The 57,269-nt window shown below is 54.9% G+C and carries 55 protein-coding genes; 29 read left to right on the top strand and 26 right to left on the bottom strand.

Annotated elements, in window-relative coordinates:
• Positions 1 to 89 precede the first annotated feature (89 nt).
• Entirely contained in the window at positions 90 to 2,984 is a 2,895-nt protein-coding gene (gene gcvP / locus K7H09_RS15860) for an aminomethyl-transferring glycine dehydrogenase (RefSeq protein ID WP_230805173.1), read from the top strand.
• 64 nt (positions 2,985 to 3,048) lie between these two features.
• Here gcvP and K7H09_RS15855 read toward each other — a convergent pair whose 3' ends face one another.
• On the bottom strand, positions 3,049 to 3,954 hold the full coding sequence (locus tag K7H09_RS15855) for a LysR family transcriptional regulator (RefSeq protein ID WP_009286662.1): 906 nt from the start codon (positions 3,952 to 3,954) through the stop codon (positions 3,049 to 3,051).
• A gap of 218 nt (positions 3,955 to 4,172) precedes the next feature.
• On the opposite strand from K7H09_RS15855, the gene ppnN reads away from it, so the two are divergent.
• The 3 genes from ppnN (at position 4,173) to K7H09_RS15840 (ending at position 6,849) form a co-directional block, all read left to right on the top strand.
• Positions 4,173 to 5,555 carry a nucleotide 5'-monophosphate nucleosidase PpnN gene (gene ppnN, locus K7H09_RS15850; protein WP_022523522.1) on the top strand — a complete coding sequence of 461 codons (1,383 nt, stop codon included), beginning with the start codon at positions 4,173 to 4,175 and terminating at the stop codon, positions 5,553 to 5,555.
• A gap of 224 nt (positions 5,556 to 5,779) precedes the next feature.
• Positions 5,780 to 6,514, top strand: a complete 735-nt coding sequence (locus tag K7H09_RS15845; RefSeq protein ID WP_442908122.1) for a sulfite exporter TauE/SafE family protein — start codon at positions 5,780 to 5,782, stop codon at positions 6,512 to 6,514.
• Between the two features lie 134 nt (positions 6,515 to 6,648).
• Positions 6,649 to 6,849, top strand: a complete 201-nt coding sequence (locus K7H09_RS15840; protein WP_022523524.1) for a hypothetical protein — start codon at positions 6,649 to 6,651, stop codon at positions 6,847 to 6,849.
• Positions 6,850 to 6,966: 117 nt separating this feature from the next.
• On the opposite strand, the gene K7H09_RS15835 is transcribed toward K7H09_RS15840, so the two are convergent.
• The 11 genes from K7H09_RS15835 to hemN all read right to left on the bottom strand — a co-directional run bounded on the left by K7H09_RS15835 (position 6,967) and on the right by hemN (position 20,498).
• A complete protein-coding gene (locus K7H09_RS15835) occupies positions 6,967 to 7,758 on the bottom strand; it encodes a DUF6694 family lipoprotein (RefSeq protein WP_442908121.1) in 792 nt (263 codons plus the stop codon).
• Positions 7,759 to 7,907: 149 nt separating this feature from the next.
• Positions 7,908 to 8,897: a GTP 3',8-cyclase MoaA gene (moaA, locus tag K7H09_RS15830; RefSeq protein ID WP_230805169.1), complete on the bottom strand. Its 990-nt coding sequence runs from the start codon at positions 8,895 to 8,897 to the stop codon at positions 7,908 to 7,910.
• Positions 8,894 to 9,298, bottom strand: coding sequence for a putative zinc-binding protein (locus K7H09_RS15825; protein ID WP_009286657.1), 405 nt, complete (start codon positions 9,296 to 9,298; stop codon positions 8,894 to 8,896). Before K7H09_RS15825 ends, moaA begins: the two co-directional genes overlap by 4 nt.
• Before the next feature lie 52 nt (positions 9,299 to 9,350).
• Positions 9,351 to 10,613 carry a molybdopterin molybdotransferase MoeA gene (locus K7H09_RS15820; RefSeq protein WP_230805168.1) on the bottom strand — a complete coding sequence of 421 codons (1,263 nt, stop codon included), beginning with the start codon at positions 10,611 to 10,613 and terminating at the stop codon, positions 9,351 to 9,353.
• Positions 10,610 to 11,188 (bottom strand): molybdenum cofactor biosynthesis protein B, encoded by a 579-nt coding sequence (gene moaB, locus K7H09_RS15815; protein WP_230805166.1) that lies wholly within the window; start codon positions 11,186 to 11,188, stop codon positions 10,610 to 10,612. The genes K7H09_RS15820 and moaB overlap by 4 nt, the downstream gene beginning before the upstream one ends.
• Positions 11,189 to 11,223: 35 nt before the next feature.
• The gene (locus tag K7H09_RS15810) at positions 11,224 to 12,045 is read right to left on the bottom strand and encodes a peptidylprolyl isomerase (protein ID WP_230805165.1); all 822 of its coding nucleotides are present in this window, start codon (positions 12,043 to 12,045) and stop codon (positions 11,224 to 11,226) included.
• A gap of 40 nt (positions 12,046 to 12,085) precedes the next feature.
• Positions 12,086 to 12,778, bottom strand: a complete 693-nt coding sequence (narI, locus tag K7H09_RS15805) for a respiratory nitrate reductase subunit gamma (RefSeq protein WP_027959390.1) — start codon at positions 12,776 to 12,778, stop codon at positions 12,086 to 12,088.
• A 13-nt stretch (positions 12,779 to 12,791) separates the two neighbouring features.
• The gene (gene narJ / locus K7H09_RS15800) at positions 12,792 to 13,604 is read right to left on the bottom strand and encodes a nitrate reductase molybdenum cofactor assembly chaperone (protein ID WP_230805162.1); all 813 of its coding nucleotides are present in this window, start codon (positions 13,602 to 13,604) and stop codon (positions 12,792 to 12,794) included.
• Positions 13,597 to 15,159, bottom strand: a complete 1,563-nt coding sequence (gene narH / locus K7H09_RS15795) for a nitrate reductase subunit beta (protein WP_009286654.1) — start codon at positions 15,157 to 15,159, stop codon at positions 13,597 to 13,599. Before narH ends, narJ begins: the two co-directional genes overlap by 8 nt.
• Positions 15,156 to 18,938 carry a nitrate reductase subunit alpha gene (locus K7H09_RS15790; protein WP_230805160.1) on the bottom strand — a complete coding sequence of 1,261 codons (3,783 nt, stop codon included), beginning with the start codon at positions 18,936 to 18,938 and terminating at the stop codon, positions 15,156 to 15,158. The genes narH and K7H09_RS15790 overlap by 4 nt, the downstream gene beginning before the upstream one ends.
• 174 nt (positions 18,939 to 19,112) lie before the next feature.
• On the bottom strand, positions 19,113 to 20,498 hold the full coding sequence (gene hemN / locus K7H09_RS15785) for an oxygen-independent coproporphyrinogen III oxidase (RefSeq protein ID WP_230805159.1): 1,386 nt from the start codon (positions 20,496 to 20,498) through the stop codon (positions 19,113 to 19,115).
• 269 nt (positions 20,499 to 20,767) lie between these two features.
• On the opposite strand from hemN, the gene ubiU reads away from it, so the two are divergent.
• From ubiU to K7H09_RS15755, 7 genes are all read left to right on the top strand, one after another.
• The gene (ubiU, locus tag K7H09_RS15780) at positions 20,768 to 21,763 is read left to right on the top strand and encodes a ubiquinone anaerobic biosynthesis protein UbiU (protein ID WP_230805157.1); all 996 of its coding nucleotides are present in this window, start codon (positions 20,768 to 20,770) and stop codon (positions 21,761 to 21,763) included.
• A 9-nt stretch (positions 21,764 to 21,772) separates the two neighbouring features.
• On the top strand, positions 21,773 to 22,720 hold the full coding sequence (locus tag K7H09_RS15775) for a U32 family peptidase (RefSeq protein WP_230805156.1): 948 nt from the start codon (positions 21,773 to 21,775) through the stop codon (positions 22,718 to 22,720).
• Positions 22,721 to 22,856: 136 nt separating this feature from the next.
• On the top strand, positions 22,857 to 24,608 hold the full coding sequence (locus K7H09_RS15770; protein ID WP_330165621.1) for a ribonucleoside triphosphate reductase: 1,752 nt from the start codon (positions 22,857 to 22,859) through the stop codon (positions 24,606 to 24,608).
• Positions 24,609 to 24,652: 44 nt separating this feature from the next.
• Entirely contained in the window at positions 24,653 to 24,817 is a 165-nt protein-coding gene (gene nrdD, locus K7H09_RS24475; protein ID WP_027959384.1) for an anaerobic ribonucleoside-triphosphate reductase, read from the top strand.
• A 70-nt stretch (positions 24,818 to 24,887) separates the two neighbouring features.
• Entirely contained in the window at positions 24,888 to 25,637 is a 750-nt protein-coding gene (locus tag K7H09_RS15765; protein ID WP_141441127.1) for an anaerobic ribonucleoside-triphosphate reductase activating protein, read from the top strand.
• 119 nt (positions 25,638 to 25,756) lie between these two features.
• Complete coding sequence (locus K7H09_RS15760; RefSeq protein WP_022523538.1) at positions 25,757 to 26,203, top strand: Rrf2 family transcriptional regulator; 447 nt, start codon at positions 25,757 to 25,759, stop codon at positions 26,201 to 26,203.
• Positions 26,204 to 26,330: 127 nt separating this feature from the next.
• Positions 26,331 to 26,807, top strand: a complete 477-nt coding sequence (locus K7H09_RS15755) for a DUF4870 family protein (protein ID WP_230805155.1) — start codon at positions 26,331 to 26,333, stop codon at positions 26,805 to 26,807.
• Between the two features lie 72 nt (positions 26,808 to 26,879).
• Here K7H09_RS15755 and K7H09_RS15750 read toward each other — a convergent pair whose 3' ends face one another.
• Positions 26,880 to 28,091 (bottom strand): NnrS family protein, encoded by a 1,212-nt coding sequence (locus tag K7H09_RS15750; protein WP_141441129.1) that lies wholly within the window; start codon positions 28,089 to 28,091, stop codon positions 26,880 to 26,882.
• Positions 28,092 to 28,355: 264 nt separating this feature from the next.
• Between K7H09_RS15750 and hmpA the strand changes: the two genes are divergently transcribed.
• Positions 28,356 to 29,528 (top strand): NO-inducible flavohemoprotein, encoded by a 1,173-nt coding sequence (gene hmpA, locus K7H09_RS15745; RefSeq protein WP_141441130.1) that lies wholly within the window; start codon positions 28,356 to 28,358, stop codon positions 29,526 to 29,528.
• Between the two features lie 56 nt (positions 29,529 to 29,584).
• Here the strand turns inward: hmpA and ubiT are convergent, their stop codons facing one another.
• Positions 29,585 to 30,055 carry a ubiquinone anaerobic biosynthesis accessory factor UbiT gene (ubiT, locus tag K7H09_RS15740; RefSeq protein WP_422822632.1) on the bottom strand — a complete coding sequence of 157 codons (471 nt, stop codon included), beginning with the start codon at positions 30,053 to 30,055 and terminating at the stop codon, positions 29,585 to 29,587.
• Between the two features lie 228 nt (positions 30,056 to 30,283).
• Between ubiT and K7H09_RS15735 the strand changes: the two genes are divergently transcribed.
• Both K7H09_RS15735 and K7H09_RS15730 read left to right on the top strand, forming a co-directional pair.
• On the top strand, positions 30,284 to 30,850 hold the full coding sequence (locus tag K7H09_RS15735) for a cytochrome c oxidase subunit 3 family protein (RefSeq protein WP_041158446.1): 567 nt from the start codon (positions 30,284 to 30,286) through the stop codon (positions 30,848 to 30,850).
• 15 nt (positions 30,851 to 30,865) lie between these two features.
• Entirely contained in the window at positions 30,866 to 31,168 is a 303-nt protein-coding gene (locus tag K7H09_RS15730; protein ID WP_022523543.1) for a cytochrome C oxidase subunit IV family protein, read from the top strand.
• Positions 31,169 to 31,208: 40 nt separating this feature from the next.
• Here K7H09_RS15730 and K7H09_RS15725 read toward each other — a convergent pair whose 3' ends face one another.
• From K7H09_RS15725 to K7H09_RS15705, 5 genes are all read right to left on the bottom strand, one after another.
• Positions 31,209 to 31,406, bottom strand: coding sequence for a hypothetical protein (locus tag K7H09_RS15725; protein ID WP_141441132.1), 198 nt, complete (start codon positions 31,404 to 31,406; stop codon positions 31,209 to 31,211).
• An 11-nt stretch (positions 31,407 to 31,417) separates the two neighbouring features.
• Positions 31,418 to 33,361: a nitric oxide reductase activation protein NorD gene (locus tag K7H09_RS15720; RefSeq protein WP_230805154.1), complete on the bottom strand. Its 1,944-nt coding sequence runs from the start codon at positions 33,359 to 33,361 to the stop codon at positions 31,418 to 31,420.
• A gap of 9 nt (positions 33,362 to 33,370) precedes the next feature.
• Complete coding sequence (locus K7H09_RS15715; RefSeq protein WP_009286643.1) at positions 33,371 to 34,183, bottom strand: CbbQ/NirQ/NorQ/GpvN family protein; 813 nt, start codon at positions 34,181 to 34,183, stop codon at positions 33,371 to 33,373.
• A 64-nt stretch (positions 34,184 to 34,247) separates the two neighbouring features.
• The gene (locus K7H09_RS15710) at positions 34,248 to 35,603 is read right to left on the bottom strand and encodes a cbb3-type cytochrome c oxidase subunit I (protein ID WP_088701533.1); all 1,356 of its coding nucleotides are present in this window, start codon (positions 35,601 to 35,603) and stop codon (positions 34,248 to 34,250) included.
• Between the two features lie 38 nt (positions 35,604 to 35,641).
• Positions 35,642 to 36,094 carry a c-type cytochrome gene (locus tag K7H09_RS15705; protein WP_027959375.1) on the bottom strand — a complete coding sequence of 151 codons (453 nt, stop codon included), beginning with the start codon at positions 36,092 to 36,094 and terminating at the stop codon, positions 35,642 to 35,644.
• Positions 36,095 to 36,549: 455 nt separating this feature from the next.
• Between K7H09_RS15705 and K7H09_RS15700 the strand changes: the two genes are divergently transcribed.
• The 9 genes from K7H09_RS15700 to K7H09_RS15660 all read left to right on the top strand — a co-directional run bounded on the left by K7H09_RS15700 (position 36,550) and on the right by K7H09_RS15660 (position 45,901).
• Positions 36,550 to 37,116 (top strand): YIP1 family protein, encoded by a 567-nt coding sequence (locus K7H09_RS15700; protein WP_230805153.1) that lies wholly within the window; start codon positions 36,550 to 36,552, stop codon positions 37,114 to 37,116.
• Between the two features lie 69 nt (positions 37,117 to 37,185).
• Positions 37,186 to 37,536, top strand: a complete 351-nt coding sequence (locus tag K7H09_RS15695) for a DUF488 domain-containing protein (protein WP_230805152.1) — start codon at positions 37,186 to 37,188, stop codon at positions 37,534 to 37,536.
• A 322-nt stretch (positions 37,537 to 37,858) separates the two neighbouring features.
• On the top strand, positions 37,859 to 38,161 hold the full coding sequence (locus tag K7H09_RS15690; RefSeq protein WP_230805151.1) for a c-type cytochrome: 303 nt from the start codon (positions 37,859 to 37,861) through the stop codon (positions 38,159 to 38,161).
• 26 nt (positions 38,162 to 38,187) lie between these two features.
• The gene (gene nosR, locus K7H09_RS15685) at positions 38,188 to 40,335 is read left to right on the top strand and encodes a transcriptional regulator NosR (RefSeq protein WP_230805150.1); all 2,148 of its coding nucleotides are present in this window, start codon (positions 38,188 to 38,190) and stop codon (positions 40,333 to 40,335) included.
• A 17-nt stretch (positions 40,336 to 40,352) separates the two neighbouring features.
• Positions 40,353 to 42,230 carry a TAT-dependent nitrous-oxide reductase gene (nosZ, locus tag K7H09_RS15680; protein ID WP_027959373.1) on the top strand — a complete coding sequence of 626 codons (1,878 nt, stop codon included), beginning with the start codon at positions 40,353 to 40,355 and terminating at the stop codon, positions 42,228 to 42,230.
• Between the two features lie 46 nt (positions 42,231 to 42,276).
• A complete protein-coding gene (locus K7H09_RS15675) occupies positions 42,277 to 43,575 on the top strand; it encodes a nitrous oxide reductase family maturation protein NosD (protein ID WP_141441138.1) in 1,299 nt (432 codons plus the stop codon).
• The gene (locus K7H09_RS15670) at positions 43,572 to 44,504 is read left to right on the top strand and encodes an ABC transporter ATP-binding protein (RefSeq protein ID WP_230805149.1); all 933 of its coding nucleotides are present in this window, start codon (positions 43,572 to 43,574) and stop codon (positions 44,502 to 44,504) included. Before K7H09_RS15675 ends, K7H09_RS15670 begins: the two co-directional genes overlap by 4 nt.
• The gene (locus tag K7H09_RS15665; protein WP_230805147.1) at positions 44,501 to 45,325 is read left to right on the top strand and encodes an ABC transporter permease; all 825 of its coding nucleotides are present in this window, start codon (positions 44,501 to 44,503) and stop codon (positions 45,323 to 45,325) included. The genes K7H09_RS15670 and K7H09_RS15665 overlap by 4 nt, the downstream gene beginning before the upstream one ends.
• Positions 45,326 to 45,364: 39 nt before the next feature.
• Positions 45,365 to 45,901 (top strand): nitrous oxide reductase accessory protein NosL, encoded by a 537-nt coding sequence (locus K7H09_RS15660; RefSeq protein WP_230805145.1) that lies wholly within the window; start codon positions 45,365 to 45,367, stop codon positions 45,899 to 45,901.
• Positions 45,902 to 45,933: 32 nt separating this feature from the next.
• Here the strand turns inward: K7H09_RS15660 and K7H09_RS15655 are convergent, their stop codons facing one another.
• The 3 genes from K7H09_RS15655 to K7H09_RS15645 form a co-directional block, all read right to left on the bottom strand.
• Entirely contained in the window at positions 45,934 to 46,320 is a 387-nt protein-coding gene (locus K7H09_RS15655; protein WP_230805143.1) for a SirB2 family protein, read from the bottom strand.
• 11 nt (positions 46,321 to 46,331) lie between these two features.
• Positions 46,332 to 46,724, bottom strand: coding sequence for a hypothetical protein (locus K7H09_RS15650; RefSeq protein WP_027959369.1), 393 nt, complete (start codon positions 46,722 to 46,724; stop codon positions 46,332 to 46,334).
• Between the two features lie 83 nt (positions 46,725 to 46,807).
• A complete protein-coding gene (locus tag K7H09_RS15645; protein ID WP_223827952.1) occupies positions 46,808 to 47,377 on the bottom strand; it encodes a hypothetical protein in 570 nt (189 codons plus the stop codon).
• A 176-nt stretch (positions 47,378 to 47,553) separates the two neighbouring features.
• On the opposite strand from K7H09_RS15645, the gene K7H09_RS15640 reads away from it, so the two are divergent.
• From K7H09_RS15640 to K7H09_RS15620, 5 genes are all read left to right on the top strand, one after another.
• Entirely contained in the window at positions 47,554 to 49,452 is a 1,899-nt protein-coding gene (locus K7H09_RS15640; RefSeq protein WP_041158445.1) for a type IV pili methyl-accepting chemotaxis transducer N-terminal domain-containing protein, read from the top strand.
• A complete protein-coding gene (gene narL / locus K7H09_RS15635) occupies positions 49,452 to 50,120 on the top strand; it encodes a two-component system response regulator NarL (RefSeq protein WP_027959366.1) in 669 nt (222 codons plus the stop codon). The genes K7H09_RS15640 and narL overlap by 1 nt, the downstream gene beginning before the upstream one ends.
• A 238-nt stretch (positions 50,121 to 50,358) precedes the next feature.
• A complete protein-coding gene (locus K7H09_RS15630; RefSeq protein WP_230805141.1) occupies positions 50,359 to 51,951 on the top strand; it encodes an antiporter in 1,593 nt (530 codons plus the stop codon).
• Between the two features lie 72 nt (positions 51,952 to 52,023).
• Entirely contained in the window at positions 52,024 to 52,482 is a 459-nt protein-coding gene (locus K7H09_RS15625) for a universal stress protein (RefSeq protein WP_022523564.1), read from the top strand.
• A gap of 57 nt (positions 52,483 to 52,539) precedes the next feature.
• Positions 52,540 to 54,033, top strand: a complete 1,494-nt coding sequence (locus K7H09_RS15620; protein ID WP_230805139.1) for an MFS transporter — start codon at positions 52,540 to 52,542, stop codon at positions 54,031 to 54,033.
• A gap of 92 nt (positions 54,034 to 54,125) precedes the next feature.
• Here the strand turns inward: K7H09_RS15620 and K7H09_RS15615 are convergent, their stop codons facing one another.
• Both K7H09_RS15615 and K7H09_RS15610 read right to left on the bottom strand, forming a co-directional pair.
• On the bottom strand, positions 54,126 to 54,446 hold the full coding sequence (locus K7H09_RS15615) for a carboxymuconolactone decarboxylase family protein (RefSeq protein ID WP_039858439.1): 321 nt from the start codon (positions 54,444 to 54,446) through the stop codon (positions 54,126 to 54,128).
• 159 nt (positions 54,447 to 54,605) lie between these two features.
• A complete protein-coding gene (locus K7H09_RS15610) occupies positions 54,606 to 55,022 on the bottom strand; it encodes a MarR family winged helix-turn-helix transcriptional regulator (protein ID WP_230805137.1) in 417 nt (138 codons plus the stop codon).
• A 126-nt stretch (positions 55,023 to 55,148) separates the two neighbouring features.
• Between K7H09_RS15610 and K7H09_RS15605 the strand changes: the two genes are divergently transcribed.
• Complete coding sequence (locus K7H09_RS15605; protein WP_230805135.1) at positions 55,149 to 55,715, top strand: YIP1 family protein; 567 nt, start codon at positions 55,149 to 55,151, stop codon at positions 55,713 to 55,715.
• Positions 55,716 to 55,798: 83 nt separating this feature from the next.
• On the opposite strand, the gene K7H09_RS15600 is transcribed toward K7H09_RS15605, so the two are convergent.
• Both K7H09_RS15600 and K7H09_RS15595 read right to left on the bottom strand, forming a co-directional pair.
• The gene (locus tag K7H09_RS15600) at positions 55,799 to 56,230 is read right to left on the bottom strand and encodes a DUF488 domain-containing protein (RefSeq protein WP_230805133.1); all 432 of its coding nucleotides are present in this window, start codon (positions 56,228 to 56,230) and stop codon (positions 55,799 to 55,801) included.
• Positions 56,231 to 56,452: 222 nt separating this feature from the next.
• On the bottom strand, positions 56,453 to 57,269 hold an 817-nt coding region (locus tag K7H09_RS15595), incomplete at its 5' end, for a peptidoglycan-binding domain-containing protein (RefSeq protein WP_230805131.1).

Raw genomic sequence — 57,269 nt, 5'->3', positions numbered from 1 at the left:
TCATATATTAGGGCCTGCCTTTATCCTTTATGGCAGGCTCTTCGCTTAACGCCCTGCACGGTTCTCTCTTAACGTCCGGAATCTTCTTCATGTCTCTTGAAACACGCCGTCTGGCCGAGCTGGCCGATCACGATGCTTTTATCAAACGTCATAATGGTCCAAGTCAAGATGACGTGGCCACCATGTTAAAAGCGCTCAACATGCAGCACATGGAAGATCTGATTGAACAGACCGTGCCAAGCGATATTCGTCTTGGCAGTGAGCTAGCGCTTGATGAACCACGCAGCGAATCAGAGGCGCTAGAGTACCTAGCGCAGCTCGCGCGCCAGAACCGCGTGGCTAAGAGCTATATTGGCCAGGGCTATTACGGCACCCATATGCCCGCGGTGATTCAGCGCAACGTATTGGAAAACCCAGGCTGGTACACGGCCTACACCCCCTACCAGCCGGAGATTTCTCAAGGACGCCTGGAAGGCTTGCTTAACTTCCAGCAGGTGGTCATGGATTTAACCGGCATGGAGCTGGCTAATGCGTCGCTGCTCGACGAAGCCACCGCTGCCGCCGAAGCCATGGCGCTGTGTAAGCGTGGTAATAAGAAAAGCAAATCCAACGCTTTTTTCGTCGCCGACGATGTTTTCCCGCAAACGCTGGATGTCGTTAAAACCCGTGCCGAGTTCTTTGGCTTTGAGCTGATCACCGGCCCTGCAGAAGAGTTGGCCAGCCACGATGTGTTTGGAGCCCTGGTTCAGTACCCCTCTGCCAGTGGTGAAGTGCGCGATCTGGCACCGCTATTAAGCGCCGCGGCTGAGCGCAATATAATGACCTGCGTGGCCAGCGATCTTTTGAGTCTGGTGCTGCTTAAAGAACCCGGCCAGCTGGGCGCGGATATTGTGGTGGGCAACTCCCAACGCTTTGGCGTACCCATGGGCTTTGGTGGCCCTCACGCGGCGTTCTTTGCTACATCCGACAAGCTCAAGCGCTCGATTCCTGGGCGTATCATCGGCGTATCAAAAGATAGCCGTGGTAACACCGCCCTGCGCATGGCAATGCAGACCCGCGAGCAGCATATCCGCCGCGAGAAAGCGACGTCCAATATCTGTACCGCCCAGGCGCTTCTGGCTAACATCGCAGGCTTTTATGCCACCTATCACGGTGCAGAAGGGTTGCGCAAAATTGCCGGCCGCGTTCATCGCCTAGCCACCCTGCTTGCCGAAGGCCTTAAGCAGGCAGGCGTATCGCTCGCTCATGACAGCTGGTTTGATACGCTACGTCTGACAGGTGTTGATGCAGGTAAGATCCATGGCCGAGCCATGACCCATGATATTAATCTGCACTACTTCGGCAATGGCGATGTCGGTATTAGCCTGGATGAAACCACCACCGCCCACGATGTAGCCACATTGTTTGATGTGCTGCTGGGCGATGAGCACGGCCTTGCCGTTGCAGTATTGGACGAGCAAGTGGTAGCTAGCGGCGCTTCCGGCATTCCCACGGCATGCCAGCGCGAAAGCGACTTCTTGAGCCATCCCACCTTTAACCGCTACCGCAGCGAAACCGAAATGCTGCGCTACTTAAAGCGTCTGGAGAATAAGGATCTGTCGCTTGCCCATGCAATGATCCCGCTCGGCTCCTGCACCATGAAGCTCAACGCCACCAGCGAAATGATCCCCGTCTCCTGGCCCTCGTTTGCGCACCTTCACCCCTTTGCACCTCGCGACCAGGTGGCTGGCTATCATCAAATGATCGACGAGCTCTCGGCCTTCCTGGTCGAAGTCACCGGTTACGATCACCTCTCGATGCAGCCTAACTCCGGCGCTCAGGGTGAATATGCTGGCCTTGTGGCAATTCGTCGTTACCAAGCGGCCCAAGGCGAAGGTCATCGCGATGTCTGCTTGATTCCAAGCTCTGCCCACGGTACCAACCCTGCCTCGGCAGCCATGGTGCAAATGAAGGTGGTGGTGGTCGAGTGCGATCAAAACGGCAATATCGACATAGCGGATTTACGCGCTAAAGCTGAACAGCATAGCGATAAGCTCTCCGCCATTATGCTGACCTACCCATCCACACACGGGGTGTTTGAAACCAGCGTACGCGAAGCGTGCAAGATCGTTCACGACAACGGTGGTCAGGTGTATATCGATGGCGCCAATATGAACGCCCAGGTAGGGTTAACCCGTCCTGGCGATTTTGGCGGCGATGTGTCTCACCTTAACCTGCACAAAACGTTCTGTATTCCCCACGGTGGCGGCGGCCCGGGCATGGGCCCTATCGGCGTGAAAGCCCACTTGGTGCCCTACGTTTCAAACCATGTGGTAACACCTATCAACGGCGTCAACACTGATAGCGGTGCAGTCTCCGCGGCTGCCTTCGGCAGTGCTTCCATTCTGCCCATTTCCTGGGCCTACATTAAGATGATGGGTGCCCGCGGGCTGCGGGAAGCTACCGAGCTTGCCATCCTAAACGCCAATTACATTGCCAAACGATTGGAAGCGGCATTCCCGATTCTATACCGCGGTCAGAACGGTACCGTTGCCCACGAATGCATAATCGATATTCGTCCGCTCAAAGCGGCCTCTGGGATTAGCGAGGAGGATATCGCCAAGCGTTTGATGGATTACGGTTTTCACGCACCAACCATGTCGTTCCCAGTGCCGGGCACGCTGATGATCGAACCGACTGAGTCTGAGTCGCTGTATGAAATCGACCGTTTCTGCGATGCGATGATTGCCATTCGTGACGAGATCGCCCGAGTGGAGAGCGGCGAATGGCCGTTGGATAATAATCCGCTGGTCAATGCGCCACATACCCAGGCGGATCTAATGGATAGCGACTGGCAGCGGCCTTATGACCGCCAGTTGGCCGCCTTCCCGACCGCGGCTGTTCAAGCCGCTAAATACTGGCCCGCCGTTAACCGCGTCGATAACGTTTTCGGTGACCGTCAGTTAATCTGCTCCTGCCCTAGCATCGACGAATATCGCAACTAGCGGCAAAGCTGGCAAGATGTGAAGCGATAGCGCTCTAAGTAACGAAAACGCCCTTGGTGCCTAATCAATTAGACGGCATCAAGGGCGTTTTTTCTTGCAGACGCTGAGCGTGAAAACCGTCTAACAGCTTCGCGTAGCGCTTAGGCAGCACCGAGTCGCGGCGGCGCAGCAAATAGAGCACTTCATTGACCGCATTGGGCAGGTTCAACGCTTTTACCTGGCGCTGCCAAGGCGAAGTTTCCAATACCAATCGCGATACCACGCTAAAGCCCAATCCCCTGGCCACTGCATCCAGCACCATGCTGACCTCATTGGTAAAGCCTTGATGGCGGAAATGGGTCATTGAGCGAAACTCGTCGGGGTAATTGGCTCGCAGCAGTGCATTGGCATGGTTAATGCCGTCGTAATAATTGAGAAAGCCGATGCCCATTAAATCTGATAACGTGCTGCCCGCAAAATCTGCAGGCACCACCAAGCAGAGCGGTTCTTCATGCCAAATGCTGCAGCTAAGCTCAGGGTGCCGCATTGCCTCGGTGACTATCCCGATGTCATAACGCCCTTCAAGCAGGTCATTGACGATTTCGTGGTTGAACGCAAAGCTATAGTTGACCGTTAAATTGGGGTGCATTTGCTGCTGCCCCAATATATACGGATAGAACATCAGGCCAACGCTACCCGGCGAGGCAATGCGGCAGTCACCGCTATCCAAAGAGTCATCGTCTAGCCCGTGACGGAACTGTTCATGCTCAGCAAATAACTTTAAAGCGTAATCGTAAGCACGCCGCCCCGATTCGGTTAATGTAAAGCTACGCCCCTTGCGCTCTAGCAGCTCTTTATTTAAATAGTCTTCTAACTTGCGTACATGCTGGCTTACGCCCGGCTGGGTCATTTCTAAACGTTGCGCCGTACGGGTAAAACTGCCTGTTTCAACAAGCGTAATAAAGGTACGAAAATAGTGGGCATTGAACATAGTGAAGCGCCATGGTCTTTGATAACGGTCTTTAGCAGCTCTCTTTGAGAACCCGCTTTAGGCAACAGTTTAGTAACTAACAAAAAACGCTATTGCCGCCGCCCTATAAAATAGACCTCATAATAGCACACCCCGGCGAGCCAGCCGCTGCGCTGTACCCACCGCTTGGGCGTGGTAATATGCCAAGAGACATCAAACGATTAGGGACAGCCCCGCTAATGACCGAAAACGTTCAACCTCGCGCCACTCTTTCCAGCATCATTTCCCCCGAGGGGAGCCTCGAAGTACTCTCTCAGCATGAAGTTAATCGACTGCATAAAACTTCTCAAAGCGGTCTGCACGACCTTCTTCGGCGCTGTGCGTTGGCAGTACTCAATTGCGGTAATCCCAGCGACGATAGCCTGGCGATTTTAGAAGCCTATAAAGATTTCGATATTGAAGTGCTGCAGCAAGACCGCGGCATTCGCTTAAAGCTCACTAACGCCCCCGCCGAAGCCTTTGTAGATGGCCGCATGATTCGCGGTATCCGCGAGCATCTATCCTCGATCATTCGCGACATCGTTTACGTCTACAATGAGATTCAGCACCACAATCGTTTTGACCTGAGTACGGGAGAAGGCACCACCAATGCGGTCTTCCATATTCTGCGCAAAGCGGGCACGCTCAAACCCGGCCGCGACCCTAGCCTGGTGGTGTGCTGGGGCGGTCACTCTATCTCCCGGGAAGAGTACGAATATACCAAAGATGTGGGCTATCACTTGGGTCTGCGCGATTTAGATATTTGTACCGGCTGTGGCCCTGGCGCAATGAAAGGCCCCATGAAAGGCGCGAACGTTGCCCATGCCAAGCAGCGGCGTAAAGAAGGCCGCTATTTGGGTGTTTCAGAGCCCGGCATTATCGCTGCCGAAGCGCCTAACCCCATCGTCAATGAACTGGTTGTCATGCCAGACATTGAAAAACGCTTGGAAGCCTTTGTGCGCCTGGGCCATGGCATTATTGTGTTTCCTGGCGGGGTGGGCACCGCAGAAGAGATTCTCTATCTGCTAGGCATTCTGCTGCACCCTAGCAACCAGGATATTCCTTTTCCGTTAATTTTCACTGGCCCTGCTGATTCTGCGGCCTACTTTCAGAAAATTGATGAATTTCTGGTCTATACCCTCGGTGAGGATATCCGCCGTTACTACACCATCATTACCGGCGATCCGGTCTCGGTTGCACGCACCATGCGCCACGGCATCGATGAGATCGCTGAATTCCGGCGCACCCATCAGGATGCTTTCTACTACAACTGGCGATTGACTATTGCGCGCGACTTCCAGGCAACCTTTGAACCGACACACGACGCCATGCGTGGCTTAGCGCTGCACCGCCAGCAGCCTACCCATGAGCTCGCTGCTAATCTGCGCCGCGCTTTCTCGGGGATCGTCGCAGGCAACGTCAAAGAGGCTGGCATTCGAGCCATTGAAGCTCATGGCCCCTTTGTACTGACCGCAGAGCCCGAACTAATGCAACGCCTTGACGAGCTACTCACCTCGTTTGTAGCCCAAGGGCGCATGAAACTCGATGGCCAGCACTATGTGCCCTGCTATGTGCTGAAATAACAGCGTTTAGGCTCTGCCTGAAAACTGGCTGCGCTCGACCATACGGCGTTAAAAATCGGCTCAAAGTACTCATTTACACAACGTAAACTCCGTCTTTTCGCCGATTTTTGCCTTGTCTGGCCTTCGCTCGCCGACTTTTCAGACAAAACCTAATCCTGAAGAAAATCAATACGCACAGCTGCCGGTTGCGTGGCGGCTGTGCGCTAAAAAGGGCCGGTAACCTTATGCTGTTAATTGCGTTTATAGCGCTACTCATTGCAGGTATCGTCAAAGGCGCCATCGGTTCAGGTGTCCCGGTTATTGTCGTACCCATTCTCACCATGCTGTACGACGTTCAACTCGCTATCGCTCTATTAGTCGCGCCTAACCTATTTAGTAATGCTTTACAGGTATGGCAATATCGACGCCACCTACTACCCTCGCGCTTCTTGGCAGCTTTCTCCATTGCTGGCGGGCTAGGCATCGTTCTGGGCACTTGGGGATTAGTCGTTTTATCTCCCGAAATACTGTCACTGGGTGTCGCGGGTGTGATCGTGCTTTACCTGATCATCAAAGTGATGAAACGTCGTATCGCCCTGCCTTTTAATATCGCTGCGCGACTAGTGATCCCTATTGGCCTACTCGCTGGCGTGCTTCAAGGCGCTGCAGGCATGTCGGCGCCAGCCTCGGTTACGTTTCTCAATGCGATGCAGTTGAAACGAAGCGTATTTATTGGCTCCATCTCGGTCTTCTTCGTCGCTATTACCAGTGTTCAAATACCGGCGCTTTTAAACGCGGGCATTTTAACTCTGGAACGCTTTTTGTTTAGTATTCTTGCCCTTGTGGTGATACTCGCCGCCATGCCCCTAGGCGCCCGCCTGGGCAATCGGCTGCCCCACCGCTGGTTTGATAATTTGGTTATGCTGTTGCTGGCAAGTATCGCCGGTAAAATTTTTATCGATACGCTGATGGCTGGCTAGCCCACGGAAAACCTTTTCTACGCTTTTTTTCTCACTTCAGCTAAGCAGTGTTGAGAACCAAGTCAGGTAAAAGCGGCCAGAATAGCTACACTGAGTGAGCATTACCTCACTATTGACCTTGAAAGGAACTCAACATGTCGATGATTAATCAGCTAAAAGATGTCAAAACCAAAGATTTCGCCAAGCACTGCTATGAAAGCAGCAGCGTCGATAAACTGCGCGAGGCGTCGGCAGGCAGCGCCGATCAGTCAGAAATGGAGCATTGGGGGTTAACCGAAGGGCAGTGGGAAGAGGCAATTGTTGCCGCCCTCGCCGACCATGAAGCCAAAGAGTAAGTAACCCCGTTTGGCGAAAAGATAATTGGTAGAAATGTTTGCGCCCTATCGGATAACCGCTAGGGCGCTGTGGTTTTTGCACCGTTTACCCCACAAAGAGCTTAGTCCACACGAGACTCACTCCAAACGGGAGAAAGCAATGCCACCATACTCCTTCTGCAGTTGCTCAAGCCTGGCCAGTTCGTGTTCTGTTAGCTCAGGGGAGTCCCATAATGGCTGCTCATCAAGCCCTTTCAACCCTTGCAAGGTGACCGTCAGCTCTGCATCGCTGGGTATTTGAGCATTACCCCATGGGCCAAAGCGGTTAGGCGCAAGGCTCCACTCCAGTGTTTCGCCAGGCTCAATGCCACCAGGAACAACGTAGTAAAACGTTTCGTCTACCCAAGGTGCTGAGTGATCAGGGCTCGTCACCACGCCCCTCAACAGAAGCTCAGAAATGGCCTGATCCGTGCCGTTGGTCACCTCAAGATCAATCACCGGTTCCGGAGCGCCATAGGGGCTCGAGCCAATATAATAGCGAGCACTGTCAATGGTAAACCGCGCTAACTGCTGCTGATCACTGGTGGCTTTTGCACGCTTCTCTTCCAGCCGCTTTAAGGTGCGAATAGCCTGTTCGCGTTCGCGTGCCCGACGCTCGCGCAGAATTTGATCGGCACGCTGGATCACCTGATCCCCCGTTAACCCATGCATTTGCACATTGGCCGTTTCGGCAATCTCAGCGGCATTCATGCGGCGGGGGTTGAGAATATCGATACCACTAAACGACGTCGACGTGGCGATAATGATCAAGCCTTGATCAAACTCATCGCGCTTGTAGGTGGGCAAGGAGTTACGCACTTTCTCAACCGAGACAACCGACGCAGGCATGGAGCTAGTATCAATTTTGGGATCTGAGCAACCAGCTATCATGAGTACTGATAGTGATATTGCAGACAGCCTTAGCAGGCTCCACATACAATCACCTCAACGCAACCAAAAATAAAAAATTGTCGAGGAGCTTAACGGAAAGCGCTATTCACCACTAGCCCCTGCTAGCTTTGAACGCTGACCGAATCGTATTACCCGCCTGTTGCATTCATAAACCTCACTATTTGAACTTCACCATCCGTCGTGAAGTGATGGCGCTCAGGTTTTTTCTTCATTGCCGCCACAATGCTCGATTTAAGCCGCTGGGTATCACCCGGATAACGTCGCATTACGGCGCGTAAATCTACCGAGTGCTCATTGCCCAAGCAAAGCAGTAGCCGCCCTTCAGCCGTCACTCGAACACGATTACAGGCAGCACAGAAATTGTGGCTATGGGGAGAGATAAAGCCAATGCGCGACTGGCTGTCTGCCATACGGTAATAGCGGGATGGCCCTAGGGTGGTCTCGGTGGTGGGTAAGAGTTGATAGTGGTTTTCTATGGTCTCGCGTACCGCATCGGTGGAAAGAAAGGTTTCACCACGGTTATGCTCGCTGATAGCGCCCAGCGGCATCTCCTCAATAAAGCTTATATCGACTTGTTCATCCCGGGCAAAGTTTACCAAGTCGATAATTTCGTCGTCATTGCGCCCCTTGAGCAATACGGCGTTGAGCTTAATCGACTGAAAGCCAGCGCGGCGCGCTGCACGGATACCCGCGATCACCTGATCAAGATCCCCCGTCCGGGTTAATGCTTTAAAGCGTTCGGGCTTGAGCGAGTCGAGGCTAATATTGAGCCGATGTAGCCCACCTTGCCGCAAAGCATTGGCATGCTTGACCAACCCTGAGCCGTTGGTGGTCATCGCCAGCTCGCGCAGACCTTCCAATGCACCGAGTTTTTGCACTAGCGTGAGTACGCCCTGGCGTACCAGCGGCTCACCGCCAGTTAGACGGATTTTCTCCACGCCCAGCTCGACAAATGCCTGTGAAAGCGCGGCTATCTCCTCAAGGGTAAGCAGTTGGGCGCGTGGCAGAAAGGTCATTTCCTCAGCCATGCAGTACACACAGCGAAAATCACAACGATCAGTTACCGATATACGCAGGTAACGCACCGTACGGCCATACCCATCGACTAGCGCACTCATTCCATGGGTTCCTCTTGGGTATTGGCATTAACGGGCAGCCGTGCAATGAGTTCTTTTACTTCTGCGGTGACGTCGATGATTGTTTGCTCATCATAAAACTGGCCCCGCCGCTTGCGCAGGCCGTTTTCATATAGCTTTACGTGCTCTGTGGGTATCACATCCGCTTTGGCGAGACAGTGGCTGGCGCAGTGCATCTGGCACCCGTCAATGGCTACAATAGGGCGCCCTGAGCGGGCAATGCGCACCAGACCGGGCACACCACCGCCCACACCAGCAATGCAGGACATTTCTGCCTCTCCTGCATGGTCAAGACGCAGGGCAACGCTATTGGCAAGTTGCGCCACATCAGAGCAGCCGGAGCAGGCATAAATCAGTGTGCGGGGTTTGTGTTGTGAAGACATACCCTCTCCTATGAAAAAAAACGAGGTCAGTGGCCACGATAGGAAAAGCTGTTCAAGCGGCGAACTGATTGATGGGGTAATAGTGATAGGTGGCCCCTTCAGTTACCTCCGTGGCGGGGTTGATCATTAAATAACCATGGGCCTGGCTAGCCGCGCTGAGCATATGTGAGCCCTGCCCGCCCGCTAGCTGCGCCACGGGAGCCCCCTGTGACCAATCCATCACCACCCGTAGTAGCTCGCAGCGCCCCTGGGGGCCACGCTGAGAAAAGCCCGCTTTTACCGGATAACGCTGTAGAGCCGCTACGGCTCTACCTTGCATGGCATGGATAAACGGCAGCGCCAGCAGATGCCAGCCCACCAGGGAGGCCACAGGATTACCCGGCAGCGCCATTAACGGTGTGGAAGAGGCAGGCTCCGCGCCCAGATAACCGAACGCAAAGGGCTTCCCTGGCTTCATGGCGACACCATGAAAATGTAAGCCACCGCGCTGCTCGATCACTGGGCGTACATGATCCTCCTCGCCTACCGAAACGCCTCCGGTGCACATCACCACATCCGCAACGGTTTGTGCGTGCTCAAAGGCCTGATGCAATGACTGCGGTGAATCAGCGATGATGCCCAAATCCAGCACGTCGCACTGAGCTTGCGCTAGCAGTACGTTAAGCATGGCGCGGTTGCTGTCGTATACCTGTCCCGGTGATCGCACTGTACCTGGGGCAATCAGCTCATCGCCGGTAGAAAGCAGCGCCACCCTCAGACGCCGTTTGACAGTCACGGCATTGATTCCATGGCTTGCCAGCAGCGCAATCGACGCGGCATCAAGAAGCTTACCCGCAGCGAGCAGCGGGGTGCCTATGCGAGTCTCCTCGCCTTGGCGACGAATGTTAGCGCCTAGCACCAAGCTACCCTCGAGGTGTATATGCCCGCGCGGATCAAGAGTCACCCGCTCTTGAGGCACCACAATATCTGCCCCCATGGGCACCGGCGCGCCGGTAAAAATACGCGCGCAGCCTACTTCCGGTAGCAGCATGACGCCTGCGCCAGCTGGTACGCGTTGGAGAATGGGTAAGCCTGCGCCGCGAGGTGCCGCTTGGTAATCAGCCAGACACAGCGCGTAACCATCCATAGCGCTATTGTCCACGCCCGGCATATCGAGAGGTGCGACCAGCGTTTCTGCCAGCACTCGCCCTGTCGATTGTTCTAGGGTGATGGTTTCTACTGCATTAATGGGCGTGGCTGCGTCGATAAGCCGTTGGCGCGCATCAAACAGATCTAACAAGCCGGGCGTGACTATTTCTGCGCAGTGACAGTTCATAAGCGCTCCACCTCATTGGAAGAAGTCGCTGTGTGACGTCCACTGCACGGGGTCGCTGAAGGCAGCACCATGGCGGCGAAGTTGCAGGGCCGAGTGCGGGAGTCCAGCTGCAAAGCAATAATCCTGTCCCACGCCAAGGCACACGCTTTGGGCGAACCGGGCATCGCAAATATCATCGTTCGGTTGGCCACCCCCGCTACGGCGCGAGACTGGATCGTCGCTGTGCCGATTGTTTTCAGGGAGTAGTGGCGGAACAGCTCGCCATACCCCTCAATCGCTTTGTCGAACAGCGGTATCAACGCCTCGGGAGTGGTATCCCGGGCGGTAAAGCCAGTGCCGCCATTAACCAGAATCGCGTGGACATCCGTTCGCGCAATCCACTCCGAGACCACAGCACGAACCTGGTAGATATCATCAGAAACGATGCGCCTCTCGACCAGGATATGGCCGCTTTCGCTCAGATGTTCAACCAGCAGGTCACCGCTACCATCCTCGTCGAAACCACGGGTATCGGAAACCGTTAGCACCGCGATGCCGAGCGAAGTGAAAAGAGCATCTACAGGAACATGGGACATCAAGCCTCTCCTATTAGCTTTGCTATTGCTTCAAGCTATTGCATCAAGCTGCCGCCAGCATCGTCATCCAGAACAATCCCTTCGACGCCTATTTCGCTCTCTAACGCCAGCAAATAGTGACGCAGCGCACGTCGAGTTGCCTGTTCCCGTAGGCTATGGCGCACCCGGTCAATCACTTGATCGAAAGGTAACGCCCTACCTTCTCGCCGCTCGTCAATACTCACCACATGCCAACCATAGCGAGACGCCAAGGGGCGCTCGTGTAGACCTTCGGGTAAGTGCTGCAAAGCGCGATCCAACTCCGGAACAGTCTGCCCTGACACCAGCCAGCCCAAATCACCATCCAGCTCTTTTGAAGGGCACGCGGAGTGGTGTTGAGCAAATTCGGCAAACCGTTCGGGTATCTGCTTAAGCTGTTCGAGTAGCTTTTCACCAAGCTGGTAAGCGTCGTCGCGACCCTGGGAGTCATCGGGTGCGGCCGCGAGCAGGATATGCCGAACGCGTAACTGCACTGGTTCGCTGAAGCGCTCGCGGTGGGTCTCAAAAAAGCGCTGGCAATCTGTTTCCCCCGGTTCCGGCACCTCAAGCTCCTGTTCGAGCAAGGCAGCAATCGCCGCATCTTCCTGTGCTTCGTTAGTTTCCTGCCTCGACAGTAGGCCCAGGACGTTGGCTCGCTGGCGCAGCAGTTCCCTGACCACCAGGGCGCGGGCCGCCTGAAGCTGGGCCTCCCCCGCCGTTTCGGCGGGGTGGTACTGCATCTCCAACGCAATCGTTGCTTCATCGATAGGGGTGTCGCCGACACGTACCGGAGGCGCAGCAACGCCCCCAGGTAGCTGTTCGATATCAATCATCTGCATGTTATTTCTCCTCTAGGCCTGGCCGAGCACAAGCCAGTTTTTAGCCACGACGGCGGACAAGCTGATAGCGCCGGGTTACATAGCCGAACGGCGCGCTCCACACATGCACCAGCCGCGAAAACGGGAACAGCAGGATGATGGTTAAGCCGATAAAGATATGCAGTTTGTAGATCCACGACACTTCCTGCATGTAATCCGCTGCGCCGCCGCTGAAGAAGACAATCGACTGCGCCCAGCTGGAGAGTGTCAGCATCATCTCACCGTCCATATGGCCCAACGAGAAGATGATGGTCACCATGCCAAGGCACGCCTGTAAGACGATCAAGCCCAGGATCAAGGTATCCATCATGCTCGACGACGCCTTTACGCGTGGGTTGGCCAGGCGACGATAGAGCAACATGGCGCCGCCCACCACGCACATGGCACCGGCAATACCGCCCACCACGATAGCTACTAGCTGTTTAGTACCGGCGTGCAGGAACGGCGCATAAACCCAGTGCGGTGTAAGCATGCCCACCAGATGGCCGAAGAAAATCACGATAATACCGATATGAAACAGGTTGCTGCCCAGGCGCATATTCTTTGAAGAGAGCATCTGGCTAGAACCGGTCTTCCAGGTGTACTGACCATGATCAAAACGGAGCAGGCTGCCCAGCAGAAACACCGTGCCCGCGAGATAGGGGTAGTAACCGTAGATCAGATGGGTTAAGTAATGCGCAATCGCGTCATACATGGTGATTCTCCTATTAACGATCGGCGGAAGGAGCGGAAGAGGCATTTAGAGACGGAGCAGGCATAATGCGTACCGGCTGGCTCTGAACGGTGTGTTTGCGCTCGGCCAAGCGACGCCCTTCGGCAGACTGCAGCGCGCAATCTTCGTCAGAGGTTGCCGAGAAACGCACCGCTTCTTCTTCCCATACGGCGTCCAAGGCTTCGGGGGTGTTATCAGGCACTTCTTTCTTGACCTGGGGCCGATGCTCTTCGACATCACCCTCGGCGCCGATTAACGCCAATAGTGAAAACGGTACCAGCGCGTGATCCGCCCCCCGCTCCTCCAGCCGTGCCGTCAGCAACGCCAGAATATGGCGTATTTCGCCCAACCAGCGGCCGATCTCGGCTTCATCGCACAGCGAAAGATATTCAAGAAACACCGGTAGATGATCGGGCAGTTCACGGGCATCCAGCTCAAAACCGGCCGCGCTGTATTCGGCCATGAGGTCCACCATGGCCTGGCCACGGTCACGTGATTCACCGTGAACGTGCTCGAATAGCAGCAGCGACGTGGCCCGCCCCTTATCGAACATGGCGACGTACTCGGCCTGCAGCTCAAGCAGGTCGCCCTCTTGGAGACGCTGACACCACTCCATTAGCGACGATTTGAGAGCCGCCCCCAGGCGGCGCTCGGCATTGAGAATTTCGATGAGCTCACCGCTGGCATCCTGCAGTTCCTGGGTCGGGTAATCGAGCAGGCGGGCCAGTACGCGTAGGCTACGCATACCCTGTAGCGGTTCGAACGACGGCTCTACCGGGGTCGGCGATTGGGTAGCGGCTTCAGTCATGACGAGACTCCTCAAGTTGTGGCTGCGGGTCGAAGACCTCTACCGGTTTTACCAAAACGCTGGTCTGCTTACGGCCGTTAAATAGGTTGGGCTGGCTCTCACCGTGGCAACCATCACCAAAGGTAAAGCCGCATCCTCCGCGTTCCGGGAAGGCTTCGGTGGCCATTTCCCGATGGCTGGTGGGGATCACAAAACGATCCTCATAGTTGGCAATGGCCAGGTAGCGGTACATTTCTTCCACCTGGGCTACGCTCAGACCTACGGCGTCGAGCACCTCGGCATTAGGGGCGCCATCCACGTGCTTGCCGCGCATGTAGACACGCATCGCCATCAAGCGCTTGAGTGCCAATACCACGGGCTCCTCTTCACCGGCTGTCAACAGGTTGGCCAGGTACTTCACCGGGATACGCAGTGATTCGATCTTGGGCAGGATGCCATCGAACTCTACATGCCCCGCCTCAGCGGCGGACTGAATCGGCGACAGCGGCGGCACGTACCACACCATCGGCAGCGTGCGGTATTCCGGGTGCAGCGGCAGCGCCAATCCCCAGTCGATAGCCATCTTGTAAACCGGTGAGGCCTGGGCGGCTTTGATGACGTTATCCTGGATGCCATCCCGCTTGGCCTGGGCAATCACTTCCGGATCGTTGGGATCTAGGAAAATCTCGCACTGGCGGTGGTAGAGATCACGCTCGTCAGGGGAGCTTGCCACTTCCTCGATCCGATCAGCGTCATACAGCAGCACGCCGAGATAGCGAATGCGGCCCACACAGGTCTCGGAGCAGATGGTCGGCTGACCGGCCTCGATACGCGGGTAGCAGAAGATACACTTCTCGGACTTACCGCTTTTCCAGTTGTAGTAGATCTTCTTGTAGGGACAGCCGGAGATACACATACGCCAGCCACGGCACTTGTCCTGGTCGATTAGAACGATACCGTCCTCTTCCCGCTTGTAGATCGCACCACTGGGGCAAGCCGCTACACAGGTTGGGTTCAAGCAGTGCTCGCACAGGCGCGGCAGATACATCATGAAGGTGTTTTCGAACTGGCCGTAAATATCTGCCTGCACCTTGTCGAAGTTGGCGTCTTTGCGCCGCTTGGCGAACTCGGTGCCAAGAATCTCTTCCCAGTTCGGGCCCCATTCGATCTTTTTCATACGCTGACCGGAAATCAGCGAGCGCGGACGCGCCACCGGCTGGTGCTCACCGATCTTGGCGGTATGCAGGTGTTGGTAGTCGAAAGTGAACGGCTCATAGTAGTCATCCATCTCGGGCAGGTCGGGGTTGGCGAAAATGTTCGCCAGCACCCGCCATTTGCCACCAATACGCGGTTCAATCCGACCATCGTTACGGCGCATCCAGCCGCCCTTCCACTTGGCCTGGTTTTCCCACTCTTTGGGATAGCCGATACCGGGCTTGGTCTCGACATTGTTGAACCAGGCGTACTCCATACCTTCGCGACTGGTCCAGACATTTTTGCAGGTCACCGAACAGGTGTGGCAACCAATACACTTATCAAGATTGAGAACCATGCCTACCTGGGAACGAATTTTCATTTCACGGCCTCCTGAACGCTGTCATTGCCTTCACCATCCAGCCAGTCAACGTGTTTCATCTTGCGCACTAACACGAACTCATCGCGATTTGAGCCGACGGTGCCGTAGTAATTAAAACTGTAAGAGAGCTGCGCGTAGCCGCCGATCATATGGGTTGGCTTGGGGCAGACACGGGTGACCGAGTTGTGAATACCGCCCCGCGTACCGGTGACCTCAGAGCCAGGGACGTTCACGTTGCGCTCCTGGGCGTGGTACATCATCACCATGCCCGCCTTGACCCGCTGGCTGACCACTGCCCGCGCGGCAATCGAGCCGTTGGCGTTGTAGACCTCGATCCAGTCGTTGTCCTCGATATCGATCTCAGCCGCGTCCGCCTCGGAGAGCCACACCACCGGGCCGCCTCGGTTAAGCGTCAACATCAGCAGGTTGTCCGAGTAAGTGGAGTGGATGCCCCACTTCTGGTGCGGCGTGAGAAAGTTCAGCGCCTTGCTCTTGAAGCCGTTGTCGGCGGGAAGCTGGAAGCCTTTGGCCGCCTTGGTATCGATGGGCGGACGATAGACCAGCAGGCTTTCACCGAAAGCGCGCATCCAGGCATGATCCTGATAGAACTGCTGACGACCACTCACGGTGCGCCAGGGAATCAGCTCGTGAACGTTGGTGTAACCGGCGTTATAGGAGACATGCTCATCCTCGAGGCCAGACCAGGTCGGGCTGGAGATAATCTTGCGCGGCTGGGCGACGACATCGCGGAAGCGGATTTTTTCGTCATGTTTGGGCCTTGCCAGGTGGGTATGGTCACGCCCGGTAATTTTGGAGAGTGCATCCCACGCTTTTACTGCCACGGCGCCGTTGGTTTCTGGTGCCAGGGTCAGAATCATCTCGGCGGCATCGATAGCGCTGTCGATCAACGGACGCCCTTTATGCGGGCCATCCAGCTTGCGATGGTTGAGTTTGCCCAGCAGCTCGACTTCAGCATCGGTATTCCAAGCGATACCCTTGCCGCCGTTACCAATGCTTTCCAGCAGCGGCCCAACAGAAGTGAAGCGCTCATAGGTTTCGGGATAGTTGCGCTTGACCTCAATCAGCGATGGCATGGTCTTGCCGGGAATCGGCGCGCATTCGCCCTTCTTCCAATCCATCACCGCCGGCTGGGCCAACTCTCCTGGCGAGTCGTGCTGCATCGGCAGCGTGACCAGGTCGGTCTCTTCTCCCAGGTGGCCTACACACACCTTGGAAAACGCTTTGGCAATACCCTTGTAAATATCCCAGTCGCTGCGCGATTCCCAGGCCGGGTCGGTGGCGGCAGTCAAGGGGTGAATAAAGGGGTGCATATCAGAAGTGTTAAGGTCGTCCTTCTCATACCAGGTCGCCGTCGGCAGCACGATATCCGAGTAGAGGCAGGTGGTGGACATGCGGAAATCCAGCGTCACCAGCAGGTCGAGCTTGCCTTCCGGCGCCTCGTCACGCCATACCACTTCTTCGGGCTTCTGGCCGCCGAAGTCGCCCAGATCTTTACCCTGAATACCGTGGCGAGTACCCAGCAGGTACTTGAGCATGTACTCATGGCCCTTACCGGAACTACCCAGCAGGTTGGAGCGCCAGATGAACATATTACGCGGGAAGTTCTCTGGTGCATCCGGGTCTTCCGCGGCAAAGCGCAGTTCACCGCTCTTGAGCTGCTGAACGGCATAGTCGGCAGTGGACATACCCGCGGCTTCGGCTTTTTTCGCTAGGCGTAGCGGGTTAGTGTCCAGTTGAGGTGCTGACGGCAGCCAGCCCATGCGCTCAGCACGCACGTTAAAGTCAATCAGGCTACCGGGGTAATCCTCGGCCTTGGCCAACGGCGAAAGAATTTCTTTAATCTCGAGCTTCTCGTAGCGCCACTGGGAGGAGTGACTATAGAAGAAGGAAGTAGAGTTCATATGGCGCGGCGGGCGCTGCCAGTCGAGGCCAAAGGCCAAAGGCGTCCAGCCAGTCTGCGGACGCAGTTTTTCCTGACCAACGTAGTGGGCCCAGCCGCCACCGTTCTGACCGATACAACCACACATGACCAGCATGTTAATCAGGCCGCGGTAGTTCATATCCATGTGGTACCAGTGGTTCATACCGGCACCAACGATGATCATGCTACGGCCGTTGGTTTTATGGGCGTTGTCGGCAAATTCACGGGCAATGCGGGTGCACTGCTCTGCAGGGACACCGGTGATTTTCTCCTGCCACGCGGGGGTATAGGGGCAAATCTGATCAAACGAGGTCGCGCCATCATCTTCGCCGTCGCCGACAAAGCCACGGTCGATACCGTAGTTGGCACACATCAGATCAAAAACGGTGACCGCCAGCATTTCGCTGCCATCGGCTCTCTTCAAGCGTTTGGCGGGCAAATTGTGGAACAGCAGGTCGTCAGCAGCACCAACACCGGCCCCTTTTACGTGCTCAAAGTGCTCGTGCTCGATGCCACCGAAGTAAGGGAACGCCACGCGCGCGACGCTATCGTAGTGGTTGACCAAGCTGAGTAACGGCTTGATTTCAGCGCCTGCGGCGTCCAGCGATTCCAGGTTCCACTTGCCCACTTCGTCGCCGGTTTCGCCCCAGCGAAAACCGATGGAACCCCGTGGTACCACCAGCTGGTCACGGGTTTCGTCCCAGGCAACGGTTTTCCACTCGGGATTGTTTTCCTGGCCCAGGGCAGCATCAAAATCACTCGCACGCAGTTGGCGGCCCGGTGCGAAGCTGCCATCTTCACGCACTTCCAGTTCCACCAGGAACGGCATGTCGGTATAGCGGCGTACATAGTCAGTGAAGTAAGCACTGGGGTTATCGAGGTGGAACTCTTTGAGGATGACATGGCCCATGGCCATCGCCAGGGCGGCATCGGTGCCCTGTTTGGCGGACAGCCATTCGTCGGTGAGTTTGGAGACTTCGGCATAATCCGGAGTGATCGAAACCGTCTTGGTGCCCTTGTAACGTACTTCGGTAAAGAAGTGGGCATCCGGGGTACGCGTCTGGGGCACGTTGGAGCCCCAGGCGATGATGTAGCCGGAGTTGTACCAGTCAGCGGACTCAGGTACGTCGGTCTGCTCGCCCCAGGTCATCGGTGAGGCTGGGGGCAAGTCGCAATACCAGTCGTAGAAGCTCATGCAGACGCCGCCAATCAGCGAGAGGTAGCGGCTACCCGCGGCGTAGCTGACCATCGACATGGCAGGAATCGGCGAGAAGCCAAGAATACGGTCGGGGCCATACTGCTTGGCGGTGTAAACGTTAGAGGCCGCCACCAGCTCGTTGAGCTCGTCCCAGTTTCCGCGAACGAAGCCGCCCATGCCGCGAGCACGCTTGTACTGTTTGGTCTTGGCGGGGTCTTCGACAATAGACGCCCAGGCGTCGACCGGGTCTGGGTTAGCCTTGAGCGCTTCGCGCCATAGCGCCAGCAGCGGCTTGCGGATCAACGGGTACTTGAGGCGGTTAGCGCTGTACAGATACCAGGAGTAGCTGGCACCGCGTGGGCAGCCACGCGGCTCATGGTTAGGCAGGTCGGGACGGGTACGGGGGTAGTCAGTCTGCTGGGTTTCCCAGGTAACTAAACCGTTTTTGACGTAGATCTTCCAGCTACAGGAGCCGGTGCAGTTCACCCCGTGGGTGCTACGCACTACCTTGTCGTGTTGCCAGCGGGCACGATAACTATCTTCCCACTGGCGGGATTCGCTGCGTAGCTCACCGTGTTCGTTGGCAAAAGGCTCGCGGGACTTGCGGAAAAAATTCAGCCGATCTATGAAGTGACTCATGGTCGATCTCCAGGCTCCTCGGAAATTTGCATACCCGACAGTGCGGGTTCCATGGAGTGGATTCTGCGTGATCGACAAGCGAATTACTGCGTGATTACCTCCATATACACCCTATCTACCCCCAAGGTGATAGAGCGGCCAACGTAAAGGAATAGACGGTTGGCGCTGTAGAAATTACACCGTGCGCGAATAACGGTTTTCCGTTGGTTTCAGGTAGGCGTCGAACGCCATGGCCAGGTTGCGGATCATCAATCGCCCCGACGGCAGCACCTCGATTTCATGGTCGCGCAAAGCAATTAGTCCGTCGTCCGCCATCTCTTCGAGGCTCGCCAAGGCACTCGCGAAGTAGCTGCGAAAATCGATATTGTGCCGGGCTTCGATAGCGGCAAATTCAAGTCGGCCGTGACACATCAGAGTATTAATGACATCGCGGCGCAGGCGGTCGTCATCGCTAAGGCGATAGCCACGGAAGACCGGTAAACGCCCTTCATCCAAGCGATGCTGATACTGGGCAGTTTCCTTGACGTTTTGGCTATAGGTATCGCCCACCTTGCCAATCGAGGTTATGCCCAGCCCAATCATGTCGCAGTCGGCGTGGGTAGAGTAACCCTGAAAATTGCGCTGCAGAGTGCCATTCTCACGAGCCAGGCTCAGCTCGTCATTCGGAAGGGCGAAGTGATCCATGCCGATGTAGACATACCCTGCGGCCGTCAGGCGGTTAATCGTAAGCTCCAGCAGCTCCAGCTTGCGCTCGGGTGGCGGCATGTCTTCGGGGCGAATTAGCCGCTGAGCTTTAAACAGTTCGGGCAAATGGGCGTAGCTATAAGCGGCAATGCGATCCGGTTGCAGGTCAATAATCTTGGTTAGCGTCGTATCGAAACTCGCCACCGTCTGCAGCGGTAAACCGTAGATCAGGTCAACGCTGACCGATTCAAACCCCGCCTCGCGGGCAGCCTCGACCAGGGATACCACCTGCTCTTCGCTCTGGACGCGATTGACCGCTTGCTGCACGTCGTGATCGAAATCCTGCACACCGAAGCTCAACCGATTGAAGCCCAGCGCGTAGAGCTCGTACACCTGTTCGGGTGTCACGGTGCGAGGGTCTACCTCCAGCGAGAATTCACGCTCTTCAGGTGCGGCGAAGTGAAAGGCTTCGTCCAGCGCCGCCATCAGTTCGCTTAGCTGGGTGTTGCTTAAGTAGGTTGGGGTGCCGCCGCCCAGGTGTAATTGGGTCATTCGCCGAGTGGTATCGAACAGCGCGCCCTGAACACGTGTTTCCTGTGTTAACCACTGGAGGTATTCGGCGGCTCGTTCGGTGTTGTGGGTGATGATTTTGTTGCAGGCGCAGTAGTAGCACAGGCTTTTGCAGAACGGGATATGCACATAGACCGAAAGTGGCTTGGGTTCTGCGGCCCGATTACTGCGCTCGGCGGCGCTACGGTAATCATCCTCGGCAAACGCGGCATGAAACTGGGGCGCAGTGGGATAAGAAGTGTACCGCGGGCCTGGGCGGTCATATTTCTCTACCAGGGGGCGGTTGAAGAGCAGTTCATCTTGCATGATTGGAATAGGTCTCTGAGGAATAGGTCTCTGAAAAGGGGCTCTAGAAGAGTTATCTGAAAAAGGTCTCTGAAAAAGATCTCTTGAAGTGGGTGCAGCAAGCATTGGTTAATATTCATACAATATACGTTTTAAAAACTGCCTGCATCCAGCTTGCCTACTCTGCAGCGTTATCCTCTTTTGAAAGCCACCCCGATATGACCTGTGTCAAAAGCCGACAAAAAATAGGTGACTAAAATGCTCGGACTTTTCCCGCAAGGAGTCTCGCTATGGAGCTTGTATGTCCCGCTGGCAACCTGCCCGCCCTCAAGCGCGCCGTAGATGAAGGTGCCGACGCTGTCTATTTCGGTTTCCAGAACATCACCAACGCACGGCAATTCGCCGGGCTAAACTTTACCGACAAACGTGCCCGCGAGGGGATCGATTACGCCCACCGACATGGCAAACGCGTTTTTTGCGCCATTAATACCTATCCCCAGCCCGATGGCTGGCAACACTGGACTCGGGCCGTAGACCAGGCCGCCGAACTGGGCGTGGATGCGCTGATTCTCGCCGATATGGGACTGCTCGACTACGCTACTCGCCATCACCCCGAGATCTCGCGGCACCTTTCAGTACAGGGTTCGGCGACCAGCCATGAAGCGCTACGCTTTTACCACCAGCATTTCGGCATCAAGCGCGCCGTACTGCCACGGGTGCTGTCAATCACGCAGGTATGCGACCTGGCCAAGCAAACACCGGTAGAACTTGAGGTGTTCGCTTTCGGCAGCCTGTGCATCATGGCCGAAGGACGCTGCTATCTCTCCTCCTATCTGACCGGCGAATCGCCCAATACCCGGGGCGTCTGCTCGCCAGCGGCTCATGTCCGCTGGGAAGAAACGCCTCAAGGCTTAGAGTCGCGCCTTAACAATGTCCTGATCGATCGCTACGCCGAAGGCGAGCGCGCGGGCTACCCCACCCTATGCAAGGGGCGCTTTGAGGTAACGGGTGAGACTTATCATGCCATTGAGGAACCTACCAGCCTCAATACCCTGGAGCTATTGTCGGAGCTACGCGACCTGGGTATCAGCGCGGTCAAAATTGAAGGTCGTCAGCGCAGCCCTGCCTATGTCTCTAAAGTGGCCGGGATCTGGCGTCAGGCGCTCAACCGCCTAGAGGCTCAGCCTGAGCGCTTTGATCCAGAACCCGCCTGGATGGCTGGCCTTGCCGAGCTTTCCGAAGGTGCCATCACTACCCTAGGCGCCTACGAGCGCCGCTGGAAATAGGAGCCTACTATGCCGAACACTACACCTCCCCTATCACCGACCTTATCAACCAGCCCTCTTCAACTCTCCCTCGGGCCGGTGCTTTTTTACTGGACTCGGCAACGCTACACCGACTTCTACCGCGAGGCGGCCGACTGGCCGGTAGAGATTATTACCCTGGGCGAAACTGTCTGCTCGCGGCGTCGCGATATGAAACTGGACGACTGGCTAGGCATTGGGCGCGAGCTCACCCAGGCGGGCAAGCAGGTAGTACTCGCCAGCCAGACCTTGATCGAGTCCGAAGCCGACCTGCGTGACTTGCGCAAGCTGTGTGACAACGGTGATTTTATCGTCGAGGCCAATGACCAAAGCGCCCTGCAACGACTCTCCAGTGCCGGACTGCCGTTCATCGCCGGTGCTGCGCTCAACCTCTACAACCCGGCGACACTGGGCGTTATGGCCCGTGCCGGCATGCGGCGTTGGCAAGCGCCGGTGGAAATGTCACAGCAAGACTTAGCCAAGCTTATTCACGATTGCCACCAGGAAGGCATTTCCCACCCATGCGAAGTATTCGCCTACGGTCATCTCCCTTTGGCTTGGTCGTCACGCTGTTTTACCGCCCGGCGCCATCAAACACCTAAGGATCGCTGCAAGTTTGTCTGTCAAAAATACCCCGAAGGCCTAGTGCTGCGTTCACAAGAGTCTCGCGATGTTTTCACCCTGAACGGTATTCAAACCCTTTCCAGCGCCTGTCAGGATCTACGCCATGAACTTACGGTCATGGCGGATATGGGGGTATCAGTGGCACGTCTCAGCCCACGGGCGGAAGGCATGGCCGAGGTGGTCAAGGCTTTCGACCAGGCCCGCCACGGCAGGTTACCTACGCCCGATCCTTTGACGCTGGTGGATGCTGAAATCTGCGACGGTTACTGGTACGGCCGACCCGGTATGGATAACACCCGCACGATGACCGGCTAAAACAATAGCCTAGGCGCCACCACGCCTTACTATTTTTCCCACCATTTTTGACCTGGGTCATTTATTGCAAAATCCTGAACGCTTACCCTTTAACACCACATATAGTATTTATTTTTATTAAATCTAGCATATATAGGTGAATTGGGTGAAAAGCTCCACAAGCGTTCAGGTAGCAAAGTATCATATTGACGTCGCCTCGACGGTCAATGAGTACCTCCAACGCGCCGACTGGCGTGTTCACGCCAATGCCAACCAGGGCTATTCATTGGGCGGTTTAATCCTCAACGTCTCGGGCAAGTTGATAGCCAACTACTGGCTCGATGAGATTTACCCCCACGCCGTGGGGGAAGCTCATAGGGAAGGTGATTTGCATATTCACGACCTGGATATGTTGTGCGGCTATTGCGCCGGCTGGTCGCTGCGTACTTTGCTTCTAGAGGGATTTAATGGGGTACCGGGACGAGCCGAAAGCCACCCGCCCCGCCACCTTTCAAGTGCCCTGGGGCAAATGGTTAATTTTCTTGGCACCTTGCAGAACGAGTGGGCCGGGGCACAAGCCTTCAGCTCTTTCGATACCTATCTGGCACCCTACGTGCGCAAGGACGGCCTAACCTACGCGCAGGTTAAGCAGGCGCTTCAGGAATTCATCTACAACCTAAATGTACCTTCGCGCTGGGGTAGCCAGACGCCCTTCACCAACCTAACCTTCGACTGGGTCTGCCCCGGCGACTTGCGCCATCAGGTACCGGTTATCGGCGAAGAGGAGCAGCCATTCAGTTACGGCGAACTGCAGGTTGAAATGGACTTGATCAACCGGGCCTATTTGGAAGTCATGGAGGCCGGGGATCGCCACGGGCGTGTGTTCACCTTCCCGATACCCACTTATAACATCACCCATGATTTCGACTGGGAAAGCGACAACGCCGAGCGGCTCTTCGCACTGACCGCCAAGTACGGACTGCCCTACTTTCAAAACTTTCTCAATTCGGATCTGGAACCCCACATGGTGCGTTCCATGTGCTGCCGCCTGCAGCTTGATTTGAGTGAACTGCTCAAACGCGGCAACGGTCTGTTCGGCAGTGCGGAGCAAACCGGATCGTTGGGAGTAGTGACGATCAACTGTGCCCGGTTAGGTTACCGCTTTGCCGGCGACCGGGCCGGGCTGTTCAGCGAGCTGGATCGCCTTCTGTCGCTCGGGCGCGATAGCCTCGAACTCAAGCGCGAGCGCATTCAGCAACTAATGGATCAGGGGCTCTACCCCTTTACCCACCGCTACCTGGGCACGTTACGCAATCATTTCTCTACTCTGGGTGTGAATGGGCTCAACGAAATGGTGCGCAACTTTACTGGGGATCGCTGCGATATCGCCGACGCCCAAGGGCTACAGCTGGCACTGGATCTTCTTGACCACGTTCGGGAGCGGATGCGCGAATTTCAAGAACAGACAGGCCACATGTATAACCTTGAAGCCACCCCGGCAGAGGGCACCACTCACCGCTTTGCCCGGGAGGATCTAACTCGCTTTCCTGACATTCTTCAAGCCGGTACACCCGAGGCGCCCTACTACACCAATTCCAGTCAATTGCCGGTGGGTCATACCGATGATCCCTTTGAGGCACTGAGCCATCAAGACCCCTTACAGACTCGCTATACCGGTGGCACGGTATTGCATCTCTATATGCGCGAACGGATTACCTCGGCCTCCGCCTGTCGTAAGCTGGTTAAAACGGCGCTCTCTCACTTTCGCTTACCCTACCTCACAGTCACCCCCACCTTTTCGATCTGCCCGGTGCATGGCTACCTGTCGGGTGAACATGAGTTCTGCCCCAAGTGCGACGAAGCACTTTGGGCAAAAACGGCGAGCGCAATCGACGCCGCCACGGCTTGAGGCATTTGCCTCACTTTTTCTCAACTCGTTTAAGGAACACGCTAATGCAAACCTCTCAATATGCTAGCTTGCCCACTGAGCAGCGCCAGCGCTGCGAAGTCTGGACCCGCGTCATGGGCTACCACCGCCCGGTAAGTCAGTTCAATATCGGCAAACGTGCCGAACACCAGGAGCGACGCCATTTTACTGAAGCCGCCGCCTCTCGGTAGCTAGCCCTCACTTTTCTCTAACGACAGCTGGGGGGTCTGGCGACAGGCGCCCCAGCAGGGGGATATCACTATGGCTATGCAGACGACACTTGACGACATCACAACTAAATTAGCTTCGGTTCGGCTGCCGATTGCCGGCCTTGTGCCCATGACCACACTGGATTATCCCGATCATCTGGCGTGTGTTGTCTTTCTCCAAGGCTGCCCGCTACGCTGCGGCTACTGCCACAATCCCAACATGATCCCGTCGCGCCGAGGTGAACCCCAAGAGTGGCAAGCGATACGGGAATTCCTGAGCACCAGGCAAGGCCTGCTGGAAGCGGTGGTTTTCAGCGGTGGTGAGCCCACCCTGAATGCCGGTTTGTCCGATGCAGTAAAGGAAGTGAAAGCATTGGGCTTTAAGGTGGGACTACATACCGCCGGCCCTTATCCTGACCGCCTCACCCAGCTATTACCGCACCTTGACTGGGTGGGGCTGGATGTAAAAGGACGCGGAAAAGAGTTTGACCGCATCTGCGGCCGTCCCGGCATCTGGCAGTTGCATGCCCGTAGCTTGGAGGCTTTGCTCGACAGCGGACTCAATTTCGAGTGCCGTACCACCATTCACTGGAAAGATTTTCAGCTTACCGATGTGGAACGCCTGGCACTGAGTCTTGCCGACTGTGGGGTGCGCCACTATGCGCTGCAGGTGGCCCGCAGCGAGCAATGCTTCGATCCCACCTATTCTCAGCCAGTTGCCAATACTCCATCTACAGCTCAGATGAATGCGCTGGTAAGCCGTTTGAAACCGTACTTTGACCAGCTTGAGCTAAGGCAATAACGCTTTCCTTCTTGACTCAGGTCAGCATTAGTACCCCCATGTTCTGATTGCAACTTACTGAACGTTCATACAACATGTTTCTTTTACAGTTGGATTACTCTCGGAGCAAAGCACACTCCATGCATCTCACTCGATTCACCGATTATTCAATACGCGTGTTGATCTTCCTCGCCGTGAAAGGCGAAGAGCGTTCTACTATCAATGAGATCGCAGAGACCTTTGATATTTCTCGCAATCACCTGATGAAAGTCGTTCAGGAGCTTAGCCAGAAGAACTACGTTACCGCTATTCGGGGCAAGAACGGTGGCCTATTGCTCACGCGAGACCCCGCTACTATCGTGCTGGGTAAACTCGTGCGCGAAATGGAACATGGCATGGAGCTAGTCGAGTGCTTTCATAGCGATAACAACTGCATCATCACCCCTTCTTGTCGGCTCCAGCCCATTCTAAACGAAGCATTGTCAGCGTTTCTGGAGGTGCTTGACCGCTATACCTTGGCAGATGTGTTGTCCAATCGTTACCCGCAGTTGGCAGGACTAATGCGTATCCCCACCGTCAATGTCTAACGATCACTAAAAACAACCATATTAATTTCAGCTAAGGAAATTCTGCATAGTTGCTCTACAATAAATGCATTAAAAATGCATTTTAACGCGCTATTAATGATTCCCACTTTGCCGAATGAGGTACTCTATGGCTATCTCCCCATCCTCTATACCCTCCGCATCTCACTCCGCGGCCACTTCAACGTCGACTTCCTCTAATACGTTTAAGAAAAGCCGCGGACGTGGCACGGCTATCGTTGTCTATATGCTCTTTCTGGGTAGCGTATTAGCGGTGGTCACCGCCCCCATAGGGGTACTCATTGCCCACATGAAAAGAAACGATGCCGAGGAGTGGGTCGCTTCCCATTTGCAGTTTCAGATTAGAACGTTTTGGTTAGGGCTATTAGGCGGGGTGTTGTTCACTGCCATTTGGCATCTACTGGGCTGGATCGGGCTACCGGCAGTAGCCCCCTGGGCTCTGGGCTACCTCTATTTTACAGCCTGCCTGATCTGGATGGTGGGCCGTTGCGGGGTAGGCATTACCCGCCTCACCAACAACCGTCCAGTGGCTAACCCACGCAGTCTTGCCTTTGGCGGTGCCCGGGTCACCCTGGCTGATCGCTAATGAGCGTTTGAATACCTCAATGGTTTTAATACGCCTGCATCCGGACGGATGCAGGCGCCATCTATTATTCGTTCAGCCATCCTGACCGTCGACTCGCGCCTGCATCAACGGCCAAGTGTAGTGCACTACGAATATTGCGTAGGCAACGCACCAGAAGATGATGCTCAGCGTATAGGTCCAGTGGGTGATCTGGGGAAATAACGCCAAGACGGGTGAGCGCACCAAGGCGGCTATTAGCATTAAGCCCAGCGCCACACCAATACCGGGCAAAGTGCGTATGGGGCGGCCCGTATGACCTAGCGAAACCCTGGCCATCATGGCCAGCATCATGGTGCCCATGCCACCAATGGTCAGGGCGTGCACGGCAAGTTCAACGCGCATCAGCCCCATGAGTGCCAAGACCCACATGATAAGCCCTAGCGGAATGCAGGCGTAGCTACCGTGCAGCCCCCAAAGTAAAGGTTCACGCCAGCTATGCAGCCCACCCCAGCGCGCCATGCGAACAGTGTTGGCCAACGCCGCCAAGAGCATCACTCCCCCCATTAATAAAGCAGGAATGGCAACCCCCAACATGATGACCAACTGCAGCACGACTACGCCAGCCGTACTCACCAGCGTCACTCCTTCGAGCAAAGCAATAGGTTCAGGTTTGGTGCGGCCCAAACGATTGGCAGTGAACATGGCAATCACACGTCCGCCCACTACGGTCATCATCAGTGTGATTAACAGTACGGCCAAGTAGGCGGCTTGGCGGATCAGCTCGGCGTCACCCTGCATCACCCCTAAGTGCATCGCCAGGTTAGCCGTGGCAAACAGCAACAGCACAGGTATAAAGATCAAGTTGCGCCAACGCTTTGCGGTAATAACCAGACGCGCCATAGTAATGGCGACCACTGGAAGAAATGCAAGGTCAACCGCCAGCAACAGCCATCCTGGCAAATCCATGGGAAAAGCCATCAGCACTCTACCCAATAGCCATAACACCACCAGTCCCAATAGCGGCCCGCCATTTAAGCTCGGCAAGCCTGTCCAGTTTCGTACAGCGGTAAGCAAAAACCCTCCGATCACTGCTGCGGCAAAACCAAACAACATTTCATGCTGATGCCAGAACACCAGGCCGCCATAAGGGCGCAGCAAAATATTGCCATGCCAAAAGCCCAGCCATACCAGTAGAGATAAAATACTGAACAGCGCGGCCAACAGGAAAAAGGGCCGAAAAGCCAGCCGTAACAATGGCAGTTGCTTGAGCTTGGAGGCAGGTTGGGAGGAGGTGATAGTCGACATAGCATAATACCCCACTGAATTACTTGGATTTGCATTGTGCGCTAGGCTAATTACAAAAACCATGACAAGTATCAAAAATGCATCTTATAGACTCAGATAAGCTTCATCGCCGATCAATGACAGGCGCTTTTGCATTATATTCAGGCCTTGTTATTCAAATGGCTAGCAACCCCTCTCCTCAACAAAGCCCCGGCATGGTTGGTATTTATCGCTTTTGGCGTTAAGATGCATATGTAATGAATCTTAACGCTTGAGGTATTATCCGTGCTAACACATGAGCAGGAAAAGCTGATCAACGCGACAGCTCCCGTCGTGGCCGAACACCTGAATGCGATTACACAGCGCTTCTATCCGCTGATGTTTACCCGCTACCCAGAGGTCAAGCCGCTCTTTAATGAGGTTCATCAGCAAAGCGGTGGTCAGCCCCGTGCCCTGGCCAACGCCGTGTTGGCCTATGTGCAACTACGCAGTAATCCAGCTCAGGCGCGTGCTACTCTGGATATTGTGGTCAGTAAACACGTCTCGCTAGGGATTCTTCCCGAGCAGTACCCTATTGTCGGTGAATGCCTGCTGGCAGCGATTGGCGAAGTGCTGGGTGACGCCGTCACCCCGGAAATCGCCGATGCGTGGGGCGCTCTATATAACGAGCTTGCCGCCCTGTTAATTGACCTCGAAGACCAGCGCTATCGTGAGTTTGAGCAGCGCCCGGGGGGATGGCGCGGCACACGCCGTTTCAAGATTGCCAGTACCCATCAGGAAAGTGCTGTAATTCGCTCTTTTATCCTTGAGCCCGAGGATGGAGGACGTGTGGCTGACCATGAGCCAGGTCAGTATATCGGTGTACGTCTAACCATTAATGGCGAGCTGGTTTATCGGCATTACAGCCTCTCAGACACGCCAAATGGCCAAAGCTATCGAATCTCGATCAAACGCGAAGAACAGGGCCAAGTCAGCCGCCACTTCCACGATGTCTTACAACCCGGCGACACCTTGGAACTGTTACCACCAGCAGGTGACCTCACGCTGATTGAAGGTGACGAACCTCTGCTGCTTGCCAGCGGCGGCGTTGGGCAAACGCCCCTGCTCCCCATGGCAAGACATGCCTTGTCCCTTGGGCGGCAAGTCACCTATCTACACGCTGCCCTGGATGCCGACCACCAGGCCTTTAAAGGCGAATTAGAAGCGCTGAAGAGCGAGTATCCTCAACGTCTTAAGGCTGTCCGTATTCATGAGCGCGGCAACGAAGCCGAACATATTGGTCGTATCGACCACAGCTTATTAGCTCACTACCTGCCTGATCTTAAGGCGCGCTGCTATTTCGTCGGCCCCCAAGGATTCATGACAGCGATTAACAGCGCTTTGTCCGAACTGGGTGTCGACGAGGATCGCCGACACTTTGAGCACTTTGGCCCCTCGCGCCCCCTCGACGCAGCTTAATAATGGGCGGCCTCGGGATATCCCGAGGCCGCTTGTGAACATTTCAGAAGCCTGGGTCACTCTTTACGTACCAAACGCTCCAGCCCCAACAACAGTTCCCCCACACGCCCTTGTGCAAGGCCTTCCTCGCAACCGTCAAGTAGATTTTTGAGCGTCAACCCAAGCTCTGTATCCCCTTCAATGATTAAGCGACGCTGGAAAAACAGGCTGTCGGGATCTTCGCGGCGCGTGGCAAGGCACAAGAATTCACGCCAACCTCCCCGAATGGTTGCCTCGCCTTTCTCGCGACATAATATCAAGCGCTGGGATTCAAGCGTCAGACTTAGCGTCACACCTAAATCGGCGATGGTGAGGCTAATGCGCCGACCTTCCAAAGCATCGAATTCCCCCTCTGCAAGCGGCATAGCAAAAGTACGGTTGAGTAAAGGCTCGACTATACGTTGCTTAATTGTAAAAGGTACCCGTGGATCAAGGAGACGTATCAAATGGCTAAGCGTTATAGGAGGGGAAATTGAAAAAGAGGGCATGGATAAAGATAAAGGCAGTAATGACATAACAGTCACTCCGAAGTAAAGGCATTATCGGCAAACACTAGGCCACTGATGCTAAACATTACCGTGGCGCTGGGTAGTGACGCGTGTCAAATAAGAGAAATATTGCACCAAAATTAACATGCATTTAAAATGCACTTAATATATTGACGAAAACTAATGAGCCCTGATACCTCGGCACAACGCTTACCGAGCGGAGTATTAATGAGGCACGACCTGCCCAATCCCGGCTGGGGGCCGCTTTCAGCGCTACCTGGCAATCCACTGATGTGGGTATTGATACTGAGCGAAATGCTGGTTTTCACCGCCTTCTTTGCGCTCTATGCAGGTCAACGCGCCCTTGACCCTGCACTATTCAATGAATCCCAACATCAGCTTGACCCGGTGCTGGGCGGCCTCAATACCCTGGTGCTCTTGACCAGTGGGCTTTTTGTAGCCTTTGCCGTTGAGGCGATAAGCGCTAAGCGCATACAGCGCAGCCGACAGTGGTTAGGCGCCGCTATACTGTTGGGCCTACTGTTCTGTCTCATTAAGGTTTTTGAGTATACAAGTAAGTTTGCCGCTGGAATAACGCCAGAAACGAACGTTTTTTTTGGTTTTTACTATGGTTTAACCGCCTTCCATTTTGCTCACGTTGTGTTCGGCTTAGCGCTACTAGGCTTAGTGAGCTGGCGCACCTCCACCGAGAACGTAGAAACGGCGGCAGCCTTCTGGCATATGGTGGACTTGATTTGGATCCTGCTTTATCCACTGATTTATCTGCTGAGATAATTTTGTGAGGAAACAATGAGGGCACTGCCCGGTACACGACGTTTACTGATTACTTGGGGCGTATTAATGGCGCTAACCCTGGTTTCCATGGTTTCCGCTCGGCTAGATCAGACCACCGACTGGCAGGCGCTTCCCCTATGGTCAGCCGCCATGATAATGATGGCGACCGGTTTCAAAGCCCACTGTGTGCTCATGGTCTATTTAAACTTGCGCGCCGCGACCCCAGCCTGGAAGGGAGTTTTCATTGCCCTGACACTATTAACGTTAACGCTGATTGCCGCGGGCTACCTGGCCGGTCGCTTTCATTTAGTGGGGTAGCCTCACAGGATTGGCTTTAGCGAAGTGCGGAATCAGTACCTCAAGGCCGCTGCGCGGCATTTGCCCAGGCTTCCAGCAACCGACCCAGCCGCATCAAACCATAAACGATAAAGGGAACCAGCAACATCAGCGCCACGCCCCAATCTCGGTTATTGATAAGCCATACCAGCGGCACGACTATCCCTAAAGCGACCAAAGACCACAGACTAATCGCCGCTACGAGGCGCAAGCGCAACATAGATAACCTCCTTAGGAAGCAACAATCTGGCGGTAGATACTCGGCAGCGCCAAGGCGAGATGCTCCGGACGCTGGACAATGGCATAACCACCTCGCCCAAACAGATGAGGAATATAGCGCCCCGCTTCCCGGTCAATCGTTACCCCGAACACGCGCACTTCTTCCCGTCGCGCTTCAAGTACCGCTTTGCGTGTATCCTCTATACCATAACGCCCTTCATAATAGTCGGTATCGTTAGGCTTACCGTCGGTCAGAAGTAACAGTAACCGGTGCCGATTGGGCCGTTTGGCAAGTGCTTGGGAAAGGTGCCGAATAGCGGGCCCCATACGCGTGTAGTGGCCTGGTTTGAGCGCTGCGATCCGCCGTGACACCCGCTCGCCCATTGGCTCATCGAAACTTTTCAGCGTATTGACCCAAACACGGTGACGACGGTGGGAGGTAAAGCTGTGAATGGCATAGTCATCGCCGCACCCCGCAAGGCCGTGCCCCAATACCAGCAGCGCCTCTTTAGCCACATCCAGCACCCGCCGGTCTTCCAGCCAGGCCTCAGTGGAAAGGGATACATCGACCAGGATCGAAACCGCCAAATCTCTCGCCTGGGTACGGCTAGCTTGATAGAGACGGTCGCTGGCTTCACCGGTAGCCGCCAGATCACAGCGGGAGCGAATGACGGCGTCCATATCCAGCTCGCTGCCATCCAGCTGGCCACGTAGCGTCTCACGACGCGGCCTAAGTGCTTCAAACTCGCGTCGGACTCGGCGAATGCGCCGTCTTGTCGTTTCATCCGGCTGCCAGTTCTCCCCCTCCTCGCTCTGGACATCGCTGAGTACCACACAGTGGTCAGGCATATAGATTTTCTTACGATGATTCCATTCCGGATAGGTATGGCGCCCACGCAGCCTTCCCCCACTCACCTCACCCGGCGCCAGATCAAGATCAAGCTTTAGCTTGGAAGCCGCCTTCTTACGGTTAGCACTGAGCACAATTTCATCAATCTGATCGGCCGCCTGTTTGGCCTCATCATCGTCTTCATCCTCTACATGACGATTGAGATTGACCATTTCGGCCCAGGAAAGCATCTTTTCGGATGCATTGAGCATTAAAGAGTCATCGCGGTCGGCCTGATCCTGCTCGCGCCGGTCAGCCTTACGCTTACCGTGGTCATCTTCCGGCGAATCCTTGCCCGCGACCGGTGCCTCATCATCTTCCTGCTCGGTTCGTGCTTGTTTATTAGTCCCCAGGGCTACGGCTTGCCCCCATAGCGGCACCGGAAGTGGCGGCCGGTATCCACGCGGCGCATGGAAGTTGTCCAAAGGAAGGGAGTCATCAAGGATGGCGATATGCATCACTTCGGCCCAGCCTGCCTCGGGCGGCGTTTCTCCCAGCTGGGCACAGAGAACGGATTCAAGCGCTGCTTCCATCGACGGCAAGCGCTTGCGCTGGGGGCGAATGGCCAGCAATGCCTGACATAATCTGGCGTGGCGATGAGCGAGCCCAGGGAAGTGGGCCAACACTGCCCGAGTCGCCCGATTTACTTCACGCAGCTGGAGAAGGCCTTGCTGTAGCGGATCGTCGACGACGTGCACATGCTGGGTCGCCGCCAGGTACGCTACCAGCCAAAGGTAGAGATCCCGGTTCAAGGAAGCCTCGGCGAACAGGGCAATGCGTGGCGGTAACAACAGGCTTTCTTCGTCACGGCGTGCTTGATCGAGCACCTCCTCATCAAGCCCAAGCCTTTGACGTAAGGATAAGCGATGCGACGAACTACGCCCCGCAATAGCAGCAACATCGATACCCGCCTCGCCGCCTCCGGCGCGGAAAAAGACGCCGAGCATAGGCCGCAGCGTTTCAAGGCGCACTGCGGCTTCGGGATGGTCAGGGTAACTTGCCGCACTGGAAGCCCAACGGTGCCAATGGCGGCCTACAAACTCTTCGACTTCAAGAAAATCAAGCATGCCGTGCCCTCACCCAAAGGTTGCTTGAATGGCTTCCATCAGCCCTTCCTGAACATCTGCGTCATCACTCAGCGGCTCCACCAAGGTAGCCCGGGCAGCTTCCAAAATGGGCACCCCGGCAGCAATCAGGGTAGCGCAGTAAACCAATAGGCGAGTAGAAACACCCTCTTCTAAATCCTGTCCCTTCATGGCCCGCAGGCTGGCGGCAAGATTGACCAGCGCGGCGCACTGCTCACCGGGCAAACCACTCTCCCGCGCGACAATATCGCGCTCGACTTTGGGTGGTGGAAAATCAAATGACATGGCCAGGAAGCGCTGGCGGGTACTCGGTTTAAGCGATTTGAGAATATGCTGATAGCCAGGGTTATAAGACACTACCAGCATGAAGTCATCCGGCGCTTCGAGCAGTTCCCCGGTACGTTCCAACGGAAGTAGTCGGCGGTCATCGGTGAGCGGGTGAAGTACCACGGTGACATCTTTACGCGCCTCCACCACCTCATCGAGATAGCAGATCCCCCCTTCGCGCACTGCTCGAGTAAGCGGGCCATCGACCCAGCGGGTCTCGCCGCCCTGTAACAGATAGCGGCCTGTAAGGTCGGCTGAAGTCAGATCGTCGTGACATGAAATAGTGAATAGTGGACGGCCTAGTTTCGCGGCCATATGGCTAACAAAACGTGTTTTACCACACCCGGTGGGGCCTTTAAGTAACAGCGGCAAACGTTGACGAAAGGCGTGCTCAAACATAGCGCATTCGTTGCCGACGTTCTCGTAGAAAGGTATTTCACGCTCATCGATAGGATTAGCGACAGAAGAAAGAGGCATGGGAAGACTCCATTGCCGGAAAATAAATAAAGAAAGTAAAAACGGCCCCGCAGGGCCGTTAAGTTCAGGCCGAGCCTGCCCCAGCGGTAATTTGTGTGCCGCCGGCGGGCACCTGCTCTCGGGCGGGCCCGAAGAAGGAGTAGAGCAACATGATCGCCCCCACTGCCACGGCCACACCAGCGCCCAGACGCATGATGTAGAACAGGCCCAATTGATCCTGCACTTCCATGTAATTCATGCCCAAGACGCGCTGTAAGTGAGTCTGCACGACCCCGGCGAAGGTCAGGGTAAACGTCATGAAGCACATGGCACTGGTGACGATCCAGAAGCCCCACATGTTCAGCACTTGGTTATAAGGCTGCACACGGCGGATCTGCGGCATGGCGTAGGTAATCACGCCAAGAATCAGCATCACATAAGCACCATAGAAAGCTAGATGGCCATGAGCGGCGGTTACCTGAGTGCCATGGCTGTAGTAATTCACGAACGAGAGGGTATGCATAAAGCCCCACACACCAGCGCCGAAAAAGGCAATGGTTGGGCAGCCTAAGGCCCATAGCATGGCCGCTTTATTAGGGTGGTTACGACTGCCCTTCCAGAACATGGTAAAGGCGAATACCACCATGGCGAAGAAAGGCGCCACTTCAAGCGTCGAGAATATACTGCCGATGGGCTGCCAGTAGCCAGGTGCGCCAATCCAGTAGTAGTGGTGCCCGGTGCCCAGCAGGCCGGAGAACAGTGCCAACCCAACAATGATATAGAGCCATTTTTCGATCACTTCGCGATCCACACCGGTCATTTTGATCAGCAGGTAACCCAGCAAGGAAGCCATGATCAACTCCCATACGCCTTCCACCCACAGATGCACCACCCACCACCAGTAGAGTTTATCTACCGCCAGGTTGGTCGGATTGTAGAAAGCGAATAACCAAAACACTGCCGCTAGCCAAAGCCCCAGCATTAACACCAGATTGATAGCGGTCTTGCGGCCCTTGAGCAGCGTCATGCTGGTATTGAAAAGAAACATTAGAAAAGAAATGGTGATGAGTATTTTCACCCAGAACGGTTGCTCAAGAAACTCGCGCCCTTCATGGATACCGAACTGGTAGCCGACCAGAGCAGCGGCGCCAGCAAAAGCAAAGATCGCCAGCTGGATATACGCCAGATTGGGGCTATGGATTTCCCGCTCGGCTTCCTCTGGCATCAGATAGTAGGTACAGCCCATAAAACCAATCAGCAGCCACACAATCAACAGATTGGTATGGCTGACACGCATGATATGAAAGGGCATCACTTCGGCCATAAAGTTGGGCCAAGCATAGACGGTGGCGGCCAGTAGTCCGAAGACTATTTGTAGCGTAAATAGCGCCATGGCCACCATAAAAAAGGGTAAAGCAACCTTCTGGGTTTCATATTTCATTGTACGGTTCTCCTTGATTCATCCTTCGGCTGGTAGCTTCAGCCAGCGGGATGTGGGGGCCAGTCCTGGTTGTCGATACCATCGGTCCATTCGAGAAAGTCAATTAGCGAGTTCATATCCTCTTCGCTAAAGTCATACGCTGGCATTTGACGACGACCCTCGATCCCCAATGGCTGGGCGCGGATCCAGGCATTAATACCCGATCGGGCAGCCTCAGGATTTTCATGGCCTCCATAGCGTTCCCAGACGTTACCCAGTTCAGGAGCGAAATAAGCCCCCTCCCCCATAATGCTATGGCAGTTGATACACATGTTTTTTTCCCACACTTCTTTGCCATGCTTAACAGAATCCGTGAGACCTTCGCTGTCCGTGGAGACATTGACCATGTACCAATGACTATGAGCCGTTAGCGCGGCAAAGAGCAGGAAGAAGAACAGCGAACCACCGTAGAAAATATTGCGGGCCGCTGATTTAGTGAGACCATCAGCCATAAGCCATACTCCCTTGCTAGTCAGATCCGACCTTAGGCTGGGAAGCCAAAAGGCATACGTTTATTAAGATGTATATTATTTACATTTTTAAGATTAGCAGAAGAATCCCTCTAGCAACATTGCCACAGGTCAATTTTTGGCAAGAGCGATACCCTTGGTAAATTTAAGATTACGAATTAATTCGAGCCAGAACGCGGCTGGGGTTCTTAATAGTACCTAACCACTCTGTGCGATTTTCACCAGGACATAGCCGTTCTAGAGGTAGGCTGATGCTATGACTTCTCAGATTTCACACGGGCATGTACCACTGATGCTGATATGGGTTGCACACTCTTAAAACAGAGGGAATCAAGCTTCACACTTGACAAAATACAAACTAGCCTTAATTCTGAATATAATATCACGACATGATATTTTGAGCTCACAACGATCACAACTGACTGCGAGGCTAGACAATGAACCCTCTAACCATTATTCAACTGCCCTTTACCCATTTAGCGGGATGGAAAGACCTCCAGCAACGCCATCCTTCAATCGCCACTCTGGCCTGGTGCATCGTGCTGCCAATGTCGTTGTTACCTCCCGTGATGCTCTATTATGCCGGTACACACTACGGAGATATCTTCGCTCCAGGCTTCGCCGATCGGCAGTGGCGCTTCATCACGACCATTCTATTCCTGGCCGAGCTGCTCACCTTCTTTGTAATGGGCTGGCTAATTCACGCGGTGGTCAATAGCGATCGTGATCTCTCAATTAGCTACCACGACGCTTATCTGTTGGCAGCCCTAGCACCTTTGCCACTTTGGTCCGCAGCGATCGCTTTGCTGATCCCCAGCCTGTTGTTCAATGCGCTGGTAGTACTGGTGGCACTGGGCATCTCTTGCAGTTTGGTCTACCACGGGCTGCAGGCTCTGTGTAAACGCTCAGCGAATGACGTAACAACGATGTCTGCTACTTACACCGTTATGGCCGCCGGGGTGCTGGCATGGGGTTTACTGATGGCTATTGTCTGGGCTTACTAGGATTCAAGTAGAGTGGAACCGACTCACTAGCTAGGCTTAAAAGGAAACTCATTTACTTGCGAGATAGCGATGGATATTGAATTAAAGCGAGCCTATGACTCACCTCAAAGCAAAGATGGTTATCGTGTCCTCGTCGACGGTATCTGGCCGCGCGGGGTGTCCAAGGAGGAAGCCAAAATCGATGAATGGCGCAAGGAGGTCGCCCCAAGCAGCGAACTTCGCAAAGCGTTTCATCATGGCTCACTCGACTGGAGTGGCTTCCGCCGTCGCTATCTCAAAGAGTTAACCTCTTATCGCGAGTCTCTTCGTGATCTTGCACAACGTGCCAGGAAAGAGCGAGTTACTCTGGTATTTGCCTCTAAGGAAGAGCGCCGTAACAATGCCGAAGTGCTGCGCCAGTACTTGAACATGTTGAAATAATCCGCGCTGTAAAAAACATTTCTACATCGCCACGCCCCTAGCGCCGTGGTGCATAGCCAAGCGTCTGAATTTCGAGTTGAAATCACAATAACGACTGACGTCATCGCCTACCCACTAAGGGATAAGCTAATGCTCTGTAGGGGTACGCGAGACTAAAAATGATCCAGATCAATATTAGCCCCCCTTATTTCTTTAAAGTGAACTTTATACCTTTTCTCGTACTGAGAAATCAGTACTCAGCAACTCGTATACCTCTATAAACCACCTTGCCACGTTGCCGAATTGGTAATTTCAACTCAAAAGATGCATAAGGAATACTTCAATGAAAACCCTCGCGTCCATACTGTTGCTAGGCGTTGTTGCTTCTATTTCGGTTACCGCTCATGCAGATGGCGAAGCCACCTATAACCAAGCCTGCATGGCTTGCCACATGACGGGCGCCGCAGGTGCTCCCATTCGCGGCAATGCCGAACACTGGGAGCCACGCTTAGAAAAAGGCATGGACACCCTGTACGACCACGCGATTAACGGTTTTCAGGCAATGCCGCCGAAAGGAGGCCAATTGGGCTTGAGCGATGACGAAGTGAAAGCTGCCGTCGACCACTTGTTAGAACCGGTTCTATAACGCTCTTGACCCGAAAGGAAACCACGATGTCCCCTGTGGCTTGCCCGCGCCGTCTAACCGGCATCTGGATTAGCTTACTGTTACTCCTAGCGATAACACTGCCCGCCCAAGCTATAGAACTGGAGCAGGTACGCGAGGGGTTTCCCACGGCAGAGCGTCTTGAAGCCGCGGATTCACAGTGGCCGGTAAGCCGTGTACTCGCCAGCGACGATGAATTGCTCGGCTACGCTTTTGAGAGTGTGGATGTCGCTCCGATCCCCGCCTACTCGGGCAAACCGGTCAATGTACTGGTGGGGATTGATCTGGATGGGCAAATTGTACAGGCCGACGTCCTCAGTCATTCAGAGCCGATCATGCTGGTGGGCATTCCCGAGTCGAAGCTGAATAGCTTCGCCGATGAGCACGAATCAGCCCACGTCAATGACAGGCTCAGGGTCGGCGACAATCTTGACGCTATCTCTGGTGCGACGGTGACCGTCATTGTCGTCAGCGACACCATCATGCGCAGCGCCAGGCAAGTGGCCGCTGAACAGCAGCTTATTGCCGCCCCCTCCCAGACACCACCGGCACGCGTTCGAGAAGACGTTTTCGCCCCTGCAAACTGGGATGAACTGACCGGCGACGGCACCATTCGCCGTTTGCAACTGACCCATGGCGAGGTCGATGAGAGCTTTGTAGGTACGCCCGCCGAAGATTACCTGCGCTCGCCACAGCCCGCCGATAAAACCTTTATCGAGCTGTTTTACACCTACCTCAACCCACCAACCGCTGGCCGCAACCTGCTCGGCGATACTGGCTATGACCAACTAATGGTCGAGCTGAAGGATGGCGAGCACGCTATTGCCGTCATGGGGCTTGGTGACTACTCATTCAAGGGCTCAGGGTATGTGCGCGGCGGCATCTTCGATCGCATAGAGCTTTCACAGGGCAGCACCCGGGTCAGCTTTCATGATCGCGATCACATCCGCCTGGGTGATCTGGCCCTCGAAGGCGCGCCCTCACTGGCCGAGCGAGACATCTTCATCGTCCGCGAAGAGGCGGGCTTCGACCCCGGACAACCGTGGCAGCTGGAATTACTGGTTCGCCGCTCCTCTGGCCCCTTGGATACCGAGTTCAGCCGCTTTAGCGCCGACTACAGTGTTCCCGAGGCCTATATAGAACGGCCTGAGGCACTGGTGGAAGAGCCTATCTGGGTACAGGTTTGGCGCGACAAGGCTTTCCAGATCGCTGTGCTATCCGCCGGATTATTGGTGCTCACTGGCATCATGCTGTTCCAGGATGTGCTGGCGCGCCACCCGCGTGTACTGAACCCACTGCGTCTGGGTTTCAAGATATACACATTAGTATTTATCGGCTGGTACTCGCTGGCCCAGCTATCAGTCGTCAATATCCTTACCTTCACCAACTCGCTGATCAGCGGTTTTAGCTGGTCCTCATTTTTGATCGACCCAATGCTATTTATTCTCTGGTCGTTCGTGGCGGTGAGCCTGCTGCTGTGGGGCCGCGGAGTTTTCTGCGGCTGGCTATGCCCCTTCGGCGCTTTACAAGACCTGGTCAACCAGGTCGCTCGCAAACTAAACGTTAAGCAGATTGAGGTGCCCTTCGGGCTCCATGAGCGCCTTTGGGCGATTAAATACATCATTCTGCTGGCCTTGTTCGCAGTCTCGCTACATTCGCTCGGCACCGCGGAACGCTACGCCGAAGTGGAGCCGTTCAAGACCGCAATCACCCTGCGTTTCCAACGTGACTGGGCCTTCGTTATTTATGCTCTGGGACTGGTGGCGATTTCTGCCTTCAACCACAAATTCTACTGCCGCTATCTATGTCCGTTGGGTGCCGGGTTGGCTATTCCTTCGCGTTTACGCCTGTTCGACTGGCTCAAGCGCCACCGCGGTAGCTGCGGTACCCCGTGCCAAATCTGTGCCAATGAATGCGAAGTGGCCGCTATACACCCGGACGGCCGCATCAATGCCAATGAGTGCCACTACTGTCTCGACTGCCAAGTGACCTACCACGACGACCAGCGTTGCCCGCCCATGGTCAAGCGCCGCACGCGCTATGAAAAGGCGGCCAATATGTCATCGCGCGGTAATAGCGTTGAGACCCAACGGGATACCGATGCCAGCGGCAAACAGGCCGCATGGCAACGCATCCCTCTTCACCAGCAAGACTGATCTCAGGGGAATCAAGCATGAGCGATAAAAAAGACCATATTCAGGATATCGGCCGTCGCCATTTCTTGCGCAATACCGCCGTCACCGGCGTTGCCGGGGCGGGCCTGGCCAGTGGTTTTGGCGCAGGTGCGTTACTCAATAGCCGTCAAGTTCAGGCCGCCGGCGCCAACGGTATCGACGTTGCACCCGGCGAGCTCGACGATTACTACGGCTTCTGGAGCGGTGGCCACTCGGGCGAGGTTCGGGTGCTCGGTGTACCTTCAATGCGCGAACTGATGCGGATTCCAGTGTTCAACGTGGATAGCGCCTCTGGCTGGGGGATCAGCAACGAGTCGAAGCGGATACTCGGCGAATCGAGCCATTTCCTCAACGGCGACTGCCACCACCCCCATATTTCCATGACCGACGGCAGCTACGACGGCAAGTACCTATTTATCAACGACAAGGCTAACACCCGCGTTGCGCGCATTCGTCTCGATATCATGAAGACGGACAAGGTCACCACCATCCCCAACGTCCAGGCGATTCACGGTTTGCGCCTGCAGAAGGTGCCTTACACCAAGTACGTCTTCGCCAATGCCGAACTGCCGATCCCCCAGATCAATGACGGCCGCGACCTGGAGAACCCCGACAACTACTTCACTATGTTCAACGCTATCGATGCCGAAAGCATGGACGTGGCTTGGCAGGTGATCGTCGATGGCAACCTCGATAACACCGATGCCGACTACACCGGTCGTTTCGTCGCCTCTACCTGCTACAACTCGGAAAAGGGCATGACCCTGACCGAGACCATGCGCAACGAGCGCGACTGGGTCGTGGTATTCGACGTTGAAGCGATTGAAGCCGCCGTGGCGGCCGGGAACTACAAGACACTGGGTGAATCAAGCGTGCCGGTACTGGATGGGCGCAAGGGCTCGCAACTGACACGTTACATCCCGATCCCCAAGAACCCCCATGGCGTGAATACCTCACCGGATGGCAAATATTTCATCGCCAACGGCAAGCTATCCCCCACTTGCTCAATCATCGCCATCGACAAGTTGCCTGAGCTGTTCGACGACAGTATCGAACCGCGCGATACCATCGTGGGTGAACCTGAACTGGGCTTGGGCCCGCTTCACACCACCTACGATGGCCGGGGCAACGCCTATACCACGCTGTTCATCGATAGCCAGGTAGCCAAGTGGAATATTGAGGATGCCATTCGCCACTACAATGGCGAAGACGTCAACTACCTGCGTCAGAAGCTCGATGTCCACTACCAGCCTGGGCATAACCACGCCAGTCTCACCGAATCCCGGGATGCCGACGGCAAGTGGCTGGTGGTGCTGTCGAAGTTTTCCAAAGACCGTTTCCTGCCGGTAGGCCCTCTGCATCCCGAAAACGATCAGTTGATCGACATCTCCGGTGAGGAAATGAAACTGGTGCATGACGGCCCCACTTATGCCGAGCCCCACGACTGTATTCTGGTACGCGCCGACCAGATCAACCCAAGCCGAGTATGGACACGAGACGACCCCTTCTTCGCCGAGACCGTGGCCATGGCCGAGGCAGACGGCGTCAACCTGGAGGGCGAAAGCAAGGTAATCCGCGATGGCAATAAAGTACGCGTGTACATGACCTCCATCGCACCGCAATTTGGCCTGACCGAATTCAAGGTCAAACAGGGTGATGAGGTGACCGTGGTCATCACCAACCTTGACCAGGTCGAGGATCTGACCCACGGCTTCTGCATGGTCAACCACGGTGTGCAGATGGAGATCAGCCCCCAGCAGACCGCTAGTGTCACCTTCACCGCCGACAAAGCCGGGGTGCACTGGTACTACTGCAACTGGTTCTGCCACGCAATGCATATGGAAATGACTGGTCGCATGCTAGTCGAACCCGCCTGACGACAACACGCGGGCCGATTCCTTCGGCCCGCTGCGGGAGAACACCATGAAACGACACCCTGGCTATTTAGGTTGCCTACTGGCGCTGCTATGGCTTTTTTGGCTGCCTAGCGGGGTTTATGCCGCCGACTGGCTCGCCACGCCTGGTGAGCCGTTACAGCCGTTGATCGAACAGGCGACCGACGGCGATCAATTGCTGCTGCCTGCAGGACGCTACCCCGGGCGTGTGGTTATTGACCGCACGCTGCATATTAGGGGCGAGTTGCAAGCCATCCTCGATGCAGGAGGCCACGGCCATGCGGTGGTGCTGGCAGCTCCCAACATTATATTTGAAGGTGTCCGCATTGAAGACTGGGGAGATAACCTGACAGCACTGGAGGCCGCTATTTTTGTCGAGCCCGCCGCTCACGGCAGCAGCATCCGCAATAACCAGCTAAGCGGGCCTGGCTTCGGCATCTGGCTCGATGCTGTCAATAACGTCAGTGTGATAGGCAATACCATTCGTGGCGATACCCGACTGCGCTCTCAGGATCGCGGCAACGGCATTCACCTCTATAACGTTAGTGACTCAATTATTGAATCCAACGATGTTGCGCAGACTCGCGACGGCATCTATCTCGACAGCAGCCGCCACAACGTGCTGCGCGACAACACCCTGCATGACCTGCGCTATGGCGTGCACTACATGTACTCCTTCGACAATCGTATTGAAGGCAACCTGACCCAACGAACCCGAACCGGCTACGCCCTGATGCAATCCAAACGCCTGGAAGTCGTTGATAACCGTTCGGAAGCAGACGACAACTACGGCATTTTGATGAACAACATCACCGACTCCCTATTGAGCGGCAACCGTGTCGAAGGCGTCACCCAGCCCCTGGGGGCAGATGGCGAGGGGCGTCTAGCGGGCGGCGACGGCAAGGCACTGTTCGTTTACAACTCGCAGTTCAATCGTATCGAGAATAATCGTTTCGCAGCCAGCGACATTGGCATCCATCTCACCGCCGGTTCAGAGGATAACCAAATGGCGGGCAACGCCTTCATCGCTAATAAGCAGCAAGTCATGTATGTCGCCACCCGTGAGCAGGATTGGTCGGGCAATTACTGGAGCGACTACCTGGGTTGGGATCTTGACGATAACGGTGTCGGCGACACCGCTCATGAGCCCAATGACGCCATGGATCATCTTCTCTGGCGCCACCCCTCCGCGCGCCTGTTGATGCAAAGCCCTGCGGTGTTGGCACTGCGCTGGGTGCAACGTCAGTTCCCGGTGTTTCGTCCCCCGGGGGTCAGAGACAGCGCGCCCTTGATGAGCGAGCCCGGCCGAGAAGGAAATGCTCCATGAACCCAGTAATAGAACTACAGCGAGTTACCAAGCGTCACGGGGCGCTGGTGCGACTAGCTAAAATGGATCTCACCATCAAAGAAGGCGAGATGCTCGCCCTGCTGGGACATAATGGCGCGGGCAAGACGACCATCATGAAACTCATACTGGGCTTAATTGCGCCCAGCTCGGGCCACGTTGACGTCCTCGGTGGCGCTCCTGACGGGCCACATGCCGAACGCCTACGGCGTCAGTTGGGCTATCTACCTGAAAACGTCACCTTCTACGAACAGCTCACCGGGCGTGAAGTGCTCACCTATTTCGCTCGTTTAAAGCGCGCTGACCGCCATCAGGTAACGGTTCTGCTTGAGCGTGTGGGCCTGGTCGAAGCCGCCGACCGTCGCGTTAAAACTTACTCCAAGGGCATGCGTCAGCGCCTTGGCCTGGCCCAGGCTTTACTAGGGTCTCCCCGGCTATTGTTGCTGGATGAACCCACCACCGGCCTTGACCCCGCGGCCACCCGCGATTTTTATCAAGCGGTAAAAGCCCTACGCGACAACGGTTGTACCGTGCTGCTCTCTTCCCATGTACTGCCGGGCATCGAACCCTATATCGACCGCGCCTTGATCCTGGGCAAAGGGCGACGCCTGGCCCTGGGCAGCCTTAAACAGCTGCGTGAAGAAGCACAGCTACCGCTCACGTTTCGTATCCACGGCACATTGCTGGCCATGCAGTCTCAGCTCTGGAAAGCCATGTCCCTTGAGCCTATCCCAATCAATGAGCGCTGTGTGGAGGTCAACGTGCCCGCGGAAAATAAAATGCAGGTACTACGTCAATTAACCACCATGCCGAATATCGACGACATCGAGTTATCACCACCCACCCTTGAGCATCTCTACACGCATTTTTCTACTCGCCCCGCCTCACTGACGCTAGGAGCCAGCGCATGAAGGCCATGTTCATCGTCGCCGCCAAAGAGTTCCAGGATGGCCTGCGTAATCGCTGGGTACTGGCGATCACCGTGATCCTTGCCGTTCTGGCAATGGGTATTGCCTACTTTGGTGCCGCTGCGAGCGGCGGTCTTGGTTTTACTTCACTGGCCACCACCCTGGTCAGTTTATCAACTCTGGCCGTTTTTCTGATCCCCTTAATCGCGCTGATGCTAGCCTACGACGCCGTTGTTGGTGAGCAGGAGGCCGGCACGCTACTACTGCTACTCACCTACCCTATAAGTCGTTCGGCGTTGCTGTTTGGTAAGTTCTTCGGCCATGGGATGATTCTGGCTGTCGCCACGCTACTCGGTTTTGGTATCGCGGGTATGGTTATTGCGTTGGGCGCTGAAGGCGTACCGCTTATCCAACTAACCGTCGGCCTAGCACGATTGATCGCCAGCAGTGTGCTCTTGGGCTGGGTGTTTTTGGCCTTTGCCTACCTGATCAGCGTAACGGTCACCGAAAAGGCACGGGCCGCCGGGCTGGCACTAGGAGTGTGGTTTCTGTTCGTGCTGGTATTCGATCTAGTACTGCTGGCCCTACTGGTTGGCGTCAAGCAGGGGGGCGACTGGCTCCCCTACCTGATGCTGCTCAATCCCACCGACAGTTTTCGCTTGATCAACCTGTCGGGGTTCGACAGCACACAGCTAGAAAGCGGTATCGCGGCTATCGCGCAGCAAGGTGCGTTCCACTCTGCCTGGCCGCCCTTGGCAATGCTAGTTTGGGTCGTGGTGCCCCTGCTATTGGCCGTCCGTCGCTTCCACCGTCATACCGCTTAACATCATCTCTTAACATCATTTTATTAACGAGGATTGACCATGCCCGCCCTGCTGCCCATTCTGGCCCTTACTATTTTGCTCATGACCGGTTGCAACAATGCCACTGACAGCGCCGAAGGGATGCCGCCTCAGCCTATTAGCGGCGATGACATCTGCCATGTATGCGGTATGTTTATCACCGAATTCGAAGGCCCCAAAGGTCAGGCATTTATGCAAAGCCACAGTGACGCGCGTAAGTTCTGCTCTACGCTGGAGATGTTCGTTTTCCTCCAGCAGCCCGAAAATCAGACCCAGCTGCGACACGCATATGTACATGATGTCGGCGTGACACCCTGGGAAGCACCTAAAGACGATGCCTTTATCCCTGCAGCAGACGCTTGGTATGTGGTCGGCCACGATCGGCGCGGCAGCATGGGCCACACCCTTGCGCCGTTCTCCAGCCATGAGCATGCCGAGCAGTTCGCCGTAGTTCATGGTGGCGAGATAATCACCTATGACGATATCGACCTGAAATTGCTCACCCGGCTCGGGCGCCACGACCGGAGCGGCCATGCCGCCCACTCAATGGCGCAATAAAAGTGAGGAGTGAGGCAGAAAGTAGCCGCAATTCAGGCTAGCCAGGAAAGCGGGCTGTGATGTATGGCAGCCCCCACCATGTAGGCGAAGATAGCCACCGCCACTACCGCTGCCAAGGCTCGCACCGTTGGCGTTGCACCGCGCTTAATCGCAATGGTGCCAATACCGATATAGGCCAGCAGCGCCAGTAACTTGGCGCCAAGCCAAGGAAGCTGCCAGGGCCATACGGAAAGCAATACCATCAAAGTCACCCCCAGCCCCAACAGAGCCGTATCAATAAGATGAGGCAATACCTTGACCCAACGGGCGTTGAGCCGCGGGCTTTCCTGCACCGACCACCAGGCGCGCACTACGAAGAGCGTGATGCTCAGCGCAGCGGCCGACATGTGCAGGTGCTTGATGAGGAAATAGTGCTCCATGGTAACCGTCCCTAGCCGACGTTAACCGCATTGCCGTGATGATCGAAGGCAAGATAGGCGGTGATATTACCCATTTGCAGCGACTCCATCATACGCTGGAGCTGCCGTTCAACCTCGGCGTCATCTTTTGGGTCGTCCATGGCAGCTGTGAAAACTAGATCCCATTCGATCTCAGTACGGCGTGACTCCTCAACCAACGCCGCCATGCTGGTCAACTCCTCCGTCGACTTATCTACGCATACCACAGGCACCAACACACCCCCTTCACCCTGTTCGAAGCGACGACGCTGGTCAGCATCAGGGAAATCGGGCAGCTCTGCGCGAACGAACACAAACAGCAGGCGCTGGGGCTTAGGTTGTTTACGCGCTTCCTGCATTAAATCGGCAAATGTCGCTATGGTCATAAAATGGGCCTTTATCGCTAGTGGTTTAGAATCAGAAGGTGAGAGAGTAGGTAAGAATGAACAGGTGAGACTCATAGGCGGCGTTACTCGGGTGACTCTACGAAAAGCCACAGCAGCAGCATTACCATAAACAGAGGGATCAACAGGCTAAGTGGCGCCGCGCGCCAACCATAGGCTTGGACTACCAGAGGCGCCATCCGCAAGGAAAACCCTACCCCCGCCGCTAAAGCCAGAAAAAGGGCGACACAAAGACTCACCCAACGACCAGGCATCCAGCCTTTGGCGTGGGCGATGCCCGTCGTAATCACCGCACCTCCCAGTCCAAGCCCAGCCCCCACTAACAAAAACTCCCACGGTCGGCTAGCCATCCCAAACCCGCCCAGCGCCAACGCTAGCCCCAGTAATAGCCATTGCATCAAGCGGCAGGTGTCTCCCCGCCTGGCGATATACCAAGCCGGCCAAGCCAACAGCACACCGCTACTCAACGGTACCAGCACATAGAGGGGTTGTTTTGCGAGCAGGGCATAAAGTGTCCAGCCAGCCACCGCTAAAGCGCTTGCCAGCGGCATCAGCAGCATGGCTACCAGCAACTGATAACCATTTACTGGCTGTTTTGATGTCTCCAACGTGGGAGGCGGCACAGATGATGGCATGGCGTTTCCCAGCGAGGGTATAAAGACATCGGAAGACATGTAAGAATTGTCTGTAAATACTGGGCGTAGGTCAAAAAACATCGGAGGTAGGTCGGCTAACCCCAAAGGAATAGCCCTCGTATCGAAATGCAGACAGTGCCACACTCCCTTACCTCTTCCGCGCTATCGGAAATGCCATGAAATTACTTCAGCGCTCCCTGGTTGCTCGCATCATTGCGTCCTTACTTGCCATTAGCGGGATGGCACTCATCAGCATCACCCTGACCATGGCAATGTCTAACAGCAGCCGTGGCGATGCTGCCGCGATTAATGTCGCTGGCTCACTACGCATGAATGCCTATCAAATCATGGGGGCACTGCAACGCCTGGAGTATGCTCCAGAGGAGACTAGCGCAGAACAGCTCGAAGGACTGATTTCGAGCTTCGATCAACGTTTGTATGGCACAACGCTTCAACAAACGATCCCCATCGATGATCGGCATGAGCGCCGCCGTCAACTGGAAAAACTTCAGATCTACTGGCAGCACACGCTTCGTCCGGCACTAGAGGCACCGTCCCCAGCCACTGCGCTTGACCTCGATACGCTAGAAATGATGATCGTGGCGATGGTCAATGACATTGAAGTGCTGGTGACCTATTTGGAAGAGAGCACTGAGGCCAAGGTGCGGCTGCTGGGGATGATGCAAGTGCTCTTTCTGGTACTGATCGCTATAGTGGTCTCGATCGCCCTCTACGATGTTCGCTTCAATCTGGTAGTTCCTTTGCGTCAACTGATGGTTCTTGCCCGCGAGGCGGCACAGCGTAACTTCAAGCCACGCTCCGAACTCCGCGGCAGCGACGAGTTGGCTTTGTTGGGCCATACCTTTAACAAGATGTCTGCGGAGCTTGCAACAAGCTACGCCGCATTGGAAGACAAGGTGTCGCGCAAGAAGCAGGAGCTTGAACGCAGTAATCAGGCACTGCGGGTAATGCACGATGCCAGCCGCTCGCTGTATGGGGGCGGTAATGATCTCTGCTCTAGCGCAGCCCCTATGTTACGCGAACTGGAAAAGCTGCTGGATATCGGGCCAATACGGCTTTCTCTCAACGATCCTTTCGACCAACGGGAAATGCCGGTTTTAGAAACCCACTCGCGTACCCGACCAGAGTATTGCCGTGACCAGGAGTGTCACGCTTGCCTGATCGATCCTCGCCCCTTGGAGATGGTGTCCAATAACCAGTCACAGTGCTTACTGCTACCGATTAGCGTAGGCGATACGCTGCTAGGCACCCTGGAAGTGTGGTATCCCCAGGAGCGCCTCAACGATAGCACCCGTCGGCTGCTCACCATGTTAGCCGACCAGCTCGCCACGGCGGTGTACCTGCAGCGACGTATCGAGGAGCAGCAGCACGTTACGCTGATCAACGAGCGAACCATCATTGCGCGGGAACTTCACGATTCACTAGCCCAATCGCTCTCTTATCTCAAAATGCAGGTCGCTCGACTCGAACGCATGCAGCAAAAAGAAGCCACCCGAGAGATGCAGTCTGCGGTATTCGACGAGCTGCGTACCGGCCTAAACAGCGCCTATCGTCAGCTACGTGAGCTGCTCACTACCTTCCGGCTCAAACTAGAGGGGCCGGGGCTGCAATTTGCCTTACGCCAGACCGTCGATGAGTTTAGCCAGCGCATGGAGGTAACGGTCGAGCTTGAGTACGATGTACCGCCTTACCTACTTAACCCCAATGAAGAAATTCACGTGCTGCAGATCATTCGCGAGGCGCTGGCCAATACCCACAAGCACGCCCAAGCCCACTGGGCTGGAGTCACTGTGCGCTTCGCCGATGCTCGCCTGCTAGTGCGTATTGAGGATGACGGCATAGGCCTGGAAGACGATAGCTCGCCACCTATGCACTACGGTTTGGTGATCATACGCGACCGAACCACTACCCTGAACGGGGAGCTGAGTATCACCAATCGTCCCACAGGGGGGGCAAGCATTGAGATAGTCTTCACCCCGTTGACCGCTCGCTTAATTCAGCAGCAGCCTGTGACGGCTGCCTCCGACTCTCACTTAGGTACAGGGACTTCTTAATGACGCTGACCACCGCCAACGATACACCCGCCAGCCTGATGATTATTGATGACCACCCGCTACTACGGCGTGGCGTCGCTCAGTTGCTTGAGCTAGAGGACGATCTTGAACTGGTTGGCGAGACGGGCGACCCTGAAGAAGGCATTGCACTGGCCCTCAAGCTTGAGCCTGACCTGGTTTTACTTGATTTAAACATGCCGGGCGTCAATGGCTTAGAAGCCTTGCGCCGCCTACGGGAAGCCAACTATAGCGGCCGTGTGGTGATGTTCACTGTTTCCGACCATGAGGATGATGTTGTCGCCGCGCTGCGCAACGGTGCTGACGGTTACCTGTTAAAGGATATGGAGCCTGAAGACATGGTTCGCCAACTGCGTCAGGCTGCTTTGGGGCGCATGGTCATCAGCGAAAGCCTGACCGCCCTACTCGCTGAAGCCCTGCGTAATCAGCGCAATGCCCCCACCACCCCGGATATTCATAGCCTGACGCAGCGTGAACGCGAAATTCTGCAACAGCTTGCTGGCGGACTCTCCAACAAGCTCATCGCACGCAAGCTGGATATTACCGAAGGCACGGTCAAGGTTCACGTCAAGCATCTGCTCAAAAAGCTTAACTTACGCTCACGTGTCGAAGCCGCCGTCTGGGCAGTCCAGGAAGGTATCGATCACTAATCGATTCTGTGTGGTTACCTCTAAAGACTCACAGAATACTTTTGCTCTGACCCTCCTTTACCTTCTCTCGATTTTTTCTGTTTAAAATCAATGAATCCAGGCTTTTCAGCGACTACCTCTCAAGAGGTATGTCGCTGTTTTTCATGCTATTTCCACCTATTCCCCAATTTCTTCCTCCAGCGTATCTTGCTTTCTAACTGCTAGATGCAGATAGGTTTGATGCCAAGGGGAAATCGCCATGAGCAAGAGAAATGCCGACATTGAGAAATGGAATGTCGAAGACGCCCAATTCTGGGAACAGGAAGGCAAGCACATTGCCAACCGCAATCTATGGATATCCATTCCCAGTCTGCTGATGGGATTCGCTGTCTGGATGATGTGGGGAATGATTACCACCCAAATGCAGAACCTGGGTTTTTCGTTCACGGTTAACCAGCTATTTTCACTGACGGCGCTTGCCGGTCTAGCAGGTGCCACCCTGCGCATCCCAGCATCGTTCATGATCCGCATCGCTGGCGGGAGGAACACCATCTTCCTGACCACCGCGCTATTGATGATCCCCGCAGCCGGCACTGGTATCGCCTTGATGAACCCAGGCACGCCGTTCTGGGTATTCCAGGCTTTGGCGCTACTTTCCGGTATCGGAGGGGGTAACTTCGCTTGTTCAATGAGCAACATTTCCACTTTTTATCCCAGCAAGCAGCAAGGTTACGCCCTGGGAATGAATGCAGGCCTTGGTAATTTCGGCGTCACGACCATGCAAATTGTCATCCCGCTGGTAATGACCGTCGGCATTTTCGGCGCTATAGCCGGTTCGCCGATGGAGTTGCAAAGCGCTAGCGGTACGTTGATCGGCCGAATCGAAGCAGGTACCGATACCTGGATACAGAATGCGGGCTTCATCTGGCTCGTGTTTCTGATCCCGCTAGCGTTCGCCGGTTGGTTCGGCATGAACAATCTACGCACTATTACGCCCAACCCCGGTTCGCCGGTAGCGGCTTTCAGCAAAATATTAGGGCTCTACGGGGTTGGCTTGGTGACCGCTGTCGTCGGTATGTTGGCTCTTGGCTGGCTTAATATGTGGATTGCTCTGCCACTAACCATCGTTCTAACCCTAGTGTTGTTGCGCCTGATTCCTGGCGACATCAAGCCCAATATCCAACAGCAGTTCGCGATATTTTCCAATAAGCACACTTGGTCAATGACCATTCTCTACATTTTGACCTTCGGCTCCTTTATCGGCTTCTCTGCGGCCCTGCCGCTCTCCATCAACGTCATCTTCGGCAACATGATGGAAGCCACTGCCGACGGTACGCTGATTCGCGTGGCCAACCCGGAGGCGCCCAGCGCTTTAACCTGGGCCTGGATAGGCCCCTTCGTGGGCGCCCTGATCCGTCCGCTGGGCGGATGGATCTCCGACAAAGTGGGTGGCTCCATCGTCACCCAAATAATTTCTGCAATCATGGTGGTCGCCTCTATCGCCACCGGTTACGTGATGATGCAGGCCTATAACGCCACCGACCCTAATCAATTCTTCTGGCTATTCCTGCTGCTATTCATTGTGTTATTCGCCGCCAGTGGTATCGGCAACGGCTCTACCTTCCGCAGCATCGGGGTTATTTTCGACCAGCAGCAGAAAGGCCCGGTACTTGGCTGGACCTCAGCCGTCGCTGCCTATGGCGCCTTCATCGCCCCGCGGGTAATGGGCGAGCAAATCCAGGCCGGCACACCGGAACTTGCCATGTACGGCTTTGCGGTCTTCTACGCCATCTGCCTGGTCATCAACTGGTGGTTCTACCTACGCAAAGGTGCCTACGTTAAGAACCCCTAAACAGGGCTTGCTTGTTTACGCCCGGAGCCAAGCTCCGGGTCTTCACCCCCTACCCCAATGCGGGAGGACACCATGAAAATCATGATCGCCTATGACGGTTCGCGAAACGCCAAGTTGGCTCTCGCTCAGGTCGTCAACATGTTCCGCTGCAACCAACCTCTGCTGGTACTGGTCGGCGTGGTGGAGAATCCACTCGACGCTACCGATAACAACGAGGCGCTTTTTCAGCAGGAGCACGATGAGGTTAAACGGCACCTTCAAGAGGGTGTGGCATTCGCCATTGGCGAGGGCTTCCAAGCCGAGCAGCTTCTAGCCGAAGGGGATGCGCGCAAGATGTTGCTGCAGGCCACTCGCAAACTCTCGCCAGACCTACTGGTCATTGCCCGCCATAGCCATCAGCCGGACGGCGGCATCATCGCCAAATCGTTGACTTATTTTGTTGATGAACTCGACTACATGACTTTCGGCAGCGTCAGCTCGTTCCTGGCCCGGCGCGCCGAGTGTCCCTTGTTGATCCTACCCAGCCCTTGAGCAGCCTCTACACCTCCTTTGGTACAGCCCACCTTTGGGACACAGGACGATACGACCATGAAAGTTTCCGCTGTATTCAAGTTTCGCAGCCCCGAAATTCGGGCCTTGCACCTGACCTGGATTGCCTTCTTTATTACCTTTTACGTGTGGTTCAACATGGCGCCGCTCGCGTCGAGCATGCTCAAGAGCGTCGACTGGCTGACCACGGATGATCTCAAACTATTCGCCATCTGCAACGTCGCCTTGACCATTCCCGCCCGCATCATCGTCGGCATGGCGCTGGATCGATTCGGCCCGCGACGGGTGTTCTCGGTGCTCATGGTCACTATGGCGCTACCGGCGCTGGCGTTTGCTTTCGGTAACAGCATGACGCAACTGCTGGTGGCGCGCTTAGTACTGAGTTCGATTGGTGCCAGCTTCGTGGTGGGTATCCACATGACGGCGCTGTGGTTCAAGCCCAAGGACATCGGCTTCGCCGAAGGCTTCTACGCTGGCTGGGGTAATTTCGGCTCCGCCGTAGCGGCCATGTCGCTGCCGACCATCGCCTTGAGCATGTACGGCGGCCCCGATGGCTGGCGCTGGGCTATCGCCCAAAGCGCTATTGTTATGGCCGCTTACGGTGTTTACTACTGGTTCGCGATTACCGATGGCCCGGATGCCCAGGCTCACCGTAAGCCACGCAAATCCGCTGCCATGGAAGTGAGCTCCTGGGGCGATATGATCAAGCTGATCATCTGGACCATCCCACTGGTCGGCGTACTCGCCATTCTGGTCTGGCGTATTCAGTATATGGGCTATTTATCAGTTACTGGTGCGACCATCGTTTATCTAGCCATTATCACGATCGTCATCTATCAAATTGTCCAGATCCTGAGAGTCAATCTACCGATCCTGCGTAAGGGTGTACCGGAGGATGATAAGTACTCGTTCAACAGCGTGGCGGCGCTGAACAGCACCTATTTTGCCAACTTCGGCGCTGAACTAGCAGTGGTATCGATGCTGCCCATGTTCTTTGAGGAGACCTGGGGCCTGAATGCCGCTACGGCCGGCCTGATCGCTGCATCATTCGCGTTCGTCAATCTGGTGGCCCGCCCCATGGGCGGCATGGTTTCCGACCGCATGGGTAACCGGCGCTTTGTGATGCTGTGCTACATGTTTGGCATTAGCGTTGGGTTCTTGCTGATGGCCATGCTCAATTCGAGTTGGCCACTGATCCTGGCCATTGCGGTGACCATCGGCACCTCGATTTTCGTACAAGGGGCTGAGGGGGCAACCTTCGGTATCATTCCCTCCATCAAGCGCCGCATCACTGGGCAAATCTCGGGCATGGCCGGCGCCTACGGTAATGTTGGCGCGGTGGTTTACCTAACCATCTTTACGTTTGTCACACCGTCGCAGTTCTTCTACATCATCGCGACCGGCGCCTTCATCAGTTGGGTTATCTGCCTAGTGTGGCTCAAGGAGCCAGAAGGCGCTTTCGATGACGAGTACTACGTCTCTTCAGTCGATAGAGACATCGAAGAGCAGGCTGTTCAAAACGCCAAGCACTGAACGGTCGGAACATCTGTAGCATCACGGCACTGTTCGCGTCGATTGGATCCGGACAGTGCCTCTAGAGTAAAAAGAGCGCCCCCAGAGCGCTCTTAATCAGGATCCGTGATGTCCTCAATCCAGGTTAAGGCCGCCACAGCAGTCGGAAATCCGGTGGTAGGAATCGCTAACATGGCTACTTGTTTAAGTTCCTCGGCACTCACGCCCTCCTCCAAGGCACGACGCACATGGGAGTGAACGGCCCCTTCAGAGCGTGCCCCTATGGCCAGCGAGAGTTTTATCAAGCGCCGGCTACGCTCATCAAGCGGCCCAGCTTCAGCACAGGCTTTGCCCAAAGCGGCATAAGCTTCCCATATCTCAGGATACTGGTTTGCGACATCTCCGGCTCCAGAAGGCAAATCATGCTTTGTCATAGTGCAATACCTTAATGATAAATTGAAGTTCACAGTATAGAAGTACAGCAACTAAATGCCACACACCACACTTAAGAGCTAAACACAGTAACCGAACCAAGTATTATTAATGAGGACTTTCGATGTATATTGGCTATATCCAACTTCTTAAGCTCAGCATTAAGTGGGCTTATTCCAACCAGGAAATGGCGTCTCTTCCTGCAAATGACTCAACTCAGGTTGATGAGCTTCAGCGATTTGCGTTACCCGATTCACGCCCTCTTCCAATAAATGCACTTCTATTTGACGGCGATCCTCACGCCCTTGCCGCCGCTCAACCAACGATAGCTGCTCACAGCGGTCAACTAGCGCCACCACCCCATGATGTTTTGATTGAAGCCGCTCCGCTAGCTCCCCCACCGTCGCCCAGTCTCTTCCATAGAAACCACGAAGATGTAGCAATAGTTGATACTGCAAGGGCGTCAGCCCATAGCGGCGACAGATATCTTCACTATGGCGAAGAAAGCAACGCAACCGGTAGCGAAATTGCGACAGCCGCTCAAAGTCGCTTTTATCAAGTGTCTCGGGGTTATTCATTTTTCCGTTTCTCTTAGCTACATACTTAACTATCACTTATTGGCCAATTTATAGCGCCTTTAAAAATACAATATCATACCATGATACAAGCAGCCATTGAGATTATTCCCCCAGGAGGGATCTGCAATGAGAGCACTCACTTTTCTCAAATTACCATTCAACCATCGTGAAGGCTGGAAAGAGTTACAGGCATCTTCCCCCTCCATTCCTTTACTAGCGTGGCTGGTGGTGTTACCCATGTCGCTCTTGCCGCCAGTAATGCTCTATTATGCGGGCACCCATTACGGCGATGCATTTATGGCGGGCTTTGCTGACCGAGAGTGGCGTTTTATCACGACAATTATTTTCCTTGCAGAGATATTGAGTTTTTTCGTTATTGGCTGGGTAATCTACGCTGTAGTCAATGGAACTGAAGAGCTATCTATCAGCTATCAAGATGCCTATTTACTTGCCACACTTGCACCACTACCGTTATTCGTTGCTTCATTGGCACTATTGGTACCCAGCTTACTTTTCAACGTAGTGGTTATACTTAGCGGGCTGGGCATCTCTTGCAGCTTGATTTACCGCGGCTTAAAAGCACTCTGTACCCATCAAGAATTTGATGTTGCTACGATCTCAGCCACGTACACAATCATGGCTGCCAGTGCTCTGGGGTGGGGTATTTTGTTTGCTGTTATCTGGGCTTATTAATCCATGAACATTAGGCGCACTGGCCTACAGGGGCACTAATGCAGTCATCGTCAAGCCCAATGATGACGCGTGAAGCAAACGGTCTAACGTTGAGAAGTGGGTAATTTGTGCGCCAGGCAAGGCGATGAGCAAAATTCACGATCACTCGCGTCTTCCTCTTCGAGCGCTGATAGCACCAGCTCTTTGATTACTGGAAGGTGGGAATCTTCAATTTCACGAGCGGCGGTTAGTAGGGTAACTCGCCCCGCTCGTGCGAATCTCATTAAAGGCAGTAGCTTATCGTGGCATGCCTTCAGCTCACGCCTGTAGCGCTCAAGAAAGAGTGATTTACTGATTTTTTGCTGTCGATACTGACGGCATAATTGAGACGCAGGCGCTATCTCCGGGCACCACTCATTCAGCGCCAGTAAACTGGGAGACAACCCGCTAGGACATAACCGATCAACCAACACCCGAGTGCCGTCGTGATCCTCTATCGGCGCATATATACGCTTTAGCATGATTTCATACGACATCGTTTATGTACCTGACTTTCAACCTGCTCACCCAAATCTATGTCGTTAATCAAACTGTTTACTACACCATATTCCATTTACTTTTCAATTGATTAACAACACCAAGCCGGTTATCCAACAATTTCGGATGCTACCCGACCAGCATTTCGGAAAGGGATAGCAAATGTTTTGAAGATAGACAGTAATAAAGCCTCAATTCTTGCCTTAAACTTCAGTACCAACTTACTCTACCCCTAGTGCTTGCAATGTTTCGCGATTCGGCGCTCCCGAAGCGGTGAGACCTTGTTTTTCCTGAAAATCCCGCATTGCACTCCTTGAGCCAGCGCCCCAAATACCATCTGGCGTTCCTGCTTCAAAGCCACCAGCATTGAGCATCATTTGAATGGCTCGGTAATCATCTTGAGTAAGATCAAGTGTTGTCCATCCACATGCACCTGCAACAGAATCAATTGCGTTTTGGACACCTGCAAGGTCAAATTCAGCATCATGCCGTTGACCATTACTATCTGTAATACGAATAAAGAATTTCTCGGCATCGTATAAGTCACGAAGCATTGACTCTGCCTCGCTCCCAAAGATTCCAGCGCCTTTATTAGACGTAAGCTCGCCCCATCGGGTCGACTGCGCTGGAGAGGTATCTATTCGATAAGTGATATCCAATGTATTACGCCGAAAATCGCCTCTCAAAAATTCGTTTTGAACGAAGATGAGTGATGTGTCTCCTTCACGGCACTGAGCGATGAGCGCGGTGAGACCACTGATATTGCCTGTTTTATAAGCTGAATAGTTCACTGCAATGATTCGTAGACTATCGTCGATAGCAGCCAGCTCCTCTTCAACTGTCCACCACCCCTCTATCCGATGCCCTTCGTTATACGCTTGTTCAAAGGGAGCTAGACTATAGTCAATGTTTGGATAATCAGGATCAGCCCAGGGAAAGCTTTCGCCAGCGCTAGCATTTGTGCTGCTAGTATTTTCGCTGTGACTAGTTGTCGTCCCCGCTTGGCTGTGAACCGTACCGGGATTCCCGGAGGCTCCA

The sequence above is a fragment of the Halomonas sp. IOP_14 genome, from assembly GCF_021021315.1.
Classification (GTDB): domain Bacteria; phylum Pseudomonadota; class Gammaproteobacteria; order Pseudomonadales; family Halomonadaceae; genus Vreelandella; species Vreelandella titanicae.
The sequence above is the reverse complement of the archived record's forward strand: the minus strand, read 5'-3'. Positions and strand labels throughout refer to the sequence as shown.

Bases quoted from the DNA above. Each gene is read 5' to 3' on its own strand.
- gcvP (WP_230805173.1), top strand. From the start codon at position 90: ATGTCTCTTGAAACACGCCGTCTGGCCGAGCTGGCCGATCACGATGCT.
- K7H09_RS15855 (WP_009286662.1), bottom strand. From the start codon at position 3,954: ATGTTCAATGCCCACTATTTTCGTACCTTTATTACGCTTGTTGAAACA.
- ppnN (WP_022523522.1), top strand. From the start codon at position 4,173: ATGACCGAAAACGTTCAACCTCGCGCCACTCTTTCCAGCATCATTTCC.
- K7H09_RS15845 (WP_442908122.1), top strand. From the start codon at position 5,780: ATGCTGTTAATTGCGTTTATAGCGCTACTCATTGCAGGTATCGTCAAA.
- K7H09_RS15840 (WP_022523524.1), top strand. From the start codon at position 6,649: ATGTCGATGATTAATCAGCTAAAAGATGTCAAAACCAAAGATTTCGCC.
- K7H09_RS15835 (WP_442908121.1), bottom strand. From the start codon at position 7,758: ATGATAGCTGGTTGCTCAGATCCCAAAATTGATACTAGCTCCATGCCT.
- moaA (WP_230805169.1), bottom strand. From the start codon at position 8,897: ATGAGTGCGCTAGTCGATGGGTATGGCCGTACGGTGCGTTACCTGCGT.
- K7H09_RS15825 (WP_009286657.1), bottom strand. From the start codon at position 9,298: ATGTCTTCACAACACAAACCCCGCACACTGATTTATGCCTGCTCCGGC.
- K7H09_RS15820 (WP_230805168.1), bottom strand. From the start codon at position 10,613: ATGAACTGTCACTGCGCAGAAATAGTCACGCCCGGCTTGTTAGATCTG.
- moaB (WP_230805166.1), bottom strand. From the start codon at position 11,188: ATGTCCCATGTTCCTGTAGATGCTCTTTTCACTTCGCTCGGCATCGCG.
- K7H09_RS15810 (WP_230805165.1), bottom strand. From the start codon at position 12,045: ATGCAGATGATTGATATCGAACAGCTACCTGGGGGCGTTGCTGCGCCT.
- narI (WP_027959390.1), bottom strand. From the start codon at position 12,778: ATGTATGACGCGATTGCGCATTACTTAACCCATCTGATCTACGGTTAC.
- narJ (WP_230805162.1), bottom strand. From the start codon at position 13,604: ATGACTGAAGCCGCTACCCAATCGCCGACCCCGGTAGAGCCGTCGTTC.
- narH (WP_009286654.1), bottom strand. From the start codon at position 15,159: ATGAAAATTCGTTCCCAGGTAGGCATGGTTCTCAATCTTGATAAGTGT.
- K7H09_RS15790 (WP_230805160.1), bottom strand. From the start codon at position 18,938: ATGAGTCACTTCATAGATCGGCTGAATTTTTTCCGCAAGTCCCGCGAG.
- hemN (WP_230805159.1), bottom strand. From the start codon at position 20,498: ATGCAAGATGAACTGCTCTTCAACCGCCCCCTGGTAGAGAAATATGAC.
- ubiU (WP_230805157.1), top strand. From the start codon at position 20,768: ATGGAGCTTGTATGTCCCGCTGGCAACCTGCCCGCCCTCAAGCGCGCC.
- K7H09_RS15775 (WP_230805156.1), top strand. From the start codon at position 21,773: ATGCCGAACACTACACCTCCCCTATCACCGACCTTATCAACCAGCCCT.
- nrdD (WP_027959384.1), top strand. From the start codon at position 24,653: ATGCAAACCTCTCAATATGCTAGCTTGCCCACTGAGCAGCGCCAGCGC.
- K7H09_RS15765 (WP_141441127.1), top strand. From the start codon at position 24,888: ATGGCTATGCAGACGACACTTGACGACATCACAACTAAATTAGCTTCG.
- K7H09_RS15760 (WP_022523538.1), top strand. From the start codon at position 25,757: ATGCATCTCACTCGATTCACCGATTATTCAATACGCGTGTTGATCTTC.
- K7H09_RS15755 (WP_230805155.1), top strand. From the start codon at position 26,331: ATGGCTATCTCCCCATCCTCTATACCCTCCGCATCTCACTCCGCGGCC.
- K7H09_RS15750 (WP_141441129.1), bottom strand. From the start codon at position 28,091: ATGTCGACTATCACCTCCTCCCAACCTGCCTCCAAGCTCAAGCAACTG.
- ubiT (WP_422822632.1), bottom strand. From the start codon at position 30,055: ATGCCCTCTTTTTCAATTTCCCCTCCTATAACGCTTAGCCATTTGATA.
- K7H09_RS15735 (WP_041158446.1), top strand. From the start codon at position 30,284: ATGAGGCACGACCTGCCCAATCCCGGCTGGGGGCCGCTTTCAGCGCTA.
- K7H09_RS15730 (WP_022523543.1), top strand. From the start codon at position 30,866: ATGAGGGCACTGCCCGGTACACGACGTTTACTGATTACTTGGGGCGTA.
- K7H09_RS15725 (WP_141441132.1), bottom strand. From the start codon at position 31,406: ATGTTGCGCTTGCGCCTCGTAGCGGCGATTAGTCTGTGGTCTTTGGTC.
- K7H09_RS15720 (WP_230805154.1), bottom strand. From the start codon at position 33,361: ATGCTTGATTTTCTTGAAGTCGAAGAGTTTGTAGGCCGCCATTGGCAC.
- K7H09_RS15715 (WP_009286643.1), bottom strand. From the start codon at position 34,183: ATGCCTCTTTCTTCTGTCGCTAATCCTATCGATGAGCGTGAAATACCT.
- K7H09_RS15710 (WP_088701533.1), bottom strand. From the start codon at position 35,603: ATGAAATATGAAACCCAGAAGGTTGCTTTACCCTTTTTTATGGTGGCC.
- K7H09_RS15705 (WP_027959375.1), bottom strand. From the start codon at position 36,094: ATGGCTGATGGTCTCACTAAATCAGCGGCCCGCAATATTTTCTACGGT.
- K7H09_RS15700 (WP_230805153.1), top strand. From the start codon at position 36,550: ATGAACCCTCTAACCATTATTCAACTGCCCTTTACCCATTTAGCGGGA.
- K7H09_RS15695 (WP_230805152.1), top strand. From the start codon at position 37,186: ATGGATATTGAATTAAAGCGAGCCTATGACTCACCTCAAAGCAAAGAT.
- K7H09_RS15690 (WP_230805151.1), top strand. From the start codon at position 37,859: ATGAAAACCCTCGCGTCCATACTGTTGCTAGGCGTTGTTGCTTCTATT.
- nosR (WP_230805150.1), top strand. From the start codon at position 38,188: ATGTCCCCTGTGGCTTGCCCGCGCCGTCTAACCGGCATCTGGATTAGC.
- nosZ (WP_027959373.1), top strand. From the start codon at position 40,353: ATGAGCGATAAAAAAGACCATATTCAGGATATCGGCCGTCGCCATTTC.
- K7H09_RS15675 (WP_141441138.1), top strand. From the start codon at position 42,277: ATGAAACGACACCCTGGCTATTTAGGTTGCCTACTGGCGCTGCTATGG.
- K7H09_RS15670 (WP_230805149.1), top strand. From the start codon at position 43,572: ATGAACCCAGTAATAGAACTACAGCGAGTTACCAAGCGTCACGGGGCG.
- K7H09_RS15665 (WP_230805147.1), top strand. From the start codon at position 44,501: ATGAAGGCCATGTTCATCGTCGCCGCCAAAGAGTTCCAGGATGGCCTG.
- K7H09_RS15660 (WP_230805145.1), top strand. From the start codon at position 45,365: ATGCCCGCCCTGCTGCCCATTCTGGCCCTTACTATTTTGCTCATGACC.
- K7H09_RS15655 (WP_230805143.1), bottom strand. From the start codon at position 46,320: ATGGAGCACTATTTCCTCATCAAGCACCTGCACATGTCGGCCGCTGCG.
- K7H09_RS15650 (WP_027959369.1), bottom strand. From the start codon at position 46,724: ATGACCATAGCGACATTTGCCGATTTAATGCAGGAAGCGCGTAAACAA.
- K7H09_RS15645 (WP_223827952.1), bottom strand. From the start codon at position 47,377: ATGCCATCATCTGTGCCGCCTCCCACGTTGGAGACATCAAAACAGCCA.
- K7H09_RS15640 (WP_041158445.1), top strand. From the start codon at position 47,554: ATGAAATTACTTCAGCGCTCCCTGGTTGCTCGCATCATTGCGTCCTTA.
- narL (WP_027959366.1), top strand. From the start codon at position 49,452: ATGACGCTGACCACCGCCAACGATACACCCGCCAGCCTGATGATTATT.
- K7H09_RS15630 (WP_230805141.1), top strand. From the start codon at position 50,359: ATGAGCAAGAGAAATGCCGACATTGAGAAATGGAATGTCGAAGACGCC.
- K7H09_RS15625 (WP_022523564.1), top strand. From the start codon at position 52,024: ATGAAAATCATGATCGCCTATGACGGTTCGCGAAACGCCAAGTTGGCT.
- K7H09_RS15620 (WP_230805139.1), top strand. From the start codon at position 52,540: ATGAAAGTTTCCGCTGTATTCAAGTTTCGCAGCCCCGAAATTCGGGCC.
- K7H09_RS15615 (WP_039858439.1), bottom strand. From the start codon at position 54,446: ATGACAAAGCATGATTTGCCTTCTGGAGCCGGAGATGTCGCAAACCAG.
- K7H09_RS15610 (WP_230805137.1), bottom strand. From the start codon at position 55,022: ATGAATAACCCCGAGACACTTGATAAAAGCGACTTTGAGCGGCTGTCG.
- K7H09_RS15605 (WP_230805135.1), top strand. From the start codon at position 55,149: ATGAGAGCACTCACTTTTCTCAAATTACCATTCAACCATCGTGAAGGC.
- K7H09_RS15600 (WP_230805133.1), bottom strand. From the start codon at position 56,230: ATGTCGTATGAAATCATGCTAAAGCGTATATATGCGCCGATAGAGGAT.